Raw genomic sequence first — 45,723 nt, 5'->3', positions numbered from 1 at the left:
ACGTGACGTGCGGACGGGATAAATGCTGAAAGCATCTAAGCATGAAGCCCCCCTCAAGATGAGATTTCCCATAGCGTAAGCTAGTAAGATCCCTGAAAGATGATCAGGTTGATAGGTCAGAGGTGGAAACGTGGCGACATGTGGAGCTGACTGATACTAATCGATCGAGGACTTAACCAATAAATATTTTAATGATGATTCTAAAGTTTGTTATCTAGTTTTGAAGGAATAAACCTTCTAACTGAATTTAGTCTGGTAATGATGGCGAAGAGGTCACACCCGTTCCCATTCCGAACACGGAAGTTAAGCTCTTCAGCGCCGATGGTAGTTGGGGGTCTCCCCCTGTGAGAGTAGGACATTGCCAGGCTAAGCCCCTAAATAGTAGGGGCTATTATTTTGTTGATAGTTGTATGTGGCCCCTTGGTCAAGCGGTTAAGACACCGCCCTTTCACGGCGGTAACACGGGTTCGAATCCCGTAGGGGTCACCATATTGGAGGATTAGCTCAGCTGGGAGAGCATCTGCCTTACAAGCAGAGGGTCGGCGGTTCGATCCCGTCATCCTCCACCATTACCTATAGTGCCGGTGTAGCTCAACTGGTAGAGCAACTGACTTGTAATCAGTAGGTTGGGGGTTCAAGTCCTCTTGCCGGCACCATTTTCAAATTTGTATGAGCCATTAGCTCAGTTGGTAGAGCATCTGACTTTTAATCAGAGGGTCGCAGGTTCGAATCCTGCATGGCTCACTATTAGTTCAACGGGTGCGTTGTAATGGACAGATTCTATTTTGAAATGCGCCCGTAGCTCAATTGGATAGAGCGTCTGACTACGGATCAGAAGGTTATGGGTTCGACTCCTTTCGGGCGCGCCATAATACGGGAAGTAGCTCAGCTTGGTAGAGCACTTGGTTTGGGACCAAGGGGTCGCAGGTTCGAATCCTGTCTTCCCGACCATTATTATTTATTTGGCGGCGTAGCTCAGCTGGCTAGAGCGTACGGTTCATACCCGTGAGGTCGGGGGTTCGATCCCCTCTGCCGCTACTAAATGACGAGTAGTCTTTAGCTACTATCCAATTTATTTCGGAGGTATACCCAAGTCCGGCTGAAGGGATCGGTCTTGAAAACCGACAGGGGGGTCAAACCCCGCGGGGGTTCGAATCCCTCTACCTCCTCCATTTTTATCTCTTAAGTATAAAGCGTATTAGTCTCATCGAGTTACTGAAAGAGGAAGAAAAAGCTATACAGTAAACTTCATGCATAAGCAAAACTTTATCATTCTTATTATCGCGGGGTGGAGCAGTTCGGTAGCTCGTCGGGCTCATAACCCGAAGGTCGCAGGTTCAAATCCTGTCCCCGCAATCTGGTCCGGTAGTTCAGTTGGTTAGAATGCCTGCCTGTCACGCAGGAGGTCGCGGGTTCGAGTCCCGTCCGGACCGCCATTTTTATGCAGTAGTGAAACTTACTGTTGGTATAATTTGTTTGGCTCAGTAGCTCAGTCGGTAGAGCAAAGGACTGAAAATCCTTGTGTCGGCGGTTCGATTCCGTCCTGAGCCATCATTAGCTTAATATGGAGGGGTAGCGAAGTGGCTAAACGCGGCGGACTGTAAATCCGCTCCTTCGGGTTCGGCAGTTCGAATCTGCCCCCCTCCACCATTTATTATAGGGGTATAGTTTAAAGGTAGAACAAAGGTCTCCAAAACCTTCGGTGTGGGTTCAATTCCTACTACCCCTGCCAAACTTAAAATTCATTTTACATCATGGCGGTTGTGGCGAAGTGGTTAACGCACCTGATTGTGGTTCAGGCATTCGTGGGTTCGATTCCCATCAGTCGCCCCATTTACTTTATGTTATTTTTGGGCTATAGCCAAGCGGTAAGGCAACGGATTTTGATTCCGTCATGCGAAGGTTCGAATCCTTCTAGCCCAGTCTGTTAACCTTGGTATAGAAAGGCAATAATCTGCAAAACCTGATTTTGTTTTCAACTTTATACATGCGGGTGTAGTTTAGTGGTAAAACCTCAGCCTTCCAAGCTGATGATGAGAGTTCGATTCTCTTCACCCGCTCCAAAGAATGGGCCTATAGCTCAGCTGGTTAGAGCGCACGCCTGATAAGCGTGAGGTCGATGGTTCGAGTCCATTTAGGCCCACCATAATCCTATATTTTTGTTCCGCAGTAGCTCAGTGGTAGAGCATTCGGCTGTTAACCGAACGGTCGTAGGTTCGAGTCCTACCTGCGGAGCCATTTTTTTATGAGAAGTAAAACTAATCTAACTATGGTTAGTTTTTTTTGTTTGTTTGATTTGGGTGACACAATCTATGTCTAAAGTTTCACAGAACTTCGTAAGCGTCTTCTCCGGTAGAGGCTTCCCTCATTCGCATCAGATACGATCCAATTCGCTCAACACTCCAACTTCTTTATTCATTTAATAATAATATCCTTGAAGTTGTCGAAATATTTCTTACACAGTATTCGGTAGATTTTTGCTAGAACTACTGTATCGCGTATAACATGTCGGACTGTATATTGAACAAAGCAGTTCTTTTTATTATTTTGCTCTCAATCCTTTAAAATCAGAAGTATAATAATAGAATCCTTTTTTAATAAAAAACCGCCAATTCCTTGATAGATAAGGGATTGGCGGTTTTGTGTTTTAGCGTCCCAGATAGGAGTCGAACCTACGACCTACAGCTTAGGAGGCTGTCGCTCTATCCTGCTGAGCTACTGGGACATGATAAATAGTTGTGACTGATATATTATAGTTGTTATAAGAAAAATTTTCAAGGTTTATGTGCTAAAGAATGAGGTGGACTTTTGCAATAATTAGGGAGATTGTTTAGGTTATGGTTGTTTAGATAGTATGCTTAATTTTTTTGGTAGCTTCGATGTAGAGTTATTTAGTAATGCGTTAAAATTGGAATGTGCTTTTTTATTCCGAGTGTAATAACCTCAAGGAATTCGAATAGAGTTCATAAAACAATCTTTGGGGGAGATCTAATGAAGAAAAGTCTATTGTTAATAGTAGTTCTTGTTTTTGGAGGCGCTCTTTCATTATATACCCTGGATAAAGCCAAAACAAAGAAACTTCATACACCTCCAGAGTTACTCGCGACAGTTGATGGAGATAAGGTTGCTTATCAGGTTCGCAGTTTTGAAAGGAACGGGATCATAATTGTGGAAAGCAAGAAAGAAGATCCGATTACGAAGGTTAACCCCCGAAAAAAACTTTTAATTGATTTCGCTGAAGAGCCGGAAAGTTTCATCGTTTCAGAGATTGGCAATTTTGGGGATGAAGAGGATTTTATAAGAGCGGAGGATTGGAATACATTCAGTTTCAGAGAGTCTGCCTTGGGCAACTCGGTTGGTTATAAGTCCTATGTCATCCATGCAAAGTGGGTGAATGGGAAAGAGGCCACATACTCTTTTAAACTGGACGTTAAACAACTTGTTTCTTATCAAGGATTATTGCCAAGAGAACATGAAAAAAGCGCTTTGATTATCCTTGGAAAATCGGGTGTCAGTCCTGTTAATTTTGATGAAAATAAGTATGATTTGAGCCCTATTCACACGATAGATGCAGATGGAAAATTACCATCCGAATATCCTGAATTGAAAATAGAAAGCACCCCTACCTATATTATTTTTGATTATACTCAAGAAGTGTTTCGAACTGATGATAACGAAGAGCTAATAAAATACTTAGAGTCCATGCAGAGTAAAGAATAAAAAGTAGTTGTGTCAGAGGATTATTAAACATGATTGTCTGCTGACTCACAATGCAATAATTTTCTGACTAATTTTCGCATTCAATTGTGTATAATAGATGGATAGAAACGAAATACATAAACGAAATAGGTGTCTGATCTAGGACTTAGAAGGGAAGTTGGTGAGTGCCAACGCGGTCCCGCCACTGTATGAAGATATGGGATGGTACCGTAACGTAGACCATAAGCCAGGAGGCCTGCCTGTATTCGTGCACCCAATTTAATTTGCCTGCGGGTATGGGAAGGTGTGTGGCAGACATATGGGGACATCTGTTCATACTATAGACGATTGACTTATAAGGGTCAGACTTCCTAAAAGAAATCGAGGAGGCTGACCTTCTATTTATTCCCTCTAAAAATGTATGGTAAGGGAGTAGTGGAATTTGGGAGATTCAAAAATAGATAAAATTTTACAAAATAACAGACAGCTAGCTTATATACTCGCAATTGCATTTCTTGCTGTCTCGATGATTGTTGGAATTTCAGTAGGTTCGGTTTCAGTGCCTGTGTCAGAGCTTTTTCGAATTATTGGCAAGGAAGCTTTCCATCTACCGCTGTCAACTGAAGCAAATGTGATGTTCACGAATATTGTAATGAAAATACGCTTGCCTCGTGTTGTTTTGGCAGGATTGGTAGGAGCGTCTCTTGCTATTTCTGGTGCAGCGTTTCAAGGTCTTCTGCGTAACCCATTGGCCGATCCCTATACACTTGGCGTTTCCTCTGGGGCTTCTGTGGGGGCGGTTGTAACACTATTCTTCGGGTTGTCCCTACCTGTTATCGGGTTATTTACTTTGCCATTATTAAGTGTCCTATTTTCGTTCCTGACGATTTTCTCTGTACTGTTGTTTGCACAGAAACTGGATCGCTCGATGAAGGTAGAAACGATTATTTTAACAGGGATTATTTTTAGTTCGTTTTTAGGCGCATTTATTTCCCTGATGATTGCTATGACTGGAGAAGAATTACGTCAGATTATTGGCTGGTTATTGGGAAGTGTCTCAATGCGTGGCTGGAGCTATGTGGGGATTATTTTGCCATTCTTTATCGTGGGAGCTGTGATCCTTATGCTGAATGCACGTGAATTAAATGCCTTATCCTTTGGAGAAGATCGTGCACAGCATTTAGGTGTGAATGTGAAACAAAGAAAGCTACTGGTTTTAATTGCAGGTTCGCTGCTAACGGGGGCTGCTGTGGCTGTTTCAGGGACAATAGGCTTCGTTGGCTTGGTGATTCCGCATTTCACGAGACGACTTGTTGGCCCAGATCATAAGCATTTATTGCCGTTATCGATGATCATTGGAGGTGGCTTCTTAATTCTAGCCGATCTTATTTCAAGAATAATTATTTCCCCAGCTGAATTACCAATTGGCGTTATTACTGCGTTAATTGGTGCTCCTGTCTTTGCCACGATCTTATTAAAACGGCGCAGGATAGAAAGAAGGTGATGAATATGCTAACTGTTACTGAATTAATAGGTGGGTATACAAGGGAAATGCCTGTTTTGAAAAACCTTACCTTCGAGGTTGCCAGAGGAGAATTGTTTGGAATTCTTGGACCTAATGGAAGTGGAAAAACTACGCTGCTCCAAATGATGAGTGGCATATTACCTTATCATAGTGGAGAAATCATGCTTAAAGGAAAAAGGCTGCAGGATTATCGTACGAAGGAACTTGCTAGAGTCATTGCCGTCCTACCTCAGCACTCCACACAGGCTTTTTCCTATACGGTAAAAGAAACGGTCTCGCTTGGCAGGTATGCGCATCAAAAAGGATTACTGCAGAGTTGGTCAACGGAAGATGAAGAAGTGGTCCAAAAGGTTATGAAACAGACGGGCGTTACTCAGTTTCAACATATATCTTTTGAACAGCTTTCTGGTGGTGAGAAACAGCGTGTCTTGCTTGCACAGTCATTAGCACAAGAACCGGAAATTCTTTTTTTAGATGAGCCAACGAATCATTTGGATCTTTCCTATCAGAAAGAGTTGCTCGACTTGATGAAAAGGTGGACGAAGAAAAAAGACCTGACTGTTATTTCCATTTTCCACGATTTAAATCTTGCCAGTCTTTACTGTGATAGGCTGCTTCTATTAGACAAAGGGAAAATTCAGATTAATGACAAACCAAATGAAGTGCTGAAACGAGAACGAATCCAAGCAATATACCAAACAGAAATTGAAAATCGCCCACATCCAAATCTCCCCAAACCACAACTATTCATTGTTCCTGCTCATCTTGCCGAGGAGCAGGAGGCATTAGTGATTAATGAGCAATATTTAGAAGTAACAGATAAGTGGCTTGTATTAAAATTGCCGATCCCACTTAAGACGCTGTCTTCTGGAGTAACGGGGACTGAAAATGGTTGGTATAAAACATTTGTGAACTGTCATGCCAAGCTTACCTATGATTGTAAGAATCCTCGCAAGGAAATGATAGGGTACTTGTCTTCTGAAGGATTTAATCCAAGCGAGACGGTAGGCATGATAACAGATGTTGATGTGCAGACAGTAACAGCATGTTTCTATGAAGAGGACAATATCTCCACTTTCATCGTGGTAACAGCTGGTAAAGGAGATGTCGTTGATACGTCTCGTGTAGTTCCCAGCATCCATACTTGGGTGTTTGTGAATGGTTGTTTATCGGAAGGAGTGTTTATTCAGGGTCTTATTACCGCAACGGAGGCCAAGGTGAAGGCGTTGCATGATTGTGGAGCGGAAACTAACACGCCTTCAACAGAAGCTTCAAAAGACAGCATCTTAATTGCTGCTTCACAACGAGGTACAAACATCCGACATGGTGAATCCATGGCCTCATTAGATAAGCTGGTTGGCACGGGTGTATATGAATGTACGCTGCTTGCCATGAAAAATAGTGGATGGAAGGATGGCTGAAATGGAAAAGGCACCCGTCTACTTTATCACTGGAGGCGTGCGTAGTGGGAAGAGCACGTTTGCAGAAAAAACAGCCCAGGAGCTGGCTCGAACTAATAGTGGAACCTTGTTATATTATTTGGCTTGTGGCAGAGCACAAGATGAAGAAATGCAGAAACGGATTGAGCTACATCGACAATCTCGTCAAAACAGTGTCATTCCATGGCAGTCTGGTGAGTTCCCTAGAAATATTGACAACTCCATCCCTCTTTACAATAAACAGACAATCGTTTTACTGGATTGTTTGACCACCTGGCTCGACAATGAATTGTTTTCATTAGATTCAGAGCTCAGCGAACAACATCTTCAAAACGTCTTTGAAGAAATGATGGGAAATATAGAAACAGTTCGAATGCATTGCTTCAGCTTGATTGTGGTCAGTAATGAAGTATTGCACGAACCTTTACCAAGCAGTGAAATTGTGCAGGCTTATCAAAAAACAATTGGTAGGCTGCATCAGGAACTTGTTGCTCGTTCAAATCAAGCCTATTTGGTTGAATCGGGTATTCCACTCATGATGAAAGGGAGCAAGTAAAGAATGAGCGTACTCATCGGTTATTTAATTAATCTTCAGTTCTTCACGGCAATTCCGGTAAAAAAGCAGCTTCCCATGGATGAACCATTCATTCGCCGAGCTGTTCAAACTTTTCCGCTTGCAGGGCTAACGCTCGGTTTGCTAGTCAGTGGCAGTCTTTATGTGCTCATAGAGTGGACGCCACTCTCTTTGCTTGTGATTAGTTTCGTCGTTTGGCTACTAACGATTATTCTAACTGGGGGGCTTCATCTTGATGGGTGGATGGATGCGAGTGATGCATTTTTCTCTTATCAGGACAAAGAAAAGCGGCTTGAAATTATGAGCGACCCGCGAACGGGAGCATTTGGCGTTTTATCCGTGATTGTCTTATTAAGCGCAAGGTTTCTATTTATTTATGAAATCATTTCTAGAATGAATCTCGATTTTTATTTCTTAATTATCTTAATTCCTACCCTAAGTAAAATGGTGATGGGAGTGTTGCTCTACACTATACCGCTCGCTAAGCAAGATGGACTTGCAGCCTTTTTTCAAAGGGCCGCAAAAAAAAGCAGTATCCAGGTATATGGCCTGTATCTGATTGGCGTCCTACTTATGGCATTTTATATAAGCATACCGTTGCTTTATATGAGTTTAGTCATGATAATTGTAGCCTGTATCTTCTTTTTATTGATCCGAAGGAAGTCCGTAATTTGGTTCGGCGGAATTACAGGCGATGTTCTGGGAGCATCCGTAGAAGGAGTGGAGCTGATTTTATGGCTGACGGTGTGGGCATTACCTTACTTCGCCATGGTATGACGGAAGCGAATGTAAAGAAGCGATATTTAGGATGGACAGATTCACAGTTGACAGCAGGAGGGATGCAGGAACTAGAGCGATTACAATCAAGCTATCCAAATTATGATCGTTTGTACTGCAGCGATTTAAACCGTTGTATTCAAACTGCAAACATCTTATTTCCAAAGTTTGAGCCGATTTTAAAGAGGGAATTTCGTGAAATGAATTTTGGTGAGTGGGAAGGAAGAACCTATGAGCAATTATTAATCGACCCCCATTATAAACGTTGGCTCGAGCGCCCATTTGAGATAGAACCACTACAAGGGGAATGCTACCAAGATTTCAGCCAAAGAGTACATCAAGGTTGGATCGGAATTGTAGAGGATATGAAGCTTAAGGAAGCGAAATATGCAGCGATCCTTACACATGGTGGGGTGATCCGTGATTTGCTCGTTAAATATGCTCCCGAGAAAAGGCAGTTTTGGGACTGGAAAATATCTTACGGCTGTGGATATGAACTTTGCTGGAAAAGTTACGAGAAATTGAGGAGGGGTGAGAGATGCACTTCGTTACGGGCGGTGCCTATAATGGAAAAAGAAAATGGGTAAGGGAGTTACATAAACAAACCCAATGGGTTTCTGCTTATCATAATCATCCACTCCCGGTTCGTTCCAATGATTTTGTGGAAAAAAAGATTGTATTAGAGGGAATTGAGATGTGGATAAAGAATGATGTAGAAAGTAGTGATGGTTCAAATATTCGTGCTAATTGGAGGACATACGTCCAAACTTGGTACAACTGGGAGCAGAAGCAAGAGGATCGAACAATCATCATGATTGGAACAGATATTTCAAAGGGGATTGTCCCTGTGAACAAGCAAGACCGAATTTGGCGTGACATTACAGGCTGGGTGTATCAAGACCTGTCTGTCATATCTAATCACGTCGATGTCATTTGGTATGGATTAAATCAACAGCTAAAATAGGAGGGGCTAAACGATGAATATTTACACACGTACAGGAGATAAAGGGAAAACAAGCGTAATTGGCGGTCGAGTAGATAAGGATGACGTTCGAGTTGAAGCATATGGAACGGTTGATGAAGTGAACAGCTATGTTGGGCTTGCTATGGCGGAATTGGATGATACAAAATTCGCGGATGTTTTAGAAGACCTAGAGAAGATCCAGCATGAATTATTTGATTGTGGCGGCGATTTAGCCACGATTTCCGAAAAAGCACCGGAAAAGCTAACAACAGAAGCTATTACGTATTTAGAACAACGTATTGATAAATATATTTCGGAAGCACCGCCACTTGAGAAATTTATTTTACCAGGGGGAACGAAGCCGGCTGCAACGATACATATTGCTCGTACGGTTGTGCGTCGGGCTGAACGACTGACTGTAACGCTTATGAAATCAGGGGCCGCGGTCTCTCCTTTGTCACTGCAATATTTAAATAGACTGTCTGACTATTTCTTTGCACTTGCACGAGTGATTAATGTACGCCGAGGGGTTAAAGATGTAGAGTATGTTAGAAGTGCGAAAGTGTTCCACAACACCAAGAAAAAGGGGCAGACGGATTGAAATGAATGTTAAACAAATGAGCATCCTTGCCATCTTTATTGCTTTATCGGTAGCAGGTGCTTTTATAAAAATTCCAGGTGTTATTGGCAGTGTGGCGCTTGACAGTTTTCCTTCGTTACTAGCGGCTTGTTTACTCGGTCCAGTTGCGGGTGCAGTTGTGGGCGGACTTGGGCATCTCATTTCAGCTATTATAGGTGGAATGTTGCTTGGTCCCCTTCATTTCATCGTTATGTTAGAAATGGCATTGCTTGCTTGGACTTTCGGTATTTTGTATCGAAGGGACAAAAGGGTTGGGGCAGCTCTGCTATTTTTTATTGGAAATGTATTTATTTCTCCATTACCCTTCATTTTTATTATCAGCTGGTCATTTTTTGTGGCTTTAATCCCATCGCTGGCCATTGCAACAGCGATTAATTTAGGGGTGGCCCTTATTTTGCTACCACGATTAACACCTATTTTGCAAAAAATGATCATGAATAAAGGTACAAAGGAATGAGAGACGTATTGAAAGTACCGATATCTCATTCTGAAGCTTTAATTATTGCGTGTGATAATAGCGGCGGTATTGGCATGAAGGAAAAGGATGTTGTAAAAGTTCCTTACGAAGTGACAGCATATTACTCATTTCGTGTAGCAGTGATGGAATGCATGGCAGCAGGAGCCAAACCAATTGCGGTAGCCCTTCAGAACTTTTGCGGTGAAGTGGCTTGGGACGACATATGCAGCGGAGTGCTGGCTGGACAAAAAGAGCTAGGTTTGGATATTCCGATTACCGGAAGTACAGAAAGCAATCTACCATTAGTACAATCTGCTCTCGGAATCATCGTGATTGGTAAATTAAACGGTTCAGTCGAAATCAATCGGATGAGGAAGGTGGCTATTATCGGAACACCTCTTGTTGGTCATGAGGTGATCGAAAAGGCAGACCGTATTGCACCACTTTCTATGTTTAAAGCAGTTTGTGAATACGAAGATGTAGTCGTGCTTCCAGTCGGGTCAAAAGGTATTGCGTATGAATGGCGAAAGTTGAGTGATACGGAAATTCCAGCTTCACTAAGAAGTCAAGTCAACTTTGAAACATCTGCAGGACCATCGACTTGCTTCCTTATTTCCTATCCAGATCATCTTGAAGCGGAATTAAGGAAATTGGCAGGACTTTATTTCGTAGGCTAAATATGAAAGGATGGCCATTATGCGTGTGAGTAAAACAAATGCCATGAGAATCCTTGATGGTAAAAAAGTAGAGTACAAAATTTTTACATATGATAATGAAGATGGAAAAATCCATGGTACAGCAGTAGCTAATAAAATTGGCAAACAAGCTGATACCGTTTTTAAAACGCTCGTTTCGCAAAGCGGATCGGATCTGTTTGTTTTTGTCATCCCGGTCAGTTGTGAACTTGATTTGAAAAAAGCAGCCAAGGCAGCTGGAGCGAAGAAAATGGAAATGCTTCCTGTAAAAGAGTTACAAAAATGGACAGGTTACATCCGTGGCGGCTGTTCGCCAGTCGGCATGAAGAAGTTGTACCCGACCTTCATTGATAAAAGCGCGGCAGATTTAGATACGATGATTGTCAGCGCCGGAAAGATTGGCGTTCAGATAGAAGTGAAGCCACAGCAGCTTGCTGAAACTGTTGAAGCAAAATTTATCGAGTTAATGAACTAAGGAGAATATCCGAAAAGGTTCTGACCGCGAACTCTATATCCAGATTATGGTGTTACATACACTTGATCTGAACTATGCATAGGGGTGCAGAGTCAGTTTTTTCATTTTGATATCAAATAACGGGCGTTGATAGACGTTCTCATGATAGGCGTTCACCCAATCCACATCTTGTGCATATGCTGACGTAGAAAGCATAGATGTCTCTCGAGAATCACGCATAAAGGAGTGTGTTGAATAGGTGTCTGGAAAAACTAAACACTATTTTGCTGGCGGGAATACAGCAAGAGGATTTCACAGTTTATATGAATCGAATTTACATGGATTAGAAAGATTATATATTTTAAAAGGTGGTCCAGGGACTGGGAAATCCACATTGATGAAGAAAGTAGGCAAGGAATGGGTAGAAAAGGGATTTGATATCCAGCTCCTACATTGTTCATCAGATCCAGAATCGATTGATGGTGTTATCGTAACAGATTTAAAGGTTGGAATTGTAGATGGTACAGCACCACATGTAATAGAACCTAAAGCGCCAGGTGCAATTGAAGAATATATCAATCTCGGATCAGCTTGGGATTCTCAAATTCTTAGCCAAAATAAGCAAGAAATCATGAAATTATCAAGTGAAATCAGCGTAGCTTATGAAGATGCTTATTCTTTATTTGCTTCGGCCTTAGCGGTCCATGATGAGTGGGAAGAAATCTACATTGCCAATCTAGATTTTCAGAAAGTGAATAAGTTGACTGAAAAGTTAAAGGATATCTTTTTTGGCGGAATTTTTATTAATAAAAATTCAGAAATCCGGCACCGATTTTTAGGTGCAGCTACCCCAATAGGTGCAGTCGATTATGTACCGAACTTAACTGAAGATATAGCAAAGCGTTATTTTCTAAAAGGGCGGCCAGGATCAGGGAAATCAACGATGCTCAAGAAAATGGCGATTGAAGCAGAACAGCGCGGTTTTGACGTTGAAATCTATCATTGTGGTTTTGACCCAAATAGCCTCGATATGATCATTATGCGTGAAATCGGCGTGGCTATTTTCGACAGTACCGCTCCACATGAGTATTTTCCAAGTCGCCAAGGTGATGAAATTGTTGATATTTATCTAGAAGCGATTCTTCCTGGGACTGATGAAATTTATAGCGATCAAATTCAGGACATATCAACAAGATACCGCACGAAAATGAATGAAGCGACTCAAGCTTTAGCAAGAGCGAAATCCTTACATGATAAACTGGAAGAAATCTATATACGTGCCATGGACTTTTCAGAAATCGATCGTATTCACAACAATATCCGTGACAAGGTCGATCAGATTGCCCAGCCGTTTATATAATGGTAGAAGAGGATGACTTAAAGGAGTTTTTGGCCTTTTGAGTCATCCTTGTGTGTTTTTCTCCTGTTCTTTGCTAAACTGGAAGAAGTCATATCTTGGGAGTGAGGACAAAATGGAACGTATTCGGGTGCAGAGTGATTTATCGTTTTCGAGAATAATTCACGGTCATTGGCGATTAGCTGATTGGAATTATTCTGTCAAGATGAGAATGGAACTAATTGAAAGTTGCTTAGAGCTTGGAATTACAACCATTGATACAGCTAACATTTATGGGAATTATACATGCGAAGCTTTATTTGGGGAAGTATTGGCTTTAAAGCCTGAACTTCGTGAGAAGCTGGAAATTGTCACGAAATGTGGAATAAAGCTAGCAAATGGAAAAAATGGCGTTCATTTGAATCATTATGATAGCAGTAAAATACATATTATCGGATCAGTAGAGCAATCTCTCAAAAATCTTCAGACAGATTATATAGACGTCTTGTTGCTTCACCGACCAGATGTTTTGCTGAATCCAGAAGAGGTAGCAGAAGCATTCAGGGAGTTAAAGCAGGCAGGGAAGGTGAAGCACTTTGGTGTATCGAACTACTTGCCTTCACAAGTGGACATGCTAAACGCATATTTAGATGTGCCGCTCGTTACCAATCAAATTGAACTATCTGCTCTGTATCGTGATCATTTTGAAAATGGGGTTCTTAATCAATGTATGAAGGAAAATATGGCTCCAATGGCTTGGTCACCACTCGCAAGGGGGAAGCTGTTCACAGGTGAAGATATTCAGGCTAGTAGAGTACGCAAAGCCCTTGAACGAGCTGCGGCTGACATGAATGTACAAACCATTGATGAAGTCGCGTATGCCTGGCTCATGCACCACCCTGCTAAAATCATGCCGATTGTCGGTTCAGGAAAAGTGGAACGAATCAAAGCGGCAGTTCATGCTTTATCATTGGAATTTAGCAGAGAACAATGGTATGAAATTTGGGTAGCTTCCCGTGGCAAAAATGTCGATTAACACAATCTGAGGTAGCAATATAAAGATGGAAAAAATGATTGATATGAGGTGGATAAATTGATTAAAACGATAGCTACAGATATGGACGGAACATTATTGAATAAAGTTCAAAAAGTGAGCAAGGAGAATAAGGATGCGATTGAAGCAGCTCAGCGCCAAGGTATTGAAGTGATTGTAGCTACTGGAAGATCCTTTGAGGAAGCTCGTATTGCATTGGATGAAGCGAAGCTCAACTTGCCGATTATTGCTGCGAATGGTGCAGCTGTTTATACAAAAGATGGGCAGATTGTTACGTCTAATCCGATGAGCTCTGAAAAGGGACTTGAAACGATTGAATTCCTTGAAAAGGAAAATCTGTATTTTGAAGTGTACACAAGCAATGGTGTGTATTCGAAAAACTATGAAGTCTCTGTTGCGGTTTTAGTTGATATTATTTTAACTGCAAATCCAGATGCTGACCCCGTGAAAGTTAGAGCACGCGCTCATGACCGATTAAAGATGGGGTTTGTAAAAACAATAACGGATTATCGCGAATTATTTACAATGCCAGACGTTGCTATTCATAAAATGCTCGTTTTTTCAAGTAATCTTACCGCTCTAGGTAAGGCAGCTGAAGAAATTAAGCAATTCAAAGGTCTTGCCGTTTCATCATCAGGACTTGAAAACCTTGAAATTTCTAGTGAATCTGCACAAAAAGGAATTGCTCTTAAGAACTACTTGGATGAAAAGGGAGAATCCATTAAGTTTGCGATGGCGATTGGCGATAACTTCAATGATGTGTCCATGTTTGAACGAGTTGGCCGCTCAGTAGCAATGGGAAATGCCCCGCTTGAAATCCAGAGGTTATGTCAGTATGTTACAGCAAAAAATGATGAACATGGTGTTGCCAAAGCGATTCAAGAAGTGTTGAAGGAAGCACAAGCGGCTAACAATGCTTAGAGGGAAGTGTAGATAAAAAAATGCCTTTGCTATAGGCATTTTTTTTATCCCTTTCTTAATAAAAGGTACTGGTTAACGTATCCAATTGCTAGACATTATTAAAAAATAGGAGTATAGTTACCTAGGTAACCTATTGTAGGAGGAAATAAAATTGACCCCAAATCACCAATTCTTTCACCAATATCTGCAGATTTCTAGGTTGTTCACGAAGAAATTAAATGAGCAGCTCCACCAATATGGTCTTTTTCACTCACAATGGAGCATTGTTTATTTTTTGAAAACAAAAGGTCCTTCCACTCTTGTTGAGATCGGTGAATATTTAAATGTGGAAAAACCAACGATTACACGAACCGTCCAACGATTAAGTGAAGGAGGCTTTATTCAGCAGGTTCCTGGGAAGGATCGTCGTGAAAAACGAATTCAGCTAACTAAAGAAGGAGAAGAAGTGTACGCAGCGTGTAGGGAAACGATAACTGAATTTGAATTTAAAGTCATGGACGGCATTTCCGAGCAAGAAAAGGGTGCGGTATTTCAGACACTTACGAAGATTTGTGTCAATTTAGAGAAGTAAGGTGATAACAATATGAATAAACCAAAGTTATGGACGAAGGATTTCTTAATCATTTCTTCAACGAACTTTTTTATCTTTATGATTTTCTATTTGTTGATGGTCACATTATCCATTTACACGATTGATCAATTTGGAGCAACTGCCAGTCAATCAGGACTGGCATCCAGTATTTTTGTTATCGGTGCTCTCGCTGTTCGACCATTTGCAGGGAAATACATTGAATTAATTGGGAAAAGGAACATGCTATATGGAGCATTGGTACTTTTTCTTGTTACAACATTAATATATTTCAAAACGGATAGTTTAGCCTTTTTATTAACAAACCGCTTGTTACATGGGATTGCGTTTGGGTTTGCGTCAACCGCGACAGGAACGATTGCAGCGGACGTTATTCCGAATGAACGGAGAGGGGAAGGTACGGGCTACTTTGCAATGAGTATGAATCTAGCCATGGCTACTGGACCATTTTTAGGCTTATTTCTTAGCCAACATGGAACATACAACATGATTTTTGCATCATGTGTAATATTTGCTGTCATTGCCTTTATTCCGACCTTATTCATGAAGTTTAAAAAAGTTGAACTTACACAGATGGAAAGGGACACATTGAAAGGAATTAAAATTGGCGATTTCTTTGAGGTAAAGGCTTTACCGATAGCTATTGTCATGTGCATTGTAGGATTTTCCTATTCTAGTGTTTTAACTTTCATGACTGCGTATTCTAAGGAAATGGGCTTAGTGAATGTTGCGAGTTTCTTTTTTGTCGTGTTTGCTATTTTCCTCTTAGCGTCTCGGCCGTTCACCGGACGTTGGTTTGATTTAAAAGGGGAGAATTTTGTCATTTATCCCTCTTTGCTCTTATTTGGCATTGGGATGCTAGTACTAAGTCAAGCAAACCATGGGTTTATCTTGTTAGCTGCAGGTGCGCTAATCGGTGTAGGATATGGGACCTTCCAATCTAGCGCTCAGGCTATTGCGATAAAGAATGCCCCTCGTCATAAGATGGGTCTTGCCACATCAACCTTCTTTGTGTTCGTCGATTTAGGCATAGGAATCGGACCTTTTACTCTAGGCTTCTTAATCCCAGTTATCGGTTATAATGGTCTATACATGAGTATGGCATTAGTAGGGTTTGCATGTATGTTTGTTTATTATCTTTTACATGGGAAAAAATCCGTTGGGGGTAAACAAAAGGTACACGCATACAAATAAATTTATTTGAGAATAAGTGAATAAAAAAATCATTTGGTGAAATAATAAAAGTACGATGATTTTTTCAAAGAAATTCCCCCTTTTTGAATCGCTTGCCTATTGGCAGGCGATTTTTTTGATGCGTACGGATAGCTTGATTATTGGGCTCTTAATGAATGGTACAGCTGTTGATTTGTATTTCTTTATTCTATAGGTCTTTCAAGGTTTAATAATCCATGGTTGATACACTAGTTTATGAATGAATTACTTGAATTCGTTTAGAGGTATTTCTCGGAAGTAATTATTCTTTTTCTACGAATATTAGAGTTGTGATCTAACAGTTTAAAACCTTCGCGAAAGATAAATGAAAATAAAAGTGATTATACGAAAGTAAAATTGACAAAATGAAAACAATTGATAAAATATAATAAAGTCTTGAAAATTTAGTCATGAGGAGTGAAGTAAATGGATTACCAACAATTATTTAGTTTGAAAGGCAAAACAGCTCTAGTTACTGGAGGAGCAAGGGGGCTTGGGAAGGCCATGGCTGAAGCATTGGCTCAGGTTGGTGCAAATATTATCATTGCAGATATGGAATTGGCTTCAGCACAACAAGCGGCGAAAGAATTAGCTTCATTTGGTGGAAAAACATTGGGTCTTCAAGTAGATGTAACAAGTGAAGAACAGGTCAGAGCCATGGTTGATCAAATTGTAGGCGAATTCAATGAGCTGAATGTTGTCATTAATAATGCGGGGATATGCCAAAAAATCACAGTGGAAGAACAGAGTTTAGAAGATTGGAAGAAAACAATGGATGTAAATGTAAACGGTGTCTTCCTAGTTTCAAAGTATAGCGGTAAACAAATGAAAATGCAGGGTGGCGGGTCCATAATTAATATGGCATCAATGTCGAGTTTTATTGCGAATACTGAAGCACAGTGTGCATACAACGCATCAAAAGCAGCGGTTGATATGATGACAAAATGTATGGCATCCGAATGGGCAGGAAACAATATTCGTGTCAATGCCATTGCGCCGGGCTATATGAAAACAGAGATGACGAAACCAATCTTTGCACCTGGAGGAGAGCTTGCACATGTGCTTGACCTCGTACCACTGAAAAGGCTGGGTGAACCCCATGAGCTTGGCGGTCTGGCCATTTATTTGGCATCTGACGCATCGACTTTTACAACTGGATCTACATTTATAGTAGATGGCGGATACACAATCTGGTAAAAATACTAAAATCTATAGTTCTGTTTTTTTGGACAAAAACAGTAATTACGATAACGGTAGAGTGCTAAACGGAATGGTTTTAGCGCTCTACTTTTTGTCTATATATAATGATTTGTAGTCACCTTCCTATTATATCAACAACCTAGTCTTTCTTTAGTTTATAATAGCGATGAAAAAACAGCATATATTTGATATGCTGTTTAATGTGTTATGAGTGATATTTCTCCACGTTACTGAACTACGTAAATAAAATTCGGTTACTTTTTAGTTTGTGTTACCAGAAACAATGAGGACTTCAATACCTTGATCCTCTAGTTTTACAGCATAACCATCTGGGAGTTCGTCATTTGTAATAATTAAATCGAGTTGATCAATAGACGCGAAAGATGCGATTGAGTTTTTATTCATTTTTGTATGATCCAGAAGAGCGATCACCTTGTTAGAAGCGTTGACCATTGCTTTTTTTAATTCAACTTCGTATACGCTGAAGTCGGTCAAACCAGAATCAATTGAAAACCCATTTGCAGAAGTAAACATAGCATCAATATGTATTTTACTTAAAATACTAATGCCCAGATTCCCTTCCAATGAATTAGAACCTCGTTTTACAATCCCTCCTAATAAAATAACAGTAATATCTGAATGATTGTTTAGTTCCAATGCGGTGTTTATGCCGCTTGTCACGACAGTTAAACGGATTGATGTATCCCTTAATATACGAGCTAGTTCAAGAGCAGTTGAACTAGCATCAAGCATAATACACTGGCCACTAGATAAAAGCTCAGCTGCTTTTTTAGCGATAGCTGATTTTTCATCTCTATTTTTGCTCTCACGCATAGAGAAACTTGTGTCGCTATCTTGATGTTCGGATAAAACAGCGCCGCCGTGTGTCCGTTTCAATAATCCGGATTCCTCCATCTTGGATAAATCTGTTCGTAATGTTGCCTCGGAAACTTTGATCTCTTCAGAGAGCTCTTTAATAGTTACACGTTGTTGATTCATTAGCTTATCCATAATAATTTTTTGTCTTTCTGATGCAAACATTTTCGTCATTCTTATCACCTGCATATGTTTATTTTCGTTTTGTATTCGATTACAAAACATTTGAAATTAAAAGAAAGATTCATGATGGACTCATAAAAGGCACTATAGAAACTTTATTATTTATATTACATCTAATAGTACATCATTTGGCGTTAATAATGTAATGTATTTTAAAAATCAAAAACAAATGAAAGTATATTGAAAGTAATCGAAAAAATAAGTTGACTAATCAATAATAAATATAATATAATGAAAATCGTAAACAGGATAAGCTCTTGTAAATAAAGCTAAAAGAATATTGGAAATGTGTAACAGATAAACTGCCTTTAATGGAAAAGGCTTTAGAAATTTCAACTATCAAAGTAAATGTAAGCGTTGTCGAATGTGAGGGCAGCAAAATTTCAGCTAAAGAAGAGGAGCGATGAAAGATGCATACAAATCAAATAGTAACACAAAAAAGTGAAGTTAGAAATATTCCGACAACGATGAAAGCGGTTGTTGCGTACTCGCCTGGTGACTACCGCCTGGAAGAGGTGGCAGTTCCTCAAATTAACGATGGAGAAATCCTCGTTAAAGTGGAGGCATGTGGTATTTGTGCGGGAGATTTGAAAGCGTTTGATGGAGCACCAAGCTTCTGGGGAGATGAAACACAGCCTGCGTACATTAAAGCACCGATGATTCCGGGACATGAATTTATCGGACATGTTGTAGCACTTGGTGAAGGTGTGAAAGGTGATTTTAAAATTGGTGATCGTATTATTTCAGAACAAATTGTTCCTTGTTGGGACTGCCGATTCTGTAACCGTGGACAATATTGGATGTGTGAAAAGCATGATTTATATGGCTTCCAGAATAATGTGAATGGTGCGATGGCGGAGTATATGAAATTTACAAAAGAAGCCATTAACTATAAAGTACCGGAAGATCTTCCGATTGAAAAGGCAATCTTAATCGAGCCTTATGCGTGTTCTTATCATGCTGTAGAACGTGCACAAGTCCAGTTGGATGATGTGGTTGTGTTGGCAGGAGCAGGAACACTTGGACTTGGAATGATCGGTGCGATCAAAAAGTCAGGAGCGGGTAAATTAATCGTGCTAGATTTGAATGAAGATCGTCTTGAAATGGCGAAAAATTTCGGTGCTGACCTAGTATTGAATCCGGCGAAAGACGATGTGGATGCAATTGTAAAGGAACTAACAGATGGTTATGGCTGTGATATTTATATTGAAGCAACAGGTGCTCAAAAATCAGTAGAACAAGGATTGAAAATGATTCGTAAGCTGGGTCGATTTGTTGAATTCAGTGTATTTAAAGATCCTGTTACAGTTGACTGGAGTATTATTAGTGACCGGAAAGAGCTTGATGTACTTGGCTCTCACCTTGGACCATATTGCTATGAACCCGTTATGAAGGGGATTGCGAATGGAGACCTTCCGACTGATGGCGTTGTCACGCACGTGTTGCCACTTGAAAAATTTGCGGAAGGGTTCCAACTTGTGAAAAATGGAGCGGAGTCATTAAAAGTAGTACTTAATCCCAATCTGTAAAAAAAGCGAATTTATTATAGGTTCCTGTAGCATGTCAGGGACCTTTTTTTAAAAAAGGAGGAGGTAAAGGGATGAATAAAGGACTTTTAGGCAAGCTTGGAATGGATTCTAAAATGGCCATGGGATTTATAGGTATCTTACTGTTTATGATGGGGGATGGGCTCGAACAAGGATGGCTTTCTTCATATTTAATTGATAACGGTCTGACTATTCAACAATCAGCGTTGCTATTTAGTGTATACGGTTTCGCCGTGGCGATTGCAGCATGGTTTTCAGGTGTACTTGCTGAAGTTTTAGGTCCGCGTAAAACCATGACAATAGGCGTCGTTTTATTTGTTATTGGAACCGTTATCTTTTTAACTGTCGGTCTTAAAACGATGAATTTGGCTGTTATGATTCCAACCTATTCACTTCGTGGGCTTGGATATCCGTTATTTGCTTACTCATTCCTTGTTTGGCTGACGTATTACGCACCAGCTGAAAAACTTGGAACGGCTGTAGGTTGGTTTTGGGTATCGTTCGCCGCTGGATTGAACGTTCTTGGTGCTTATTATTCAAGTTTTGTTTTGCCATACTTAGGAGAAATGAAAACGCTTTGGAGTGCGTTGATTTTTGTAGCACTAGGAGCCATTCTTGCGATTCTTTTAAATAAAGATGATGGTAGTAATAGAAAAACATTCGAGACAAAAGCGGAAATGATTAAATATCTTTCAAAAGGAATTACTATAGCATTTGAACGACCGAAAGTCGGCCTTGGAGGAATTGTTCGAACGATTAATACTGCCGGTGCGTATGGACTGGTTGTTTTTCTTCCAGCGTACATGATAGAAATCGGTTTTACACGGACAGAATGGCTACAAATTTATGGTGCACTTTGGACAAGCAACGTGATCTTTAATATCATTTGGGGCGTTGTTGGAGATAAACTGGGGTGGAGAAATACTGTAATGTGGTTCGGTGGTGTGGGCTGTGCGATCACGATCATGACTCTTTATTATATTCCAAAGTTCATGGGACCTAATTATTTGGCCACAATCATTGTTGCGATATGTTTCGGTGCATGTGTGGCAGCATTCGTGCCGCTTTCTGCCCTCATACCATCACTTGCTCCTGAAAATCGGGGAGCTGCGATGTCTATTTTAAATCTTGGTGCTGGCCTAAGCACGTTTGTTGGCCCGGCGATTGTTGGTCTGTTTATTGGAAGTGTAGGTACAGTAGGCATTCTATGGATTTATTCAGGACTATATTTATTAAGCGCATTTATAATGAGGTTTGTTACACTTCCGAAAAAAGAAGAAAACATTAATAACTTATCAGATGTTCAGGCTGTTTAATAAAAAGAATGAATGAGAGCATCTTATAGATGTTCTCTTTTTTTATCGAAGTGAAAATAAACGAAAATAAAAGAAAGTAAATGTTGACATATTGATAATAAAATGAAAAAATAAACTTAAGAATAAAACAAGAAAATATGGAAAGGACGCTGTATAATGAAAATTGGATTAGGTTCTGATCATAACGCATTTGATATGAAAAATAGCTTGAAGAAGTATATTGAGGAGTTTGGACACGAAGTTGTCGATTATGGATCTGATGATTCTTGTACAGAAATCGATTATCCAGGTGTTGCATTTCAAGCTTCAAACGATATTAATGAGCAAAAAATAGATCGGGCTATTCTTGTTTGTGGAACTGGAATTGGTATGGCGATTGCGGCTGGAAAGGTACCTGGCATTCGCGCGGCATTATGCCACGATACGTATTCGGCAGAGCGTGCTCAAAAGAGCAATGATGCACAGGTGTTAACAATGGGAGCAAAAGTGATCGGAATTGAACCGGCTAAAAACGTTGTAAAGGCATATTTAGAGTCCGACTTCCCAGGTGGTAACTCAGCGAGGAAAATACAACAAATTATGGATAAAGAACAGGAATTTCTGAAAGGAGCAGGAGTATGAAAAAGCTTATTAATAATCCGACAAAAGTTGTTGAAGAAATGATTGAAGGCTATGTGAAGGCATATCCCAATCATGTAAGACAACTGACTGAAAATGAGCGTGCACTCGTTACGGCAAAAGAAACGCGCGAAGGAAAAGTGGGTGTATTAATTGGTGGTGGTTCCGGCCATGAGCCTGCTTTTATAGGGTATGTTGGTGACGGCATGGCAGATGGTGTGGCTGTAGGGAATATTTTTGCTTCTCCACCTCCAGATCCCATTTTGGAAGCGACGAAAGTAATCGATAAAGGCGAAGGTGTTATTTACGTATATGGCAACTATGCTGGAGATGTGATGAACTTCGGTATGGCCGCAGAGCTAGCGGATCTTGAAAGCGGTATCCGTGTTGGATCGGTTCTTGTGACAGATGACGTGGCATCTGCACCAAAAGAAGAAAAAGAAAAGCGCAGAGGAATAGCTGGTGAGTTTTTTGTAACAAAAGCAGCGGGTGCAGCAGCAGATAAAGGGTATAACCTGGATGATGTTGTTCGTGTTGCACAAAAGGCAAACGATTACACACGTACAATGGGTGTAGGTTTAACACCTTGTTCACTTCCCCAGACGGGAAAACCGAGCTTTGTGCTTGCTGAAAATGAAATGGAAATTGGTCTTGGCCATCACGGTGAACCAGGGATTGAAAAAGGTGACTTGCAGCCTGCAGATCAAGTGGTAGATCGCCTTGTTCATGACATTTTAACGGATATGCCGATCGATTCAGGAGAAAAAGTAGCGGTTCTTGTAAACGGATTGGGTTCCACAACAAACATGGAACTTTATATAATGTTCAGACGTGTAGAACAAATTTTGAGCGAAAAAGGGATTGAGATTCACCGTTCTTACGTTGGTAGCTATAGCACGTCACTTGAGATGGGCGGCGCATCTGTCACGATTACAAAATTAGACGAAGAGTTGGCAGCGTTTATTGATCATCCAGCAGACTGTCCAATGTACGTTCAAAAATGAGGAGGAACCCGCAATGAAAATAACAGCTGAAGAAATTAAAGTATTCTTGAAAAATGTTGTAACAATGATAGAAGCAGAAAAAGATTATTTATGCGAGCTCGATCGGAAACTCGGAGACGGTGATCACGGTGTGACAATGTCAATTGGCTGGCAGGCTGTGAATGAAAAGCTTGAAGGAGACTTGAAAGAGGAACAAGATTGCGGCAAAATTAGTATCGTGACAGGACGCACCTTTTTAAGTGCAGTTGGTTCTTCAGTCGGCCCGCTTTATGCAACGGGCTTTATGAGAGGGGCAAAAGCATTCCAGGGAAAATCTGAATTATCAGGTGAAGATTTAAAGGATTTCTGGATTGCGTTTATTGAGGGAATTAAAGAGCGTGGGAAAGCAGAAGTTGGCGATAAAACGATGATTGACACGCTACAACCGGCACTTGAAAGTCTACAATCTAATTTTGGGAAATCGAACGACTTTTTATCAGCTTTTGAAAGTGTTGTACAAGCGGCTGAAAAAGGAATGGAATCTACAAAAGACATTTTGTCTAAACGCGGACGTTCTAGTCGTCTTGGAGAACGGTCTCTCGGTACGATAGATCCTGGTGCAGCATCATCGTTTATGATTCTAAAAACCTTTTTAACGACCATTAAATCTGCCCAAGTAGCATAATTAAGAAGTTTTTTTACTCAATGAAACACTGCCGGTAGGACAGTTGAATGTATAGATAGAACGCACTAAATAATCCATAGGAATTTATTCTACTGAATATAAGGGGTGAGTTCATTGTCTGGATTAACTATTGAACAGAAAGAAAATATTCAGTCACTGGCTGGAGCATTTCTAACAGTTTCCCAAAAAGCAGCCGTTGCTGCGTATCCGTGGATTGGAAAAGGAAATAAAAACGAAGCGGACGGTGCAGGTACCGAAGCCATGCGAAATGAAATGAACTGTATAAATATGAATGCAGTAATTGTTATTGGTGAAGGAGAAATGGATGAAGCACCGATGCTGTATATTGGTGAAAGGCTCGGTGTGGGAAATGGGCCTGATGTTGACATTGCGGTTGATCCCGTCGAAGGAACGACGCTTGTTTCAAAAGGACAGGATAACTCACTGGCGGTCATTGCGGTTGCAGAGAAGGGAACCCTTTTACATGCACCAGATATGTATATGGAAAAGATAGCAGTCGGACCTAAAGCGAAAGGCTGTATAGATATAACAGCTTCCCTTACAGAAAATATGAAAGCTGTCGCAAAAGCTCTTGGAAAAGATATTAGTGAGCTGACGGTGATGATGCAAGATCGTCCACGCCATGATTATTTAATAAAGCAAGTCTTTGAAGTCGGTGCTAAAGTACGCTTATTTTCAGACGTTGACATAACAGGAGCAATTGCAACAGCGATTGAAGAGCTAGATGTGGATATCCTTGTCGGTACAGGTGGTGCACCAGAAGGAGTGATTGCGGCTGTTGCGCTAAAATGTCTCGGTGGTGACTTTCAGGCTAGACTCGTCCCAGAAACAGAAGAAGAGACGGCGCGCTGTATCAAGATGGGACTGGTAAATCCAAGTGCTGTATTGACGATGGATCAAATTGTGAAATCAAATGACTGCTTTTTTGTAGCTACGGGCATTACTGATGGCCTTCTTTTGAAGGGGGTTCATAAAAAAGAGACGGATAAAGTTTCAACACATTCTTTTGTTGCAACAATGAACCATTCGCATTTTATTGAAGCGCGTCATTAGGGACTCTTAAGTTGAAAAACGGTAGAACATTGACAACGATTATAAAATGAAAACAAGCAAAAAAGAGAGGACCTGTTGTTTCTCTCTTTTTTGCTCTTTCTCATTTCTCTGGCCATTGATAAGTCCAGAGTCTTTCTTTTTGAATCCAGCCAAGTAGCTCAGGATCTTCAACCTCAAGTTTTTCAGCCCATGTGGCAAGCATGGCTTCGGTTTGTGAACGGTGTGCTTTCATGGCGGCTATCTTCTTGTCTTGTACTGGGGTAATATCATGGATGATATCAGGTTCACCCAGCTCAGCCACACAGTTGTTTGAAAAGGCCACACATTGAAGCTTTGGCTGCTGGTTGACCGGTAATGCTTCTACAGCGCGAACGACTGCCCGAGCAGTAGCTTCGTGATCAGGGTGAACGCTGTAGCCGGGATAAAACGTGATGATTAGTGACGGTGTTAGTTCCTGTATGAGGGAAGAGATTCTGTCAGTGAGTTCGCCATCATCCTCAAATTCAACAGTTTTATCACGTAATCCAAGCATTCTTACATCTGTAATCCCTAGTGAATCCGCAGCATCTTGTAATTCCTTTTTGCGAATTTTAGGAAGTGATTCTCTAGTAGCGAAAGGGGGATTTCCAAGATTACGTCCCATTTCACCAAGAGTCAAGCAGGCATATGTAACAGGCGTACCGCTTTCTATATAGGAAGCAATCGTTCCTGAAACGCCAAATGCTTCATCATCTGGATGTGGAAATACGACTAGTACTTGTTTCTCTTTTTCCAAAGCGATCATCTCCTTTTCTCATTCAAATGGCTGCAGGCTGATTTGTAAAGCAACAGCAAGTTTTCCTGTCGAATCAAGTCCAGCTAACAGCAGCCTTCCTTGTTCATCTATTTCGAAATGATTGAGTCCTTCGGCATACACCCAGCCAATTTCAAGCTTAAGTCCGACGCGGTACGGGTCATCGCCAACAATCTTTCCATGTTCGTACTGAACTTTGGCATTACGGATATAAGCACCTGCGGAAAAAAACGATTCATCATGGTGAGAGGCATATGCCCCATTTGTCGTTTCAAGATGAAGAAAAACATCTCTTTTGGCGAAAGTGTCAATCGCGCGTTGTACTTCATCACGTTCAATTGGTTTCATCTAATTTCCTCCTATGTCGGAGCGAATTATCGTATGATCTCGTCCGTCTACATGTTAGTATCTTACACACCATCTTACAAAAATAGCGGTAAAAAGTGAAATGATAAGACTATAGCTAGTGGTAAGGACCATTTAGATGAAAAAAAAGGCTTGTCCTCGAAATGAGGAAGCCTTCTATAAATCCTGCTGAATGAGCCGGGTAGGCCGATAATCTTCTTATTTTTTGCTTGCTTTGCTGAACTCTTTGTATGCCCCATGCATAACAGGACCTACATATTTATTAAGCCTCCATGAATGGCGAATCGCTTCAGTGATGAATTCCTTCGCTGTGTAAATCGCCTCTTTCGGAGATGTCCCTTTTGCAAGTTCTGCTGTAATTGCAGCAGAGTATGTGCAACCAGCTCCGTGTGTGTAGGCTGTTTCAATTTTGTCAGATTCAAGAATCTCAAATTCCTTACCATCATACAGTAAGTCGATTGCTTTTTCATAATTAAGCTTGCTGCCGCCTTTAATTAATACATACTTAGCACCAATTTCATGGATCTTAACAGCTGCTTCTTTCATATCGTCAATCGTTTGAATTGGGCCTGTTTGTGCTAATTGCCATGCTTCAAATAAGTTAGGCGTTATAACAGTTGCTCTTGGTGTTAAGATTTCGCGAAGTGCAATGGCTGTTTCAGGGTGTAACACTTCGTCTGTTCCTTTACAAACCATAACTGGATCAATCACGACATTTTTCAATCCATTTTCATCGATTGTACGTCCGACTAATTCAATGGTTTCTACACTTCCAAGCATTCCTGTTTTCATTGCATCAATACCAACGGAAAGGATCGTTTCCAGTTGAGCCTCTAAAGCCTTGATATCTTGTGGAAATACATTGTGATTCCAGTTATTCTTTGGGTCCATCGTGGCAATAACTGTTAAAGCAGTCATACCATATACACCCAGCTCTTGAAGTGTTTTTAAATCTGCTTGTATACCAGCTCCACCACTAGCATCCGAGCCTGCGATAGAAAGTGCCTTTTTCATCGTCATGATCTTAGTGACCCCCCAGGGAAGTATATAAAATATTTTTTTAATTTCTGTTAATTAGTATAGCATAAACGCTGATAAGTAAAATGAAGAAATGCTTGAATGCAAAGAGATTTATACATGTTGTTTAGGGCATTCTAGATTCAGAGGAATGGAACGCTAGATAGGTATTGTCAAAAAGGTTTTCTACATAGTAGTTAGAAGAAAGCATGAAACAGGCCTGCCAATTTCCGCACTTAATTTGGAAAATGCCAGGCCCTTTTAATTTGATTAGTGTTTGGAAGCTTCACTTTATTTTGCGTCTGTGCTTGCTATGACAACTACCTTGCCTTTATCCAGTTCTTCTTCATACCGAGACGCTTCAGACTCAGTTAAGCCAAGATTCTCGAAGCGGTTACGTAGCTCATCTCCTCGGGATTTAAATAGATTTCCTATTGTATCTAAGAGGCCTTGCTCCTTCATTCCGATTTCTTCTGTGTTTGTAGCTTCAGTCAAATGCTCTGAGCGGTCTATATTATGAGCGAATAAGTAAATATTTTCATTTGAGAATCCTGTCGTTACCAACTGATCAATTCTTTCCTTTGCTTGTACGCCATTTTCTACAACATATACTTGATACATAAAATAGTTCCTCCTCTAATTTTTTAAAAGTGAGTGCTTGTAAAAGTTGCTGCTAGCTTTTGGTTATGTTCTATATATAGCCGCTTTCGCTAGAAACGAAACTTCCTAATTAATGGAAAATTAGTAGGTTGTAAATTTGAAAAACTTCTGTATACGGTAAGTAATATACTTAAACAAAGGAAGTTCATCCTGATATTCTTTATAATCAACCGTATGCACCCCATCTTCATCCTTCCAGAGTCTCTAGAAATTACAATAAATTCATCAGCGTCTTCAATGGCTTGGTAGATATCATTGAATATCCGCTGTTCATGCTGGGTATGGCCGCTTTTGTCTTTGTACGACAAATCGTATATGAAATTCACATCATCAACACGATGTGCCCTTCCCTCAAAGGAAATCCCCTCTGGTAGTGGTTTATAGCTGTTGTACACAATCACGATTGTAATAGCTAGGAGAATCATATACATTCCATACATCCATTTGTTTAAAAACCAACTTCTTTTCATACTCTATTCCCCCAACATTAATAAGCCCATTTACCCCTTATATCCATAAATGGGTAGAGTAGAAACCTGAAAATTGTAAACGCCTGATAAAACGAGGAAGGAAGTGTTAGCATAGCGTATAATGGAGAATACTAGATTGTAGAAAGGAGCTTTTAGACAATGAAGAATCAAATTTTACACAATGATTGGGAGCCACTCTTGGCAGAGGAATTCAAAAAGCCGTATTATCAAGAGCTACGAGAGTTTTTGAAAAAAGAGTATAGGAATGAAAGAATCCATCCAGAAGCCAAGGATATATACAGCGCGCTTACACTTACGCCGTTTCATAAGGTAAAGGTGGTTATTCTAGGTCAGGATCCATATCACGGACCGCATCAAGCTCATGGTCTTAGTTTCTCTGTTCAACCAGAAGTGAAGATTCCTCCTTCTTTAAAAAATATTTATAAAGAATTGCATACGGATATAGGCTGCACAATCCCAAATCACGGAAACCTTGTTCAATGGGCAGAGCAGGGGGTACTGCTTTTGAATACTGTATTGACAGTTAGAGAAGGGGAAGCACATTCCCATCGCGGAAAAGGCTGGGAGCTGTTTACGAATAAAGTCATATCACTATTAAATGAACGCAAGACACCGGTGGTCTTTATTTTATGGGGGAAACCAGCGCAAAGTAAAATTCCATTAATTGATGCAACGAAGCATCCAATCATCACATCGGTTCATCCAAGCCCATTATCAGCAAGTCGGGGCTTTTTGGGTAGCCGACCGTTTTCAAAAACCAATCAACTTCTAAAGCAGCTAGGGGAACATGAGATTGATTGGCAAATTTCAAATAGATAATAAAGCTATTTAGTTTGATTCTAAAACCTGTAAAAGTGGGTTAGTTAAATCGGGATAAAAACTGACAATGTTCCACGTGAAACAGGGGCTTTTGTGAAAGGGTTGTAGATTATGCAGGAAAAAAGAATAAATTGTATGGCTTGCAAGCATTATTATGTGACATGGGACCCCCAGTTTCCACGAGGATGCAGATCTTTTTCCTTTAAAAGTGCCAATCTTCCATCATTAGAAGTACTCCGCTCATCCGGTGAAGCTTGTATGAAATTTACACCGAAACCTGCTTGCAAACCAGTAAAAAGCAAACTTTGAACTGATGCTCGTTTTTTGATATGCTAAGCAACAGCAGAGGCTGTCTCAAAAGAGTCTGACCTTACACTCTATACACCTGTTTATTTTATCACTTACACGTTTATAAACGATATAGAGTAGATTTAGGGTCTGACCATTTTTGTTAGGAGTCAGCCTCAAGTAAAGAGGTGAGAAGATGGAAGTTTCATCTGGGAAAATATTAGATAAAATGGGTGAACTGGTTGCAAAAGCAAAGCATGCAGAATCTAAAGCAGTATTAAGTGGATATATGCTGGCGATTCAAGCATTATGTGATGTTCTGAATGACGGAAAGGAAGGAGCGACAACACATTTAAGTACGAGCCATGTTCCAGTTCAGACGACAGCGGTATTCAACCAGCCGATTCAACAGCAAATCCCGATTGTTTCATCCGTATCACAAACGAAACCTGTTAAAATGGCTGATGCCAATGGAGATTCCCTATTTGATTTTTAAAAAAAAGAGGTGTTGAGGATGAAATTATTTATTATTTTAGGAGCGATTAATGCTTTTGTAGCTGTGGCCCTCGGTGCTTTCGGTGCCCATGGGTTAGAGGGAAAGATCTCTGATAAATACCTAGCTGTATGGCAAACCGGTGTTCACTATCAAATGTTTCATGCCATAGGCTTACTGATTATCGGAGTTCTTCTTGGAAGAGTATCTAGTCCAATTATGAACTGGTCAGGATGGCTCATGTTTGCTGGTATCATTTTATTCTCAGGAAGTTTATATGTATTGAGTGTATCGGGAATTAAAGTTCTTGGTGCGATTACCCCTCTAGGAGGAGTTGCTTTCCTTGCAGCGTGGGTGTTGCTAGTCGTTGCAACCGTGAAATATTTATAAACAAATACTAAGAGGCCGTCACAAGGAATGAATCTTGAAACAGCCTCTTGTTCGTTATGAAAGAGAAAGTATATCCCTTTTTAATGAATGTAGCGTGTAGCTGAAGCGCCCATGCTTTCGAGTCACTTAAGCCTTGTTATTTTCTTATCTAGGTGGATAGGACGCCATATTCACCTGACCTGAACCGAATGGATATTCATATTCAATTTCTTCTTCAAAAGTGACGTAATCTAAATAAACCATTGGTATTAAGTATCGAAGTCCTGTTTGTGGATCACTGATTATGATATGGTCACGCCCGGCAGCTTCTATAATACCTTTGAAAATTTTCGCATTCCACTCTCGGTTATTCTCAAAGGTTGTATAGATGGTAACTAATTTTCCTTTATTAAGCCTTAGGATATTCTCAATATAAGATTCTTCAACTGGCAGCATTCCTGGAACCTGTGGACCGCCGGCCGGCATGCTTGGTGGAATTGGTACTTGTAAAGGTATTTGAGTAGGCTGATACGGGCCGGGTTGTTGATATCCAGTCGGACTTTGAGCCGGATTAGCGTTTCCATATGGCGGTGGATAGCCTTGTGGAAACGGATAATTTCCAAATTGATTTTGATTTGTAGGCTGATTCATCATTTACCCTCCAAATATCTGAAATTAGACATGAAACTAAGTACATGCTTTTTGAAATACGGAGTGACTCGTCAATGAACGTTTAGGAATAATAAATTCCAGCCCTTTTCGCGCTGTCTTCTTGCTTATTATGAAAAATACGGATTCGAAAATTCGTAGATACATCTTACTTTCTTTGGCTAGAGGAAGTGGGCTATGCCGATGAAGACATAAGGAATCGGTGTAAACAGACAACCTCCGTAGCCATTTTTTTAATACGTACTGTACACGCTAGGGCAATTCTCTTGTGTTGGCTGGAAGAAGCAGTGTGACTTGAAACGTCCAGTATTGTTTTGGTTATACCATTGTGATGGGCAAGCTCCAGAGGGTTTAAAAAACCATAACGAATTTCGTGCTGGATGGTAGCGGTTTCCCTTAATTACTTTTCTAGCAAGGTCAATTTCTGATTGACGAGCCCGTTGATAGAAATACCCTTTTTGACTGGCCTCGAAGCCCCCTGGATTCTGAAAAACCATCTTATTCATATTTGAAATATTTTTAAAATCAAGACATTCGGCTCTCACCCGATTTACGCCCACATTTCCAACTAAAAGCATTCCTTGCGTTCCTTCACCCTCAGCCTCGGCCCGCATCAGGCGGGCTAAAAGTTTTACATCTGCTTCATTATGACTGATGACTGCCAACCTAATCACCTCTCTATAGCTGCTTTTACTAATCAATCTAGATGTATTGGTTAATAGGGGAATTTTTACGTGAAAATTGCATCATCACTATTTCATGTGTACGGTGAGGGTGGTGGGTTTATGACAAAAAGTTTGGGTCGTTGTGGTGGTGGGGAATGCAAAAAAAGAGCTAATTTAATTAAAATATACGTCTTATAATGAAAGGGTCTGGCCCACATTTCTATATATCGTTTATATGATGTGTAATTAACACAATAAACGGGTTATATAGCGTATGAGGCCAGACCCTTTTGGGACATTCTCCACACTCTCTTATCTAGTAGCGAAATGGCTGTTTGTTAGTCCAGACACAGATATTTGTGTGGAAGTCAGTCCCCTCTAAGTCGCCCTTATTTGTTAGATAGATAAAAATGTAGAAATATCTTCTTCAGGAAGGATGTTTCCAACAAAGAAAGAACCGAATTCGCCATAGCGGGCACTCACTTCGTCAAAACGCATTTCATAAACAAGTTTTTTGAATTGCAGTACATCGTCTGAGAATAAAGTAACGCCCCATTCGAAATCATCAAAACCGACAGAACCGGAGATGACTTGTTTCACCTTTCCTGCATAACTGCGGCCAATCAAACCGTGGGAACGCATTAGGCCTTTGCGTTCTTCCATAGAAAGCATATACCAATTGTCATTCCCAGCGCGGCGCTTGTCCATTGGATAGAAGCAAGCATACTTCGATTTAGGCAGGATAGGGTACAAACGAGAACGAACATGAGGATTTTGGTACGGATCCTCGTTCGACTCACCGGAAAGATAGTTGCTTAGTTCAACAACAGATACGTAAGAATAACTAGGGTTTGTGTATTCAGCGAGCTTCGATTTATTGAATTCCAATTCAATTGCGTTAAGCTCTTCCATTGTTGGGCGTGCAAACATCATCATGAAATCTGCCTTTTGACCAACAACGGTATAAAGCGCATGACTGCCTTCATTATTACTTTGTGTTGTATTCCACTTGTCTACTAAACGATTGAATTCTGAGATTGCTTCTTGGCGTTCTTCGTTAGAGATTAATTTCCAAGATGCCCAATCGATCGTGCGGAAATCATGCAGGCAATACCAGCCCTCAAGGGTTTGTGCAGCTTCACTCATGAGTATCACTCCTATATGTTTTTATATATACAACTATACCATAATTTAGATGAAAGCAAATTTTGAAACCCCAAAACTTCAGAGTTTAGCAAGCTATGTTCAAATTTTGTTCATAATCATGATGATGTCCACGACGTTTTATCTTCCACCTCTTTTGGAAGCTTTTTCGTGGAATGATAACGCATACTATCTCGAAATAATATTTTTTATAAATGTAAACGGTCTCAAACAGCCTGTTTCTAGAATTTTTCAGGCTAACAGGGTATGCTAATTATATAAAAATAAAAAATGAATGTTTGTAGCCGTAATTCATTAGGAATAGTGTCGGTTCATACAGTTCATTTCGTACAGGAGGAAAAAGCATGAGTAATTTATTTGATACATTAAAAGAAAAAATTTCAGGACACAATTTGAAAATAGTTTTTCCAGAAGGTTTGGATGAACGAATCTTGACAGCTGCTGCTCGTTTGGCAGAAGACAAGCTGTTGACTCCTATCTTGATTGGAGATATTGAAAAAATACAGCAATCAGCCAAAAACCTAGGTGTTTCACTTGAAGCGGTAGAAATCTATGATCCTGCTCAATACTTGATGATGGACGAGCTTGTTGCATCTTTCGTGGAGGCACGTAAAGGAAAAGCAACGGAAGAGCAAGCACGTCAAATTCTATTGAATGAAAATTACTTCGGTACAATGCTTGTGCATACGAATAAAGCAGACGGTCTTGTTAGTGGTGCAGTACATTCAACTGCTGATACCGTACGACCTGCTCTTCAAATTATTAAAACAAAACAAGGTGTTAAAAAGACTTCTGGGGTATTCATCATGGTTCGCGATGAAGAAAAATATGTGTTTGCAGATTGTGCTATCAATATTGCGCCAGACAGTAATGACTTAGCAGAAATTGCGATTGAAAGTGCAAAAACAGCTCAAATGTTTAATATAGAACCGCGTGTTGCGATGCTTAGCTTCTCAACAAAGGGATCAGCGGTATCACCAGAAACAGAAAAAGTTGCAGAAGCAGTAAAAATTGCACAAGAGTTGAGCCCATCGTTAATTCTTGATGGAGAATTCCAATTCGATGCTGCGTTTGTACCTTCTGTTGCGAAAAGTAAAGCGCCTGATTCTTTAATTCAAGGTGATGCGAACGTCTTTGTATTCCCAAGTCTTGAGGCGGGAAATATTGGGTATAAAATTGCGCAACGCCTTGGTAATTTCGAAGCGGTTGGTCCGATTCTGCAAGGCTTGAATCGTCCTGTAAATGATCTTTCTCGTGGATGTAATGAAGAAGATGTATATAAACTGGCCTTGATTACTGCAGGTCAAGCAATAGAACGATAATAGCTAGTCCTTTAAAACAGGGGTGTCACATAAGGGTCTGACCTTTTGCTGGGGCACCCCTGTTTTTACATGTCTGCTGTGGAAAAGGTGCGGGTGCTTTTAAAAAACCAGCTCCGCACCGCCACCTTCATAAGGTGACGCAATTTGAGAACCTGAACCTTTTTCATCGCTTTGGTTGGGATCAGATGCTCATGGATGTTTTTTTAAAACAGTAAGCTAATGGTATAATTGATTTAAATGATGATAAAAAAGGAAGCGTCTATATGAGTGAGAAAAAATCATTAATCATACAGCCAGAGTGGGGAATCATGGACCAATCTTCACTTGGCCCCAATTTTCATGCATTGCAGTCATTTGCGATGGACGATACATTATGTGCTTCCGTCGGCAGTGGAAGGTCTTCAGCAGTGGCTAGAACATGGGTGCATCATCAAACGATTGTACTCGGAATTCAGGATACAAGGCTCCCGTTCCTTCAAAATGGAATATCGTATTTAAATGCCTTGGGTTATCGGGTCATCGTTAGGAATTCAGGAGGACTTGCCGTTGTTCTTGATGAGGGTGTGCTAAATGTGTCGCTTGTATTTCCAGAAACCGAGCGAAGAATCGAAATTAATCGTGGATATGATGCCATGCTTGACTTGATTCGAATGATGTTCTCCCAATATGGTGTGAAAATTGAAGCAAAAGAAATTATCGGATCTTATTGCCCTGGAAGCTACGATCTTAGTATAAAAGATAAAAAATTCGCGGGTATTTCCCAGCGGCGGATTCGTAATGGAGTCGCTGTTCAAATCTACTTATGTGTAAATGGGAGTGGTTCTGAGCGTGCAGAGCTTATTCGTGGATTTTATGCTCAAGCAAAAAAAGACGAGATCACAAAGTTTGCCTATCCTGATATTCAACCAGAAGTGATGGCATCATTATCGGAACTATTACATGTTCCATTAACCATTCAGGACGTGATGATGAGTCTGTTGCAAACCTTAAAGCGAACAAGTGGAAGCATTTACTCCTCACAACTTCAGCCAGAAGAGTTAGCTATATACGAAGGATATTTAACGAGAGTGAAAGAACGAAACGACAAGCTAGATGAAGGGTGACGTACAAAACAAATATGGCATTAAAACGTCACCATTTACCATGAAGGATCTATCATTAAGCACGCTACACTCACCTAATCACAATGGTGGCGGTGCGGAGCCGGAATTTTGGATGCTTTCTCAATAAAATCATTATACCTGCTAAGTAGATGGGTTATATTAGTAAGCCGCGAAGCCCCGTCCCCATGTCCTTCATACAAAACGAATATGGCGTTAAAACGTCACCATTTACCATGAAGGATATATTATTAAGCACGCTACACTCGCTTAATCACAATGGTGGCGGTGCGGAGCCAGAATTTGGATGATTTCTCAATAAAATCAGTATACCTGCTGAGTAGATGGGTTATATTAGTAAGCCGCGAAGCCCCGTCCCCATGTCCTTCATACAAAATAGGATGCAAAAAGGCTTGACCTCACACCCTATACACAGTGTATGTGATAAAATCTTCATCTGAAATGAATGAAGTAGTTGTATGGTCTGTCCCTTTTTTTGCATCCACTTTAAAAATTATTAAGTTAGATTACACGTACAATATAAATGTGTGTTGCCTACCGTTTCCACAAATACGTATCTATTTAAATGGTCAATTATTCAGCTACTTTTTCCAAATTTCCGTTACGATCCATTTTGAATTTAGTAGCAGGGCGCTCGTCTTCTTCTAAAAGCACGAGTTTTCTAGCACGGTTCATGATATTCATTAAAGTTTCGTAGTCTTCTTGTATGAGCCCGCTATTTTGCTCAAGTGAATTCATTTGATTTTCTAAGGCATCGTTCCGTTGCCTCAATTCTTTCATTTCAAGCTTTAGTCTTTCATTTTCCGCTCGAAGTAGTTCAACATGAAGCGTTGAATCATCCATAGATTGTAAAAATGAGATAACCATGTCTAGCGTTAGAGGTAAATTTGATTTTGCTATTTCCCTAGTGCGCACAGGGGCTGCTATTTCTTCTGATAGTTCTAAGGATATTTCAGAAGCTATCATCTCTACTGGTTCAGCAGATAACCCGATTGCTTCTGCCGTAGGAGCTGGTGGTGTATAAAGCAGACGCTTTTTTCCCCCTTGTTCTTTTCCTAACATCCGATTCCGCTGTTTTCGTTGTTTTTTTGCCAGTTGCAGCGCTTTGTCATAGGTATGACGAACGACTGCATTCCAACGAAACCCACAAGCGGCAGACGTCCGATTTAACTTATCACCGACTTCTTCAAAAGCATTCAATTGTGTACTGCCTTCGCGTACATGCCGCAGGACAGTCTCAGCTAATAACAAATCATCTTCTTCGGTCCAAGCATCTTGACGAATCTTCATCCTAATCTACTTCCTTTCTGGTAACATGTAAAATTGGTAACATATGAATACACTGCATCGAAGATTAAATATTCTTACCTGTTATAAGCATCATTATTACCAAGGATTAGGGTATTTATTCATCGAATTTAAAAGGATACTAGTTTTTCCCCGAAATATAAAGATGATCGGAGTCTGCTTCTATGTAAAACTCAATATCTGGATAAACTATCATTGAATGTACGTTTGAAATCTGAAAACGGACCAAGGTAAAATACCAACAGTTAACGAAGTACATTTTTCTTTTTCCTCGTTTTAGTTTTAGAGCAGACGCTTATAGAAGTTTTTTATACAAAAAGTCTTTAAAGGGAAAAATGGTAATTCGTAAGCACTCGTGCAATTTTTATATATTTTCGCTATCATGACAAAGTAGGACATATAGGATTTTTTTAACAGACAAGCTATAATAGAATCAAAAAGCAAAAGCACTTGCGCTAAACACTAAAATTCATGTTAAAAACTTAAAATATCTTATAACTTAAAAAAAGAGGGTAGTCCATGAAGTATTCCCGTGAAAAGCTTAGTGAAGAGAAAGTATTTAAAGATCCCGTTCACCGCTATATACACGTACGGGACAGGGCAATTTGGGATTTAATCAGTACAAAGGAGTTTCAAAGACTGCGCAGAGTGAAACAGCTTGGCACAACCTACTTAACCTTTCATGGTGCAGAGCACAGCCGCCTCAATCACTCACTTGGTGTGTATGAAATTGTGCGTCGAATTGTCGATGATGTGTTTGAAGGAAGGTCTGAATGGAACCAGGAGGAGAGGCTTCTTTCCTTATGTGCTGCCTTGCTTCATGATTTAGGCCATGGTCCGTTTTCTCATTCCTTTGAGAAAGTATTTGATCTAGACCATGAGGAATTTACGAGAGAGATTATTCTTGGGAGTACAGAAGTGAATGCCGTACTACGAAGAGTTGCTCCAGACTTTCCAAAGAAAGTTTCGGATGTTATCGCGAAGACATATAAAGATAAGCTGGTCGTGAGTCTGATTTCAAGCCAAATTGATGCGGACCGGATGGATTATTTGCAACGGGATGCTTACTTTACCGGAGTTAGCTACGGCCATTTTGATATGGAGAGGATTATGCGCGTGATGCGACCACGTGAAGATCAAGTTGTGATTAAACAAAGTGGGATGCATGCAGTTGAAGATTATATTATGAGTCGTTATCAAATGTACTGGCAGGTTTACTTTCACCCCGTATCGCGAAGTGCTGAAGTCATTTTGACGAAAATTCTACATAGAGCGAAGCATTTATATGCTAGGGGCTATACGTTTAAACAGGAACCGGTACATTTCCGTTCCCTATTCGATGGGAATGTAACAGTAGAAGATTATCTGAAATTAGATGAAGCTGTCATTCTTTATTATTTCCAGGTTTGGGAAGCGGAAGAAGATGTCATATTGCGAGATTTGTGCCTTCGCTTTATGAATCGTAAACTATTTAAATATGTCGAATTTCATCCATCCAATGACCAAATGAACAAACTGATGGAGTTAAACCGTTTATTTAAAAAAGCAGGCATTGATCCGGAGTATTATCTTGTCGTTGATTCCTCTTCTGATCTGCCTTATGATTTTTACCGTCCGGGTGAAGAGGAGGAACGCTTGCCGATTCACTTGTTGAAAAATAATGGGGAAATCAGGGAGTTGTCCCGTGAATCAGAAATTGTTGATGCGATTTCCGGTAAAAGAAGAACGGACCATAAATTATATTTCCCTGCCGATTTGTTGCGCGATGAATCAACGAAGAAGAACGTAAAGCGGCAAATCCGTGAACTGCTTGAATTGTCATAACGAATACAGCAAAGGAACATTTAGAATGAGGAGTGATGAGCCTTGTTTAAGGATCATGCCAAGATTATTCATGCCATTTCTTCTGCAGGTGAAATAAATGGAAGAAAAAAATTACAAAAAATGATTTATATTGCCAAAAAGCTGACATTTCCGTTTCAAGAAAAATATCAATTTCACTTTTATGGCCCTTATTCAGAAGAGCTAACATTACGAGTTGAGGAATTATGTGAAATGGGATATTTGAATGAAGTAAGGGAAAAGAGAGCAGGCTATTATCAATATTGCTACTCTATCACAGATTCAGGTAGAGATTTTCTTTCGATGCATGAAATGGACCTGCCTACTTTAGAACCTTGCCTCTGTGATATGAACAAGCAAAACGCACGCTTCTTGGAGCTTGTATCGACCGTGCTTTATTTTGATACACTGGAAAAAGATGAAGTAATGGAGAAAGTATTTACTTTGAAAAGCAAGCAAAAATATACGCATGAAGAAATGAACGAGGCATATGAATATATTAAGAAATTAAAGGAAAAAGCTAAGCTTTAATTAAGGCTTAGCTTTTTTAGTAATAAGGAAGTCGTTCTAAAAGTTATTGATGTGTAGCACTAGCATCAAGACATAAGTTAATTGATGCCCCCGATTTTCTTATTTATCACTAAAGCGGACACCGTTTTGTGCGTAATGGTTTTTCGACATTTCTTCGATGAAAACCGTTACGCTCTCAGTTGATGCTCCAGTAGTTTCTGAAACAGCAATTGTTACTTTTTCTACAAGAGCTTTCTTTTGCTCCTCAGTGCGTCCTTCTAGCATCTTTACAGTTACATATGGCATAGCATTAACCCCCAATCATTATGATTTTAGTGTTTCATATTGGTATAACAATTGCAAGAAAATTTAGAAATAAAAAGTTCATTAAGCTGAAATGAGTTTAATACATATTCCGCTATCCCGGTTTAACAGGCTGTAAATCCTCAATTGGTGAGATACAGTTTCAACTAATTGGGTTCGTAGTTTCACTTTATCTAACTCTTTTTCATATTTGATAATTTGCTGTATACTAATGGGTATTAAACGATGGAGGAAAATAGTTTGGAACGATTTTTAGCATATCCACTTGAAGAGATTCCCTATGTCGTTGTCTCTCTCTTGATAGCATTTACGGTGCATGAATTTGCTCACGCATTTGTAGCCTATAAATTTGGAGATCCGACCGCCAAGGAAGAGGGAAGGCTGACATTAAACCCTGTTGCTCATATCGACCCTTTGGGAACATTACTAATTCTCATTGTCGGCTTCGGTTGGGCGCGCCCAGTTCCGGTGAATCGATTTTATTTTAAAAAACCGCGTCTAGCTGGGGTTCTCGTTTCTTTTGCAGGACCATTCAGCAATTTCTTGATAGCGACGGTTGGCTACCTCGTTTTATATGGATTGAACGCTGCAGGACTTGAACCGAATGTACCATTTTACGTTGTGGACTTTTTGAAAATGTTGATCTATTTAAATATCGTCCTGTTTGTATTCAACTTGCTTCCATTACCGCCGCTTGATGGATACCGGATTATTCAGGATCTCGTTTCATCAGACATGAGGGCGAAAATGGCGCAATATGAAAATTACGGGGCACTAATTTTTTTAATCTTGGTGATTACACCATTGAGCAATTATACGATTACACCCGTTCTTACGACTCTCATTCCGTTTGTTGTACAGAGCATGAGCGAATTCTTTTCATTATTATTCTTTTAAAGAGATCCTGTATAAATGAGGAGGTATGAACCAGATGACAGAACAACCAAAGAAGAAGTTAGGATTTAATATTATTAAAAATGACCCGACAGAAGGACATGGAGGATTTGGCGCCGGTGTTATGACGCTTGATAATATTTCTCCAGTCATTATTGACATAGAAGAAGGAACAGCAGAAGTGGACATCGGGGCCATGCATGCGAGAAGTACGGTAGAGCGAGGAATTAAATTTTTGAAAACAAAAGAAGAGGTTCCGAACGGCAAGCCATACTGGCTCGTCTGGGTGACAGTTGAAACAACTCAGAAGGGCCCTTTATATGCTGGTGTTACAGCATGTGAAATGACGGTGGACCGCTCTATTCGCCGAGGATATAAATCTCTGCCAGAGCATGTGAACCATATGGATAAATCGATGAAGCGGCATATCATTGTCGAACATATGGATGAAAAGTCAAAAGGAATTTTAGCGGACTTTTTGAAAAGCCATAATGCTGAAATGTGGGAACATTCGTCTGTACAATTAAAACAAGGGCTTCGTGCGGAAGAAATTTAGTCGATCTCTTTTTAAAACGACTCTGGCCCTTGTCGAAATTGAAAAAAATAGGTAAACTAAAACTGGGTAAAACCACTATAGCTAGGACACGAAAAACCTCGATGCCGTTTTTGGCTTCGAGGTTTTTTGTATGAAGGACATGGGGAGGGCTACGCGACTTATTAATATAGCCAATCTTAGCAGGCATCCTTATATAATTGAGAAAGTCTCCAGAATTCTGGCTCCGCACCGCCACCATTTTGATTAGGCAAGTGTAGCGCATAATGATAGATCCTTCACAGTAACTGGTAGCGTTCTAACACCATTTAAGGTTTTGTTTGCTTATTCCCAAAATCTCAAGACTCGTTTATACCATGATTTTTTCTCTTCCAATGGCACAGATTCTTCTAACTGTTCTTCGTCTTTACTGTGACTTGGGCAGAATTCTGTGGGCTCTGTGCCTGACACAAAGTATGTTAATCGGGCGACCGGGCAATCAGAAGTGGAAAGCTTGCCACTTTTCGGGTCAATATAGACGCCTGTGACCTGATTGGTTTCTTTGAATTCTTGCACAGGCTGATTGCTTAAGCTATTCTCCATGAAATCTGCCCAGATTTGTTTGGAGTAGCCTTTCTCAGCAGGCTTCTCAAGCTTATTTTCTTTATCATAGCCAATCCAGACTCCTGACACGAGCTGTGGCGTATAGCCGATCATCCAGCTATCTGTACTCGTACTGCCAGACTTCCCGGCGTAAGGGCGTGTCAGCTTGGAACGAACTGAATTGCCCGTCACTTTCGTATACCCATTCAATTTTTCATCGAATACACCCGATAACATTTGGGTCATGACAAAGGTCCGATCGGGATCAAGCACTTGTTCAGCAACGTCCTGTTGTTCAAAAATAACCTCTCCTTTGGCATTTTCCACTTTTTTAATAAAAATAGGTGTTACCATTTTTCCGCCGTTTGCCAAAATGCTGTAGGCGTTCACCATTTCAATCGCTTTTATCCCAGATGTACCAAGAGCAAGCGAAGGAACGCTTTTCATATCGGACGTGATACCGAAGCGATGGATGGTATGAATAAAGGAATCCAAGCCGAGATAAAAGAGGGTCTTCACAGCAAAAATATTATCGGAAAGAGCAATCGCTTGGGCAAGTGTAATCTCATCATTGGCATATTGGTGATTATAGTTACTCGGCGAGTAGGTCGTTTGATCATGATTATATTTAAATGTTGTCTTTTCGCTTTTCAACATGGTTGACGGTGTATAACCATTTTCTAAGGCTGCATAATATAGTAAAGGTTTAATTGTGGAGCCAGGTTGCCGGACTGCTTGAGTCGCTCTATTAAAGGGAGAAGTCTGATAATCTCTACCCCCAACAAGTGCCTGTACTGCACCCGTTTCTGGATTCATCGCGACAAGTGCACCCTGAATGGTGGAATCTGCACGGATTGTGGTAGAAAATGCTTTTTCTGCGATTTGCTGTTGGCGCTCATTTAAGGTCGTATACACACGCAATCCACCAAGCTCAATTGTCCGTTCATCAAGCTGCAGCTGTGATTTTAAAGCCTGTTTTACAGCATCCTGAAAATATGGAGCCATTTGTGTTTGAACAATTAGATGCTTGCCTTTGAGTAAGAGAGGGCTACTATTTGCTTTGTTCGCTTGTTTATTGGTAATAAATTCCATTTTAGTCATTGATGCAAGAATAATCTGTTGTCTTTTTTTAGCTCGATCAAAGTTTTCTAAAGGTGAATAGAGTGTTGGTCCTTTTGGAATGCCAGCAAGCATACTTGCCTCCGCTAGCGATAAATCCTTTGCATTTTTACCAAAATAATATTGGCTCGCGGCTTCGACACCATATGCACCATGACCATAGTAGATTGTGTTCAGATAGCCTTCAAGAATTTCTTCTTTTGAATAATTCAATTCGAGGCGGATTGTATAAAATGCTTCGTTTAATTTACGGCTCCATGTTTTGTCATTTTCTAGGAATAAACTTCGGGCATATTGCTGTGTGATGGTGCTTGCTCCTTGGACTTTGGACATGGCGCGAATATCAGCAACTACTGCACCAGCAATCCGTTTAAGATCGAAGCCATGATGGGAATAGAATTGTCGGTCCTCGACAGCGATTGTTGCGTTGATTAAATCAGGAGAGATGCCCAAAAGCCCCTCCCAATATCGTTTCTGTCCATGACTGCTTTCGCCGATTACCCGGTTATTGTCACTGTAATAAATGGTAGACTGGGGAACTGCAATCGGTGGTGGCCCGAGGATTTTCGCATAGATCAATATGGAAGAAAGAAATAATAATAGCAAAAGAAAAGCCATCGCAGAAATTATAATAACCGCCCGGATATACTTCCGCGTTTGTTTAAAGCGTTGCCCTGTAATAAGTTCCAATAGTTGCACCTCCTCAATTTTTAATTGCAGAAATTTCCTCTATGTAACAGTATGAAAAAAAACAGCACAATTTAAACATGCTCAAAGGCTAAAATAGAAATTCCGCTTGCATTTCTGCTAGATTGGTCTATACTTTTTTCTAGCAAATCATTAAAAATTCCGTCCGCAATCCTGTGCCATGAAGGGCTTTCACTTGTATAGCTTTTTAGAATTGATTAGCTTCCGATGGTCACGGGTATGATGAAAGAAATGAAATGACGTTTTTACGTCTATATCTAGGAAGCAGAGAAGGGGAGCAAAATACATGAGCATTTGGTTTACTGAGAAACAAACGGAGAATTTTGGCATTACGATGAAAGTAAATCGTACACTACATACAGAACAAACAGAATTTCAAAAGCTTGATATGATTGAAACGGAAGAATGGGGCAATATGCTTTTACTTGATGATATGGTCATGACGTCTGAACGTGACGAGTTTGTGTATCATGAAATGGTGGCTCATATTCCATTATTTACGCATCCTAACCCAGAGAATGTATTAGTAGTAGGCGGAGGAGACGGCGGCGTTATCCGTGAAATATTGAAGCACCCAAGCGTGAAGAAAGCGACACTTGTTGATATCGATGGAAAGGTTATTGAGTATTCTAAAAAATTCTTACCAAGCATTGCTGGGATGCTCGATGACCCACGTGTAGATGTTCAAGTTGGAGACGGCTTTATGCATATCGCCCAAAGTGAAAATGAATACGATGTAATTATGGTGGACTCTACAGAACCTGTAGGACCGGCTGTAAACTTGTTTACAAAAGGATTTTACGCAGGTATTTCAAAAGCTTTAAAAGAAGATGGAATCTTCGTCGCGCAATCGGACAATCCATGGTTTAAAGCAGATTTAATTCGCGATGTTCAACGTGATGTGAAAGAAATTTTCCCAATTACGGATTTGTATGTAGCAAACATTCCTACTTATCCGAGTGGACTATGGGCATTTACAATCGGTTCTAAAAAATATAACCCACTTGAAGTGTCAGAAGACCGCTTCCATGAAATCGAAACAAAATACTATACAAAAGAACTTCACAAAGCAGCGTTTGTTCTACCTAAATTCGTTCAAGATTTAATAAAGTAATAAGAAAAATGGAGGCACAGCTATGCGTTTTGATGAAGCTTATTCAGGAAATGTTTTTATAAAGAGTCACCCAAATTACGAAGAGTCCAAAGCTGTGCTCTACGGCATGCCGATGGATTGGACCGTAAGCTTTCGCCCTGGTTCACGATTTGGCCCGACGCGTATACGTGAAGTATCTATTGGACTTGAAGAATACAGCTTATATTTAGACCGTGAATTAGAAGATGTAAAATTTTTCGATGCCGGTGATATTCCATTGCCTTTCGGTAATCCAGAACGTAGCGTTGCGATGATTGAAGAGTTTGTTGATAAAGTGCTCCAAGATGGCAAGGTTCCAATTGGAATGGGCGGAGAACATCTTGTAACATGGCCAATTATTAAGGCAATGCACAAGAAATATCCAGATATGGCGATCATTCATATGGATGCGCATACCGATCTACGCGAGGACTATGAAGGTGAGCCACTTTCACATGCAACCATTATCCGTAAATCGGCTGAATTGATTGGTCCAAGTAATGTGTACTCTTTCGGAATTCGCTCCGGGTTAAAAGAGGAATTTCAATGGGCAAAAGAAAATGGCATGAAAATTGCTCCGTTCGAGGTATTGGAGCCATTAAAGAAGGTGTTGCCTGAGCTTGTTGGTCGTCCAGTTTATGTCACAATTGACATAGATGTTCTTGATCCAGCGCACGCACCAGGAACGGGTACAGTAGATTGTGGAGGGATAACAGCTAAAGAGTTGTTGGCATCGATTCATGAGATTGCCCATTCAGAGCTACAAGTGGTAGGCTGCGATTTAGTAGAAGTAGCACCTATCTATGATCCTTCTGAGCAAACAGCGAACACGGCAAGTAAACTTATTCGCGAAATGATTCTAGGTTGGGTAAAATAATCGTAGAGGATGACAATTTTGTCATCCTCTTTTAATTTGAAGTGTAAAATTGAAAAAAAGTGATATCTATGGATCGTTCCGTCATACTCACTGTCTGATAGCTGACTTTATGTATGAAGGAAAAAGGAGACGAGGCTTCGTTAACTTGAAATAGGTACTAATTAAAATGCAAGCTAAACTAGATTGTGGCGTTTTAAAGCCATATTAACTCTGATGTAGGTTGAATCTTTTCGAAAGAGTATTTATACTTAAAAAGTTATTAGGTACTGAAGGATGTGTAGAAAATTGGCACTTCAAGATCTGGAAAAACAATCTGTGAAAGTGACACTTAAAACAAAAATTACTGTCGGCTCTGAATCCGAGGCGTATGAGTTGATAACTTTTGGGACAAAATTTCAAAAAAACTCTTCGTTCTATTTACAATATGCTGAGGAAAGTGAAGCAGGAAAAATTCAGACAACAGTTAAAAATAAAGATAATGAAATACTGCTTCTACGGAATGGAGCGGTTAAGATGCGTCAGCTTTTCCGTGAAGGAGAAACGACAAATGGCCATTACGAAAGCATGTATGGCATGTTGCCCCTACTTACGAAAACGAAGTCCGCTCATCATCAATGGAATGACATGACGAAGGAAGGCCGTTTTGATATTTCTTATCGAATGCAGATGCAAGGCGCAGAGCCAGGTCAATACGAACTGACATTAACATATAAGGAGGAAGCATAATCAATGAATATCGTGCAGCAAGTTCAAGAAAAACTAAAGCAAGAAATAAAAGATGCTGTAATAAAAGCAGGGCTAGCTACTGAAGAGGAAATT

At 40.3% G+C, this 45,723-nt stretch carries 48 protein-coding genes, 19 tRNA genes, 1 rRNA gene and 1 riboswitch (1 of these 69 running past the window's edge); of the genes, 55 read left to right on the top strand and 13 right to left on the bottom strand.

What is annotated here, in order from left to right; translation table 11 throughout:
- The first annotated feature begins 251 nt into the window (after positions 1 to 251).
- From rrf to AC625_RS22970, 19 genes are all read left to right on the top strand, one after another.
- Positions 252 to 367: ribosomal RNA gene (gene rrf / locus AC625_RS23060) — 5S ribosomal RNA — on the top strand.
- Between the two features lie 47 nt (positions 368 to 414).
- Positions 415 to 489 (top strand) — tRNA-Glu (locus AC625_RS23055).
- A 4-nt stretch (positions 490 to 493) separates the two neighbouring features.
- A tRNA-Val gene (locus AC625_RS23050) sits at positions 494 to 569 on the top strand.
- An 11-nt stretch (positions 570 to 580) separates the two neighbouring features.
- Positions 581 to 656 (top strand) — tRNA-Thr (locus AC625_RS23045).
- A gap of 15 nt (positions 657 to 671) precedes the next feature.
- Positions 672 to 744: transfer RNA gene (locus tag AC625_RS23040), tRNA-Lys, on the top strand.
- Between the two features lie 48 nt (positions 745 to 792).
- Positions 793 to 869, top strand: a tRNA-Arg gene (locus AC625_RS23035).
- A gap of 5 nt (positions 870 to 874) precedes the next feature.
- Positions 875 to 951: transfer RNA gene (locus AC625_RS23030), tRNA-Pro, on the top strand.
- A gap of 13 nt (positions 952 to 964) precedes the next feature.
- Positions 965 to 1,038: transfer RNA gene (locus AC625_RS23025), tRNA-Met, on the top strand.
- A gap of 41 nt (positions 1,039 to 1,079) precedes the next feature.
- A tRNA-Ser gene (locus tag AC625_RS23020) sits at positions 1,080 to 1,172 on the top strand.
- Between the two features lie 110 nt (positions 1,173 to 1,282).
- A tRNA-Met gene (locus AC625_RS23015) sits at positions 1,283 to 1,356 on the top strand.
- Positions 1,357 to 1,359: 3 nt separating this feature from the next.
- Positions 1,360 to 1,436, top strand: a tRNA-Asp gene (locus AC625_RS23010).
- A gap of 42 nt (positions 1,437 to 1,478) precedes the next feature.
- Positions 1,479 to 1,551 (top strand) — tRNA-Phe (locus tag AC625_RS23005).
- A gap of 15 nt (positions 1,552 to 1,566) precedes the next feature.
- Positions 1,567 to 1,650: transfer RNA gene (locus AC625_RS23000), tRNA-Tyr, on the top strand.
- A gap of 8 nt (positions 1,651 to 1,658) precedes the next feature.
- Positions 1,659 to 1,732, top strand: a tRNA-Trp gene (locus tag AC625_RS22995).
- Positions 1,733 to 1,757: 25 nt separating this feature from the next.
- Positions 1,758 to 1,833 (top strand) — tRNA-His (locus AC625_RS22990).
- 18 nt (positions 1,834 to 1,851) lie between these two features.
- Positions 1,852 to 1,923 (top strand) — tRNA-Gln (locus AC625_RS22985).
- A 66-nt stretch (positions 1,924 to 1,989) separates the two neighbouring features.
- Positions 1,990 to 2,063: transfer RNA gene (locus AC625_RS22980), tRNA-Gly, on the top strand.
- 6 nt (positions 2,064 to 2,069) lie between these two features.
- Positions 2,070 to 2,146, top strand: a tRNA-Ile gene (locus tag AC625_RS22975).
- A gap of 17 nt (positions 2,147 to 2,163) precedes the next feature.
- Positions 2,164 to 2,238: transfer RNA gene (locus AC625_RS22970), tRNA-Asn, on the top strand.
- Positions 2,239 to 2,651: 413 nt separating this feature from the next.
- On the opposite strand, the gene AC625_RS22965 is transcribed toward AC625_RS22970, so the two are convergent.
- Positions 2,652 to 2,725: transfer RNA gene (locus AC625_RS22965), tRNA-Arg, on the bottom strand.
- Positions 2,726 to 2,991: 266 nt separating this feature from the next.
- On the opposite strand from AC625_RS22965, the gene AC625_RS22960 reads away from it, so the two are divergent.
- From AC625_RS22960 to AC625_RS22880, 17 genes are all read left to right on the top strand, one after another.
- A complete protein-coding gene (locus AC625_RS22960; RefSeq protein WP_049683391.1) occupies positions 2,992 to 3,720 on the top strand; it encodes a hypothetical protein in 729 nt (242 codons plus the stop codon).
- A 110-nt stretch (positions 3,721 to 3,830) separates the two neighbouring features.
- Positions 3,831 to 3,977: riboswitch (cobalamin riboswitch) on the top strand.
- A gap of 164 nt (positions 3,978 to 4,141) precedes the next feature.
- Positions 4,142 to 5,203 carry a FecCD family ABC transporter permease gene (locus AC625_RS22955; protein ID WP_425415469.1) on the top strand — a complete coding sequence of 354 codons (1,062 nt, stop codon included), beginning with the start codon at positions 4,142 to 4,144 and terminating at the stop codon, positions 5,201 to 5,203.
- A 5-nt stretch (positions 5,204 to 5,208) separates the two neighbouring features.
- On the top strand, positions 5,209 to 6,645 hold the full coding sequence (locus AC625_RS22950; protein WP_049683390.1) for an ABC transporter ATP-binding protein: 1,437 nt from the start codon (positions 5,209 to 5,211) through the stop codon (positions 6,643 to 6,645).
- 1 nt (position 6,646) lies between these two features.
- Positions 6,647 to 7,219, top strand: coding sequence for a bifunctional adenosylcobinamide kinase/adenosylcobinamide-phosphate guanylyltransferase (locus tag AC625_RS22945; protein ID WP_049683389.1), 573 nt, complete (start codon positions 6,647 to 6,649; stop codon positions 7,217 to 7,219).
- Positions 7,220 to 7,222: 3 nt separating this feature from the next.
- Positions 7,223 to 8,014 carry an adenosylcobinamide-GDP ribazoletransferase gene (gene cobS / locus AC625_RS22940; protein WP_049683388.1) on the top strand — a complete coding sequence of 264 codons (792 nt, stop codon included), beginning with the start codon at positions 7,223 to 7,225 and terminating at the stop codon, positions 8,012 to 8,014.
- Entirely contained in the window at positions 7,972 to 8,601 is a 630-nt protein-coding gene (locus AC625_RS22935; RefSeq protein ID WP_049683387.1) for a histidine phosphatase family protein, read from the top strand. Before cobS ends, AC625_RS22935 begins: the two co-directional genes overlap by 43 nt.
- Positions 8,553 to 8,978: a bifunctional adenosylcobinamide kinase/adenosylcobinamide-phosphate guanylyltransferase gene (locus tag AC625_RS22930; protein ID WP_049683386.1), complete on the top strand. Its 426-nt coding sequence runs from the start codon at positions 8,553 to 8,555 to the stop codon at positions 8,976 to 8,978. Before AC625_RS22935 ends, AC625_RS22930 begins: the two co-directional genes overlap by 49 nt.
- Positions 8,979 to 8,991: 13 nt before the next feature.
- Positions 8,992 to 9,579 (top strand): cob(I)yrinic acid a,c-diamide adenosyltransferase, encoded by a 588-nt coding sequence (locus tag AC625_RS22925; RefSeq protein WP_049683385.1) that lies wholly within the window; start codon positions 8,992 to 8,994, stop codon positions 9,577 to 9,579.
- Between the two features lies 1 nt (position 9,580).
- Positions 9,581 to 10,075, top strand: a complete 495-nt coding sequence (locus AC625_RS22920; RefSeq protein ID WP_049683384.1) for an ECF transporter S component — start codon at positions 9,581 to 9,583, stop codon at positions 10,073 to 10,075.
- 8 nt (positions 10,076 to 10,083) lie between these two features.
- A complete protein-coding gene (locus AC625_RS22915) occupies positions 10,084 to 10,752 on the top strand; it encodes an ATP-binding protein (protein ID WP_342671006.1) in 669 nt (222 codons plus the stop codon).
- 19 nt (positions 10,753 to 10,771) lie between these two features.
- Entirely contained in the window at positions 10,772 to 11,245 is a 474-nt protein-coding gene (gene ybaK / locus AC625_RS22910) for a Cys-tRNA(Pro) deacylase (protein WP_049683382.1), read from the top strand.
- A 238-nt stretch (positions 11,246 to 11,483) separates the two neighbouring features.
- Entirely contained in the window at positions 11,484 to 12,584 is a 1,101-nt protein-coding gene (locus tag AC625_RS22905) for a PRK06851 family protein (RefSeq protein WP_049683381.1), read from the top strand.
- Positions 12,585 to 12,696: 112 nt separating this feature from the next.
- Positions 12,697 to 13,596 (top strand): aldo/keto reductase, encoded by a 900-nt coding sequence (locus AC625_RS22900; protein ID WP_049683380.1) that lies wholly within the window; start codon positions 12,697 to 12,699, stop codon positions 13,594 to 13,596.
- A 57-nt stretch (positions 13,597 to 13,653) separates the two neighbouring features.
- Positions 13,654 to 14,535, top strand: a complete 882-nt coding sequence (locus AC625_RS22895) for a Cof-type HAD-IIB family hydrolase (RefSeq protein WP_049683379.1) — start codon at positions 13,654 to 13,656, stop codon at positions 14,533 to 14,535.
- 151 nt (positions 14,536 to 14,686) lie between these two features.
- Entirely contained in the window at positions 14,687 to 15,106 is a 420-nt protein-coding gene (locus AC625_RS22890) for a MarR family winged helix-turn-helix transcriptional regulator (protein ID WP_049683378.1), read from the top strand.
- A gap of 12 nt (positions 15,107 to 15,118) precedes the next feature.
- The gene (locus AC625_RS22885) at positions 15,119 to 16,318 is read left to right on the top strand and encodes an MFS transporter (protein ID WP_049683377.1); all 1,200 of its coding nucleotides are present in this window, start codon (positions 15,119 to 15,121) and stop codon (positions 16,316 to 16,318) included.
- Between the two features lie 444 nt (positions 16,319 to 16,762).
- Positions 16,763 to 17,533 (top strand): SDR family NAD(P)-dependent oxidoreductase, encoded by a 771-nt coding sequence (locus AC625_RS22880; protein WP_049683376.1) that lies wholly within the window; start codon positions 16,763 to 16,765, stop codon positions 17,531 to 17,533.
- 264 nt (positions 17,534 to 17,797) lie between these two features.
- Here the strand turns inward: AC625_RS22880 and AC625_RS22875 are convergent, their stop codons facing one another.
- Positions 17,798 to 18,586 carry a DeoR/GlpR family DNA-binding transcription regulator gene (locus tag AC625_RS22875; RefSeq protein ID WP_156187623.1) on the bottom strand — a complete coding sequence of 263 codons (789 nt, stop codon included), beginning with the start codon at positions 18,584 to 18,586 and terminating at the stop codon, positions 17,798 to 17,800.
- 419 nt (positions 18,587 to 19,005) lie between these two features.
- On the opposite strand from AC625_RS22875, the gene AC625_RS22870 reads away from it, so the two are divergent.
- The 6 genes from AC625_RS22870 (at position 19,006) to glpX (ending at position 24,818) form a co-directional block, all read left to right on the top strand.
- Positions 19,006 to 20,124, top strand: a complete 1,119-nt coding sequence (locus AC625_RS22870; RefSeq protein ID WP_049683375.1) for an MDR/zinc-dependent alcohol dehydrogenase-like family protein — start codon at positions 19,006 to 19,008, stop codon at positions 20,122 to 20,124.
- A gap of 71 nt (positions 20,125 to 20,195) precedes the next feature.
- Entirely contained in the window at positions 20,196 to 21,458 is a 1,263-nt protein-coding gene (locus AC625_RS22865) for an MFS transporter (RefSeq protein ID WP_049683374.1), read from the top strand.
- 156 nt (positions 21,459 to 21,614) lie between these two features.
- Positions 21,615 to 22,079, top strand: coding sequence for a ribose 5-phosphate isomerase B (gene rpiB / locus AC625_RS22860; protein ID WP_049683373.1), 465 nt, complete (start codon positions 21,615 to 21,617; stop codon positions 22,077 to 22,079).
- On the top strand, positions 22,076 to 23,080 hold the full coding sequence (locus tag AC625_RS22855) for a dihydroxyacetone kinase subunit DhaK (protein ID WP_049683372.1): 1,005 nt from the start codon (positions 22,076 to 22,078) through the stop codon (positions 23,078 to 23,080). The genes rpiB and AC625_RS22855 overlap by 4 nt, the downstream gene beginning before the upstream one ends.
- A gap of 13 nt (positions 23,081 to 23,093) precedes the next feature.
- Positions 23,094 to 23,744, top strand: coding sequence for a dihydroxyacetone kinase subunit DhaL (dhaL, locus tag AC625_RS22850; protein ID WP_049683371.1), 651 nt, complete (start codon positions 23,094 to 23,096; stop codon positions 23,742 to 23,744).
- 114 nt (positions 23,745 to 23,858) lie between these two features.
- Positions 23,859 to 24,818 (top strand): class II fructose-bisphosphatase, encoded by a 960-nt coding sequence (gene glpX, locus AC625_RS22845; protein ID WP_049683370.1) that lies wholly within the window; start codon positions 23,859 to 23,861, stop codon positions 24,816 to 24,818.
- 100 nt (positions 24,819 to 24,918) lie between these two features.
- On the opposite strand, the gene bshB2 is transcribed toward glpX, so the two are convergent.
- From bshB2 to AC625_RS22820, 5 genes are all read right to left on the bottom strand, one after another.
- Complete coding sequence (gene bshB2 / locus AC625_RS22840) at positions 24,919 to 25,593, bottom strand: bacillithiol biosynthesis deacetylase BshB2 (protein ID WP_049683369.1); 675 nt, start codon at positions 25,591 to 25,593, stop codon at positions 24,919 to 24,921.
- Between the two features lie 18 nt (positions 25,594 to 25,611).
- On the bottom strand, positions 25,612 to 25,959 hold the full coding sequence (locus tag AC625_RS22835) for a YojF family protein (protein WP_049683368.1): 348 nt from the start codon (positions 25,957 to 25,959) through the stop codon (positions 25,612 to 25,614).
- 216 nt (positions 25,960 to 26,175) lie between these two features.
- Complete coding sequence (gene pdxK / locus AC625_RS22830) at positions 26,176 to 26,997, bottom strand: pyridoxine/pyridoxal/pyridoxamine kinase (protein WP_049683367.1); 822 nt, start codon at positions 26,995 to 26,997, stop codon at positions 26,176 to 26,178.
- 288 nt (positions 26,998 to 27,285) lie between these two features.
- On the bottom strand, positions 27,286 to 27,615 hold the full coding sequence (locus AC625_RS22825; protein WP_049683366.1) for a YflT domain-containing protein: 330 nt from the start codon (positions 27,613 to 27,615) through the stop codon (positions 27,286 to 27,288).
- An 89-nt stretch (positions 27,616 to 27,704) separates the two neighbouring features.
- Positions 27,705 to 28,124, bottom strand: a complete 420-nt coding sequence (locus tag AC625_RS22820) for a hypothetical protein (RefSeq protein ID WP_049683365.1) — start codon at positions 28,122 to 28,124, stop codon at positions 27,705 to 27,707.
- 159 nt (positions 28,125 to 28,283) lie between these two features.
- On the opposite strand from AC625_RS22820, the gene AC625_RS22815 reads away from it, so the two are divergent.
- The 3 genes from AC625_RS22815 to AC625_RS22805 all read left to right on the top strand — a co-directional run bounded on the left by AC625_RS22815 (position 28,284) and on the right by AC625_RS22805 (position 30,135).
- The gene (locus AC625_RS22815; RefSeq protein WP_049683364.1) at positions 28,284 to 28,964 is read left to right on the top strand and encodes a uracil-DNA glycosylase; all 681 of its coding nucleotides are present in this window, start codon (positions 28,284 to 28,286) and stop codon (positions 28,962 to 28,964) included.
- Positions 28,965 to 29,448: 484 nt separating this feature from the next.
- The gene (locus tag AC625_RS22810) at positions 29,449 to 29,748 is read left to right on the top strand and encodes a YwdI family protein (RefSeq protein WP_049683363.1); all 300 of its coding nucleotides are present in this window, start codon (positions 29,449 to 29,451) and stop codon (positions 29,746 to 29,748) included.
- A gap of 18 nt (positions 29,749 to 29,766) precedes the next feature.
- Positions 29,767 to 30,135 (top strand): DUF423 domain-containing protein, encoded by a 369-nt coding sequence (locus tag AC625_RS22805; RefSeq protein ID WP_049683362.1) that lies wholly within the window; start codon positions 29,767 to 29,769, stop codon positions 30,133 to 30,135.
- Between the two features lie 144 nt (positions 30,136 to 30,279).
- Here AC625_RS22805 and gerQ read toward each other — a convergent pair whose 3' ends face one another.
- The 3 genes from gerQ to hemQ all read right to left on the bottom strand — a co-directional run bounded on the left by gerQ (position 30,280) and on the right by hemQ (position 32,594).
- Positions 30,280 to 30,765 (bottom strand): spore coat protein GerQ, encoded by a 486-nt coding sequence (gerQ, locus tag AC625_RS22800; RefSeq protein ID WP_082191214.1) that lies wholly within the window; start codon positions 30,763 to 30,765, stop codon positions 30,280 to 30,282.
- Between the two features lie 251 nt (positions 30,766 to 31,016).
- Positions 31,017 to 31,448 carry a cell wall hydrolase gene (locus tag AC625_RS22795; protein ID WP_049683360.1) on the bottom strand — a complete coding sequence of 144 codons (432 nt, stop codon included), beginning with the start codon at positions 31,446 to 31,448 and terminating at the stop codon, positions 31,017 to 31,019.
- A 396-nt stretch (positions 31,449 to 31,844) separates the two neighbouring features.
- Positions 31,845 to 32,594: a hydrogen peroxide-dependent heme synthase gene (gene hemQ, locus AC625_RS22790; RefSeq protein ID WP_049683359.1), complete on the bottom strand. Its 750-nt coding sequence runs from the start codon at positions 32,592 to 32,594 to the stop codon at positions 31,845 to 31,847.
- 362 nt (positions 32,595 to 32,956) lie between these two features.
- On the opposite strand from hemQ, the gene pta reads away from it, so the two are divergent.
- Together pta and lipL are read left to right on the top strand one after the other, a co-directional pair.
- Entirely contained in the window at positions 32,957 to 33,934 is a 978-nt protein-coding gene (gene pta / locus AC625_RS22785) for a phosphate acetyltransferase (protein WP_049683358.1), read from the top strand.
- A 263-nt stretch (positions 33,935 to 34,197) separates the two neighbouring features.
- The gene (gene lipL, locus AC625_RS22780; RefSeq protein WP_049683357.1) at positions 34,198 to 35,037 is read left to right on the top strand and encodes an octanoyl-[GcvH]:protein N-octanoyltransferase; all 840 of its coding nucleotides are present in this window, start codon (positions 34,198 to 34,200) and stop codon (positions 35,035 to 35,037) included.
- Between the two features lie 591 nt (positions 35,038 to 35,628).
- Here lipL and AC625_RS22775 read toward each other — a convergent pair.
- A complete protein-coding gene (locus tag AC625_RS22775) occupies positions 35,629 to 36,345 on the bottom strand; it encodes an RsfA family transcriptional regulator (RefSeq protein WP_049683356.1) in 717 nt (238 codons plus the stop codon).
- A gap of 537 nt (positions 36,346 to 36,882) precedes the next feature.
- On the opposite strand from AC625_RS22775, the gene AC625_RS22770 reads away from it, so the two are divergent.
- Positions 36,883 to 38,187: an HD domain-containing protein gene (locus AC625_RS22770; protein WP_049683355.1), complete on the top strand. Its 1,305-nt coding sequence runs from the start codon at positions 36,883 to 36,885 to the stop codon at positions 38,185 to 38,187.
- Between the two features lie 42 nt (positions 38,188 to 38,229).
- Positions 38,230 to 38,736, top strand: a complete 507-nt coding sequence (locus tag AC625_RS22765) for a YwgA family protein (RefSeq protein WP_049683354.1) — start codon at positions 38,230 to 38,232, stop codon at positions 38,734 to 38,736.
- A gap of 99 nt (positions 38,737 to 38,835) precedes the next feature.
- Here the strand turns inward: AC625_RS22765 and AC625_RS22760 are convergent, their stop codons facing one another.
- Positions 38,836 to 39,021, bottom strand: coding sequence for a 2-hydroxymuconate tautomerase (locus AC625_RS22760; protein WP_049683353.1), 186 nt, complete (start codon positions 39,019 to 39,021; stop codon positions 38,836 to 38,838).
- A gap of 258 nt (positions 39,022 to 39,279) precedes the next feature.
- Between AC625_RS22760 and AC625_RS22755 the strand changes: the two genes are divergently transcribed.
- Together AC625_RS22755 and AC625_RS22750 are read left to right on the top strand one after the other, a co-directional pair.
- Positions 39,280 to 39,936: a site-2 protease family protein gene (locus AC625_RS22755; protein WP_049683352.1), complete on the top strand. Its 657-nt coding sequence runs from the start codon at positions 39,280 to 39,282 to the stop codon at positions 39,934 to 39,936.
- A gap of 34 nt (positions 39,937 to 39,970) precedes the next feature.
- Positions 39,971 to 40,489: a YwhD family protein gene (locus tag AC625_RS22750; RefSeq protein ID WP_049683351.1), complete on the top strand. Its 519-nt coding sequence runs from the start codon at positions 39,971 to 39,973 to the stop codon at positions 40,487 to 40,489.
- A 321-nt stretch (positions 40,490 to 40,810) separates the two neighbouring features.
- Here AC625_RS22750 and AC625_RS22745 read toward each other — a convergent pair whose 3' ends face one another.
- Complete coding sequence (locus AC625_RS22745; protein ID WP_049683350.1) at positions 40,811 to 42,877, bottom strand: transglycosylase domain-containing protein; 2,067 nt, start codon at positions 42,875 to 42,877, stop codon at positions 40,811 to 40,813.
- A 304-nt stretch (positions 42,878 to 43,181) separates the two neighbouring features.
- Between AC625_RS22745 and speE the strand changes: the two genes are divergently transcribed.
- The 4 genes from speE to argS form a co-directional block, all read left to right on the top strand.
- The gene (speE, locus tag AC625_RS22740; RefSeq protein ID WP_049683349.1) at positions 43,182 to 44,009 is read left to right on the top strand and encodes a spermidine synthase; all 828 of its coding nucleotides are present in this window, start codon (positions 43,182 to 43,184) and stop codon (positions 44,007 to 44,009) included.
- Between the two features lie 22 nt (positions 44,010 to 44,031).
- Entirely contained in the window at positions 44,032 to 44,904 is an 873-nt protein-coding gene (gene speB, locus AC625_RS22735; RefSeq protein ID WP_049683348.1) for an agmatinase, read from the top strand.
- Positions 44,905 to 45,189: 285 nt separating this feature from the next.
- Positions 45,190 to 45,630 (top strand): YwiB family protein, encoded by a 441-nt coding sequence (locus tag AC625_RS22730; RefSeq protein WP_049683347.1) that lies wholly within the window; start codon positions 45,190 to 45,192, stop codon positions 45,628 to 45,630.
- 3 nt (positions 45,631 to 45,633) lie between these two features.
- On the top strand, positions 45,634 to 45,723 hold the 5' end (the start) of the coding sequence (argS, locus tag AC625_RS22725) for an arginine--tRNA ligase (RefSeq protein ID WP_049683346.1). Its footprint extends 1,581 nt past the window's final position; 90 of the gene's 1,671 nt are visible here — the first part of the coding sequence; it begins with the start codon at positions 45,634 to 45,636; its stop codon lies beyond the right edge, outside the window.

It is taken from the genome of Peribacillus loiseleuriae (genome assembly GCF_001183985.1).
Taxonomy (GTDB): Bacteria; Bacillota; Bacilli; order Bacillales; family DSM-1321; genus Peribacillus; species Peribacillus loiseleuriae.
This window is presented reverse-complemented; position numbering and strand designations above follow the sequence as displayed.

Bases quoted from the DNA above. Each gene is read 5' to 3' on its own strand.
- ybaK (WP_049683382.1), top strand. From the start codon at position 10,772: ATGCGTGTGAGTAAAACAAATGCCATGAGAATCCTTGATGGTAAAAAA.
- AC625_RS22855 (WP_049683372.1), top strand. From the start codon at position 22,076: ATGAAAAAGCTTATTAATAATCCGACAAAAGTTGTTGAAGAAATGATT.
- AC625_RS22865 (WP_049683374.1), top strand. From the start codon at position 20,196: ATGAATAAAGGACTTTTAGGCAAGCTTGGAATGGATTCTAAAATGGCC.
- rpiB (WP_049683373.1), top strand. From the start codon at position 21,615: ATGAAAATTGGATTAGGTTCTGATCATAACGCATTTGATATGAAAAAT.
- AC625_RS22880 (WP_049683376.1), top strand. From the start codon at position 16,763: ATGGATTACCAACAATTATTTAGTTTGAAAGGCAAAACAGCTCTAGTT.
- AC625_RS22750 (WP_049683351.1), top strand. From the start codon at position 39,971: ATGACAGAACAACCAAAGAAGAAGTTAGGATTTAATATTATTAAAAAT.
- dhaL (WP_049683371.1), top strand. From the start codon at position 23,094: ATGAAAATAACAGCTGAAGAAATTAAAGTATTCTTGAAAAATGTTGTA.
- AC625_RS22810 (WP_049683363.1), top strand. From the start codon at position 29,449: ATGGAAGTTTCATCTGGGAAAATATTAGATAAAATGGGTGAACTGGTT.
- AC625_RS22900 (WP_049683380.1), top strand. From the start codon at position 12,697: ATGGAACGTATTCGGGTGCAGAGTGATTTATCGTTTTCGAGAATAATT.
- cobS (WP_049683388.1), top strand. From the start codon at position 7,223: ATGAGCGTACTCATCGGTTATTTAATTAATCTTCAGTTCTTCACGGCA.
- AC625_RS22920 (WP_049683384.1), top strand. From the start codon at position 9,581: ATGAATGTTAAACAAATGAGCATCCTTGCCATCTTTATTGCTTTATCG.
- AC625_RS22805 (WP_049683362.1), top strand. From the start codon at position 29,767: ATGAAATTATTTATTATTTTAGGAGCGATTAATGCTTTTGTAGCTGTG.
- pdxK (WP_049683367.1), bottom strand. From the start codon at position 26,997: ATGACGATGAAAAAGGCACTTTCTATCGCAGGCTCGGATGCTAGTGGT.
- AC625_RS22885 (WP_049683377.1), top strand. From the start codon at position 15,119: ATGAATAAACCAAAGTTATGGACGAAGGATTTCTTAATCATTTCTTCA.
- lipL (WP_049683357.1), top strand. From the start codon at position 34,198: ATGAGTGAGAAAAAATCATTAATCATACAGCCAGAGTGGGGAATCATG.
- hemQ (WP_049683359.1), bottom strand. From the start codon at position 32,594: ATGAGTGAAGCTGCACAAACCCTTGAGGGCTGGTATTGCCTGCATGAT.
- AC625_RS22870 (WP_049683375.1), top strand. From the start codon at position 19,006: ATGCATACAAATCAAATAGTAACACAAAAAAGTGAAGTTAGAAATATT.
- AC625_RS22930 (WP_049683386.1), top strand. From the start codon at position 8,553: ATGCACTTCGTTACGGGCGGTGCCTATAATGGAAAAAGAAAATGGGTA.
- AC625_RS22875 (WP_156187623.1), bottom strand. From the start codon at position 18,586: ATGACGAAAATGTTTGCATCAGAAAGACAAAAAATTATTATGGATAAG.
- gerQ (WP_082191214.1), bottom strand. From the start codon at position 30,765: ATGAATCAGCCTACAAATCAAAATCAATTTGGAAATTATCCGTTTCCA.
- AC625_RS22950 (WP_049683390.1), top strand. From the start codon at position 5,209: ATGCTAACTGTTACTGAATTAATAGGTGGGTATACAAGGGAAATGCCT.
- AC625_RS22835 (WP_049683368.1), bottom strand. From the start codon at position 25,959: ATGAAACCAATTGAACGTGATGAAGTACAACGCGCGATTGACACTTTC.
- AC625_RS22825 (WP_049683366.1), bottom strand. From the start codon at position 27,615: ATGTATCAAGTATATGTTGTAGAAAATGGCGTACAAGCAAAGGAAAGA.
- speB (WP_049683348.1), top strand. From the start codon at position 44,032: ATGCGTTTTGATGAAGCTTATTCAGGAAATGTTTTTATAAAGAGTCAC.
- AC625_RS22935 (WP_049683387.1), top strand. From the start codon at position 7,972: ATGGCTGACGGTGTGGGCATTACCTTACTTCGCCATGGTATGACGGAA.
- AC625_RS22945 (WP_049683389.1), top strand. From the start codon at position 6,647: ATGGAAAAGGCACCCGTCTACTTTATCACTGGAGGCGTGCGTAGTGGG.
- pta (WP_049683358.1), top strand. From the start codon at position 32,957: ATGAGTAATTTATTTGATACATTAAAAGAAAAAATTTCAGGACACAAT.
- speE (WP_049683349.1), top strand. From the start codon at position 43,182: ATGAGCATTTGGTTTACTGAGAAACAAACGGAGAATTTTGGCATTACG.
- AC625_RS22760 (WP_049683353.1), bottom strand. From the start codon at position 39,021: ATGCCATATGTAACTGTAAAGATGCTAGAAGGACGCACTGAGGAGCAA.
- AC625_RS22820 (WP_049683365.1), bottom strand. From the start codon at position 28,124: ATGAAAAGAAGTTGGTTTTTAAACAAATGGATGTATGGAATGTATATG.
- AC625_RS22925 (WP_049683385.1), top strand. From the start codon at position 8,992: ATGAATATTTACACACGTACAGGAGATAAAGGGAAAACAAGCGTAATT.
- AC625_RS22775 (WP_049683356.1), bottom strand. From the start codon at position 36,345: ATGAAGATTCGTCAAGATGCTTGGACCGAAGAAGATGATTTGTTATTA.
- AC625_RS22815 (WP_049683364.1), top strand. From the start codon at position 28,284: ATGAAGAATCAAATTTTACACAATGATTGGGAGCCACTCTTGGCAGAG.
- AC625_RS22960 (WP_049683391.1), top strand. From the start codon at position 2,992: ATGAAGAAAAGTCTATTGTTAATAGTAGTTCTTGTTTTTGGAGGCGCT.
- AC625_RS22770 (WP_049683355.1), top strand. From the start codon at position 36,883: ATGAAGTATTCCCGTGAAAAGCTTAGTGAAGAGAAAGTATTTAAAGAT.